Genomic DNA, 57,253 nt, shown 5'->3' on the forward strand with positions numbered 1-57,253 from the left:
TTCGACGGGTCCTTGCCCGAGAAGGCGCCGCCGCCGTGGCGGGCCATGCCGCCGTACGTGTCGATGATGATCTTGCGGCCGGTCAGGCCCGCGTCACCCATCGGACCGCCGATCTCGAAGCGGCCCGTCGGGTTGACCAGCAGCCGGTAGCCCTCGGTGTCCAGCTTGATGCCGTCCTCCACGAGCTGCGCGAGCACGTGCTCGACGACGAACTCGCGGATGTCGGGGGCGAGCAGCGAGTCCAGGTCGATGTCCGCGGCGTGCTGCGTGGAGACGACCACGGTGTCCAGGCGCACGGCCTTGTCGCCGTCGTACTCGATGGTGACCTGGGTCTTGCCGTCGGGGCGCAGGTACGGGATGGTGCCGTTCTTGCGGACCTCGGACAGGCGGCGCGAGAGCCGGTGCGCGATGTGGATCGGCAGCGGCATCAGCTCGGGGGTCTCGTCGCAGGCGTAGCCGAACATCAGGCCCTGGTCGCCCGCGCCCTGCTTGTCGAGCTCGTCCTCGTCGCCCTCGACGCGGGACTCGTAGGCGGTGTCGACACCCTGGGCGATGTCCGGGGACTGGGCGCCGATGGACACCGACACGCCGCAGGAGGCGCCGTCGAAGCCCTTCTTCGAGGAGTCGTAGCCGATCTCGAGGATCTTGTCGCGGACGAGCTGCGCGATCGGGGCGTACGCCTTCGTCGTCACCTCGCCCGCGATGTGCACCAGGCCGGTGGTGATGAGGGTCTCCACGGCCACGCGCGAGGTCGGGTCCTCGGCGAGGAGGGCGTCGAGGATCGTGTCGCTGATCTGGTCAGCGATCTTGTCGGGGTGACCCTCGGTCACGGACTCCGAGGTGAACAGACGACGGGACACAATGCTCCCTGGGGTTGCAGCGGCTGCTGGCTGATCATTTGGCGGAACGATACCGGGGGCTGCGCCCGATCACGTTCCAGATGCAGTTTATCGGTCGCCACCGTTTGCCGGACCACCCGTCTCGCCCTATGGGAGCCGTGTGACCTGCGGCACTCCATTCTGGCGTACGGATTTCCGATCGAGAAGGGCGACGCTCAGGCAGGTCGGGACCCGCTCGCGGGCGTCAGGCGGCCCGCGACCTGGTCCCAGATCACATCCGCCAGAGCCTCCTTCGGACCATAGGGAACTTGCACCTCACCGCCGTCGGACGACAGGATCACAGCTTCGTTCTCCTCGGATCCGAAGGTCTTGGTTTCACCGACCTCGTTGACGACGAGGAGGTCGCACCCCTTGCGACGGAGCTTGGCCCGGCCGTTGTCGAGCACGTGGTCGGTCTCGGCGGCGAATCCGACGACGATCTGGCCCGGCCGGGCCCGCTCGGCGGAGATCTCCGCGAGGACGTCGGGGTTGCGCACGAGGGCCACCGGGTCGGGCTCGCGCCCCTCCTGCTTCTTGATCTTGCCGTCGGCGTAGGCGGCGGGCCGGAAGTCCGCCACGGCGGCGGCCATCACCACGGCGTCGGCGTCGGCGGCCGCCTTGAGCACCGCCTCGCGCAGCTGGAGGGCCGTGCCGACCCGTACGACGTCCGCCCCGGCCGGGTCGGCCAGCGCGGTGTTGGCGGCCACCAGGGTGACCCGGGCCCCGCGCGCCACGGCGGTGCGGGCCAGCGCGTAGCCCTGCTTGCCGGAGGAGCGGTTGCCGAGGAAGCGGACCGGGTCCAGGGGCTCGCGGGTGCCTCCGGCGCTGACGACCACGTGCCGTCCGGCCAGGTCGGGGGCGGCCGCGCCGCGGGCGAGGACGGCGCGGCAGACCTCGAAGATCTCCTCCGGGTCGGGCAGCCGCCCCTTGCCGGTGTCCTTGCCGGTCAGCCGCCCGACGGCGGGCTCGATGACCACGGCCCCGCGGCGGCGCAGGGTGGCGACGTTCTCCTGGGTGGCGGGGTGCTCCCACATCTCGGTGTGCATCGCGGGCGCGAAGACCACCGGGCAGCGGGCGGTGAGCAGGGTGTTCGTGAGGAGGTCGTCGGCCAGGCCGTGGGCGGCCTTGGCCAGCATGTCGGCGGTGGCGGGGGCGACGACGACGAGGTCGGCGCTCTGGCCGATCCGCACGTGGGGCACCTCGTCGACGCTCTCCCAGACCTCGGTGGAGGCCGGGTTGCCGGAGAGCGCGGCCCAGGTGGCCTCGCCGACGAAGTTCAGGGACGCCGCCGTGGGCACCACCCGCACCTCGTGCCCGGACTCGGTCAGCCGGCGCAGCAGCTCGCACGCCTTGTACGCGGCGATCCCGCCGCTGACCCCCAGCACGACCTTCGGCTTGTCCACTGCTTCTCCCGCGAGATGAGATCGATTGCGTCGTACCTTTTGGCTTCCTCCCGCTCCCGAAGGAGGGGATTCCTACGGCTCTCGCCGTGGGATTTCCTGCTTCACAGCCGGTCGCCCGCCCGGAGTACTCCGCTGAGGTCTTACACCAGCTCCACAGGCTGTCACCGCCAGCCCGGCGGCCAGAAGAATCCGTGCTGCGTTCACATCCCGGTCGTGGGTCGCTCCGCAGCGGGCACACGTCCACACCCGGACGTTCGGCGGCAGCCTCCCCGCGAGGGCGCCGCAGTTCGAGCACAGCAGGGAGGACGGGAACCAGCGGTCGACCGCGACCACGGTCCGGCCGCACCACCGCGCCTTGTACTCCAGCATCGACCGGAACTCAGCCCACGCCGCATCGCCGATGGCGCGGGCAAGGCTCCGGTTCTTGACCATGTTGCGGACGGTCAGGTCCTCGATCACGAGCGTTTGGTTCTCACGCACGAGTCGGGTGGTCAGCTTGTGCAGGTGGTCCCGTCGCCGGTCCGCGATGCGGGCATGGATCTTCGCGACCTTCCTCCGGGCCTTGGCCCGGTTGGCGCCGTCACCCTTGGCCTTCTTCGCCAGACGCCGCTGAGCGAGGGCGAGACGGGCCCGGTCACGACGCTCGTGCCGGGGGTTGGCGATCTTCTCGCCGGTCGACAAGGTGGCCAGGTGGGTCAAGCCCACGTCGATGCCCACCGCCGTCGGCACCGGCGGCAGCGCCTTGACGGTGGCATCCTCACACAGGAGGGACACGAACCAGCGCCCGGCGCCGTCCTGCGAGACGGTCACCGTCGAGGGCTGCGCACCCTCGGGCAGCAGCCGAGACCACACGATCGCCAGTGGGGCGTCCATCTTGGCGAGCGTCAGCCGGCCGTCCCGGTACTTGAACGCGCTCGTGGTGTACTCGGCCGATCGCCGGGACTTCTTCCGAGTCTTGAAACGCGGGTACTTCGCCCGCTTCCCGAAGAAGTCGGCGAATGCCGTCTGCAAATGCCGGAGCACCTGCTGGAGCGGAACCGACGACACCTCGTTGAGGTAGGCGAGCTCCTCGGTCTTCTTCCACGCCGTGAGCATCGCCGACGTCTGGTTGTAATTGACCCGCTCTTGGCGCGCCCACGCCTCCGTCCGCGCGGCCAGCGCCATGTTGTACACCTTCCGCACACACCCGAACGTGCGCGACAGCTCGGCCGCCTGCGCATCCGTCGGATAGAAGCGGTATTTGAACGCCCGCTTCACATGAGTGGTGGCCACGTCTCACAAGCTAGTAAGTCAGCGTGTGAGAGGTCAATCCGTGGCCCGAGTCCGCTGACACACCACAGGCCCGGCAGCCGTGCTGCCGGGCCTGTGGTGACGATGTCGTGCCTTACTGGGCCGGGGCCTCGATGGCCTCGGAGGTCAGCAGACCCGCGTTGATCTCGCGCAGCGCGATCGAGAGCGGCTTCTCGTGGACGTGGGTGTCCACCAGCGGGCCGACGTACTCCAGCAGGCCCTCACCGAGCTGCGAGTAGTACGCGTTGATCTGACGCGCACGCTTGGCCGCGTAGATCACGAGGCTGTACTTCGAGTCCGTGGCCTCGAGCAGCTCGTCGATCGGCGGGTTGATGATGCCCTCGGGCGCGGTGATGGAAGAGGACACGCTCTACCTTCCGAAGATGGATAAAAGATCAGACAACTGCCATCAAGGCTAGCAGCTCACGTGCTACGTCCTCGACGGAGGTGTTGACCAGGGTGGTGTCGAACTCGGACTCGGAAGCGAGCTCGACCTTGGCGGTGTCGAGCCGCCGCTCGATGACCTCGGGCGACTCGGTGCCCCGGCCGGTGAGCCGGCGGACCAGCTCGTCCCAGCTCGGGGGGGCGAGGAAGACCAGCTGGGCGTCGGGCATCGACTCGCGGACGAGCCGGGCGCCCTGGAGGTCGATCTCCAGCAGCACCGGTTCGCCGTTGTCGAGGCGTTCCAGTACCGCGCCGCGCGGTGTGCCGTAGCGGTTGCCCGCGAACTCGGCCCACTCCAGCAGCTCGCCGTTGGCGATCAGCTTGTCGAACTCGTCGTCGTTGACGAAGAAGTACTGGACTCCGTGTCGCTCACCGGGCCGCGGCTTGCGGGTGGTGGCCGACACCGAGAGCCAGACCTCGGGGTGGACCTTGCGCATATGCGCGACGACCGTGCTCTTGCCGACCCCCGAAGGGCCGGAGAGCACGGTCAGCCGCGGACGAACCTCTGCTGCCATGGAGCAATTATCCAGGTTCTCGGGACTGCCTGAGAACGCCGGGAGAACTTCGGGCGACGCCTCAGGCGCCGCTACCGCCGAACTCACGCTCCAGGGAGGCGATCTGGTTGGAACCGAGACCTCGGACACGCCGGGACTCGGAGATGCCGAGGCGCTCCATGATCTGCTTGGCGCGGACCTTGCCCACGCCGGGCAGCGACTCGAGAAGGGCGGAGACCTTCATCTTGCCGATGACGTCGTTCTCCTGGCCCGTCTTGATGACGTCGTGGAGGGAGGCGCCGGAGTGCTTGAGTCGATTCTTCACCTCGGCCCGCTCCCGGCGAGCCGCGGCGGCCTTTTCGAGCGCTGCTGCGCGCTGTTCAGGGGTAAGGGGCGGAAGAGCCACGCCTACGTCACCTCGGATGTCGAACTGTCGGATACGGACCGGCGGGGAGCCCTCGGGCACCACGCCGGGCGAGCTCCCGAACAGCGATGGAACTGCCTCGCTGCGCGTTCACTCTGGTCGGAGACTAGCGGCCAAGGCCGCTCCAGTCAGCGAGAACGGACGAAAAGTCCTGGTCAGCCTCCACTGAACCGTACATCACGGACAAACTACCCCGGTTTTGTCCGGCGAAAGACGTTCGATTCTCGACAGCCCGTGCTCCGCGCCGGTCCGCGACCCGTCCGATCAGCCCGCGACCGCCTCGCGGATCTCGTCCGCGAACCGCTTCGCGGAGGCCCGCAGGGCGTCGGCGTCCGGTCCGTGCCCGAGGACGCCCCGGGAGACGTTCGGGACCACGTTGCCCACGGCCGCGCCGAAGACCGCCGGGAGGTCGGCCGCGGTCGCGCCCTGGGCGCCGATGCCGGGGGCCAGCAGCGGACCGTTGATGTCCAGGTCGAAGGAGGACAGGTCGCCGAGGGTCGCCCCGACCACCGCGCCGAAGGAGCCCATCGGGTCCGCCCCGGCGTTCTCGGCCGCCAGGTGCGCCAGCATGGTCGCCCCGATCGAGCGGCCGTCCCCGCGCACCGCACGCTGGACCTCGGCGCCCTCCGGGTTGGAGGTGAGGGCCAGGACGAACAGGCCGGCGCCGGACGCGCGCGCCAGGTCCACGGCCGGCTTCAGCGAGCCGTAGCCCAGGTACGGGGAGACCGTCAGGGCGTCCGAGAACAGCGGGGACGAGGGGTCCAGGAAGGCGGAGGCGTACGCGGCCATCGTGGAGCCGATGTCGCCGCGCTTGGCGTCCATGACGACCAGGGTCCCGGCCGCCCGGGCGTCGGCCACGGTCCGCTCCAGCACCGCCACGCCCCGCGAGCCGAAGCGCTCGAAGAAGGCGGCCTGCGGCTTGAAGACCGCCACCGAGTCGGCGAGCGCCTCGACGACGGTGCGGGAGAACCGCTCCAGCCCCGCGATGTCGTCGGCCAGGCCCCAGGAGTCCAGCAGGGCGGCGTGCGGGTCGATGCCGACGCACAGGGGGCCGCGCGCGTCCATGGCGGCGCGCAGACGGGCCCCGAAGGGGGTCACAGGGGTCTGGGAGGTCACTGGGCGGCCTTTCGGGTCTCGGCGCCCACGGCCTCGGCCAGGGTCGCGTACGGGCTGGCGGCCAGGCGCGCGGCCAGGCCCTTGTGGATGGCGCGGGCGTAGAACGGGCCCTCGTAGATGAAGGCGCTGTAGCCCTGGATCAGGGTGGCGCCCGCCAGGATGCGCTGCCAGGCGTCCTCGGCGTTCTCGATGCCCCCGACGCCGACCAGGGTGATCCGGTCGCCCACACGGGCGTACAGGCGGCGCAGGACCTCCAGGGAGCGCTCCTTGACCGGGGCGCCGGAGAGTCCGCCGGTCTCCTTGACGAGGGCCGGGTCGGACTTCAGGCCCAGGCCCTCGCGGGCGATGGTGGTGTTCGTGGCGATGATGCCGTCCAGGCCCAGCTCCAGGGCGAGGTCGGCGACCGCGTCCACGTCCTCGTCGGCGAGGTCCGGGGCGATCTTGACCAGCAGCGGGACGCGGCGGCCGGCCACCGAGCGGTCGGCGGCCTCCCGGACGGCGGTCAGCAGCGGCCGCAGGGACTCCGTGGCCTGGAGGTTGCGCAGGCCCGGGGTGTTCGGCGAGGAGACGTTGACGACCAGGTAGTCGGCGTGGCGGGCGAGGCGCTCGGTGGAGACCACGTAGTCGGCGGCGGCCTCGGCCTCCGGGACCGCCTTGGTCTTGCCGATGTTGACGCCGACCACGGTCCTGAAGACCGGGTTGCGGGCCGCCAGGCGGGCGGCGACGGCCTCGGAGCCCTCGTTGTTGAAGCCCATGCGGTTGATCAGCGCGCGGTCGGGGACCAGGCGGAAGAGCCGCTTCTTGGGGTTGCCGGGCTGGGCCTGGCCGGTGACGGTGCCGATCTCGACGTGGTCGAAGCCGAGCATCGCCATGCCGTCGATGGCGACGGCGTTCTTGTCGAAGCCGGCCGCGAGCCCGAAGGGGCCGTGCATGCGCAGGCCCAGGGCCTCCGTGCGCAGCCCCGCGTAGCGCGGGGCCAGGGCCGCGGCGACGAAGGTGCGCAGCACCGGGGTGCGGGCGGCGAGGCGGATCCAGCGGAAGGCCGTGTAGTGGGCCTGCTCGGGGTCCATCCGCTTGAAGACCAGGTTGAAGAACAGTTTGTACATCGTCCGAAAAGTCCCTTCTGCGCTCATGAAGAGGGGGACACCCGGCGCGGATCGCGCGTCCGGTGTCCCCCTCTCCCCTACGGGCTGCTAGTCGCGGGAGGCGTTCAGGTGCTCCGCGTGCTCCTGGAGGGAGCGCACGCCGACCTCGCCGCGGCCGAGCGCGTCGATGCCCTGGACGGCGGCGGCGAGCGCCTGGACCGTCGTCAGGCACGGGACGCCGCGCGCCACGGCGGCCGTGCGGATCTCGTAGCCGTCGAGGCGGCCGCCGGTGCCGTACGGGGTGTTGACGATCAGGTCGACCTGGCCGTCGTGGATGAGCTGGACGACGGTCTTCTCGCCGTTGGGGCCCTCGCCCTCGCTGAGCTTGCGCACGACGGTCGCGTTGATGCCGTTGCGCTTGAGGACCTCGGCGGTGCCGGAGGTGGCCAGCAGCTCGAAGCCGTGCGCGACCAGCTCGCGGGCCGGGAAGACCATCGAGCGCTTGTCGCGGTTGGCGACCGAGATGAAGGCGCGGCCCTTGGTCGGCAGCGGGCCGTAGGCGCCGGCCTGGGACTTGGCGTACGCGGTGCCGAAGACCGAGTCGATGCCCATGACCTCGCCGGTGGAGCGCATCTCCGGGCCGAGGACGGTGTCGACGCCGCGGCCGTGGATGTCGCGGAAGCGCGACCACGGCATGACGGCCTCCTTGACGGAGATCGGCGCGTCCAGCGGCAGGGTGCCGCCGTCGCCCTCCTTGGGCAGCATGCCCTCGGCGCGCAGCTCGGCGACGGTGGCGCCGAGCCCGATGCGGGCGGCGGCCTTCGCGAGCGGGACGGCGGTGGCCTTCGAGGTGAAGGGCACGGTCCGGGAGGCGCGCGGGTTGGCCTCCAGCACGTAGAGGATGTCGCCCGCCATCGCGAACTGGATGTTGATCAGGCCGCGGACGCCGACGCCCTTGGCGATGGCCTCGGTGGAGGCGCGCAGGCGCTTGATGTCGTAGCCGCCGAGGGTGATCGGGGGCAGGGCGCAGGCCGAGTCGCCGGAGTGGATGCCGGCTTCCTCGATGTGCTCCATGACGCCGCCGAGGTAGAGCTCCTCGCCGTCGTAGAGGGCGTCCACGTCGATCTCGATGGCGTCGTCGAGGAACCGGTCGACCAGCACGGGGCGGGTCGGGGAGATCTCGGTCGACTCCGCGATGTACGACTCCAGGCGGGTCTCGTCGTAGACGATCTCCATGCCGCGGCCGCCGAGCACGTAGGACGGGCGGACGAGGACCGGGTAGCCGATCTCGTCGGCGATCGCCTTCGCGCCCGCGAAGGTGGTGGCGGTGCCGTGCTTGGGGGCGGGCAGGCCGGCCTCGGCCAGGACCCGGCCGAAGGCGCCGCGGTCCTCGGCGGCGTGGATGGCCTCGGGCGAGGTGCCGACGACCGGGACGCCGTTGTCCTTGAGCGCCTGGGCGAGACCCAGCGGGGTCTGGCCGCCGAGCTGGACGACGACGCCGGCGATGGGGCCGGCGAGCGACTCGGCGTGGACGATCTCCAGCACGTCCTCGAGCGTCAGCGGCTCGAAGTACAGGCGGTCGGAGGTGTCGTAGTCCGTCGAGACGGTCTCGGGGTTGCAGTTGACCATCACGGTCTCGTAGCCGGCCTCGCTGAGCGCGAAGGAGGCGTGGACGCAGGAGTAGTCGAACTCGATGCCCTGGCCGATGCGGTTCGGGCCGGAGCCCAGGATGATCACCGCGGGCTTGGTGCGCGGGGCGACCTCGGACTCCTCGTCGTAGGACGAGTAGAAGTACGGGGTCTTCGCGGCGAACTCGGCGGCGCAGGTGTCGACCGTCTTGTAGACCGGGCGGACGCCGAGGGCGTGGCGGACCTCGCGGACGACGTCCTCGCGCAGGCCGCGGATCTCGGCGATCTGGGCGTCCGAGAAGCCGTGGCGCTTGGCCTCGGCCAGGATCTCGGGCTCCAGCTTCTCGACGGAGCCGAGCTCGTCCGCGATCTCCTTGATCAGGAAGAGCTGGTCGACGAACCACGGGTCGATCTTCGTGGCCTCGAACACCTCCGCCTGGGTGGCGCCGGCGCGGATGGCCTGCATGACGGTGTTGATGCGGCCGTCGGTCGGGCGGACCGCGACGCGCAGCAGCTCCTCCTTGTCGCCGGGCTCGCCGACGAAGGTGAACTGCGAGCCCTTCTTCTCCAGGGAGCGCAGGGCCTTCTGGAGGGCCTCGGTGAAGTTGCGGCCGATGGCCATGGCCTCGCCCACCGACTTCATGGTGGTGGTGAGGGTGGCGTCGGCGGCCGGGAACTTCTCGAAGGCGAAGCGCGGGGCCTTGACGACGACGTAGTCGAGGGTCGGCTCGAAGGAGGCCGGCGTCTTCTCGGTGATGTCGTTGGGGACCTCGTCCAGCGTGTAGCCGATGGCCAGCTTGGCGGCGATCTTGGCGATCGGGAAGCCGGTGGCCTTCGACGCGAGCGCCGAGGAGCGGGAGACGCGCGGGTTCATCTCGATGACGATGACGCGGCCGTCGTCCGGGTTGATCGCGAACTGGATGTTGCAGCCGCCGGTGTCCACGCCGACCTCGCGGATGATCGCGATGCCGATGTCGCGCAGCCGCTGGTACTCGCGGTCGGTGAGGGTCATCGCCGGGGCGACGGTGATGGAGTCGCCGGTGTGGACGCCCATCGGGTCGAAGTTCTCGATGGAGCAGACGACGACCACGTTGTCCTTGGTGTCGCGCATCAGCTCCAGCTCGTACTCCTTCCAGCCGAGGATGGACTCCTCCAGGAGCACCTCGGTGGTCGGGGAGAGCGTGAGGCCCTGGCCGGCGATGCGGCGCAGCTCGTCCTCGTCGTGGGCGAAGCCGGAGCCGGCGCCGCCCATGGTGAAGGAGGGGCGCACGACGACGGGGTAGCCGCCGAGGGTCTCGACGCCCGCCAGGACGTCGTCCATCGAGTGGCAGATGACCGAGCGGGCGGACTCGCCGTGGCCGATCTTGGCCTTGACGGCCTCGACGACGCCCTTGAAGAGGTCGCGGTCCTCGCCCTTGTTGATGGCCTCGACGTTGGCGCCGATGAGCTCGACGCCGTACTTCTCCAGCACGCCCTGCTCGTGCATGGAGATGGCCGTGTTCAGGGCCGTCTGGCCGCCGAGGGTGGGCAGGAGCGCGTCGGGGCGCTCCTTGGCGATGATCTTCTCGACGAACTCGGGGGTGATCGGCTCGACGTACGTGGCGTCGGCGATCTCCGGGTCGGTCATGATCGTCGCGGGGTTGGAGTTCACCAGGATGACCCGCAGGCCCTCGGCCTTGAGGATGCGGCAGGCCTGGGTGCCGGAGTAGTCGAACTCGGCGGCCTGGCCGATGACGATCGGGCCGGAGCCGATGACCAGGACGGACTGGATATCGGTGCGCTTAGGCACGCTCGGCCTCCATAAGGCTGACGAAGCGGTCGAAGAGGTACGCGGCGTCGTGCGGGCCGGCGGCCGCTTCGGGGTGGTACTGGACGCTGAAGGCCGGCTGGTCGAGCAGCTGGAGGCCTTCGACGACGTCGTCGTTCAGGCAGACGTGGGAGACCTCGGCGCGGCCGAAGGGGGTCTCGGAGACCTTGTCGAGGGGCGCGTCGACGGCGAAGCCGTGGTTGTGCGCGGTGACCTCGACCTTGCCGGTGGTGCGGTCCTGGACCGGCTGGTTGATGCCGCGGTGGCCGTACTTCAGCTTGTAGGTGCCGAAGCCGAGCGCGCGGCCCAGGATCTGGTTGCCGAAGCAGATGCCGAAGAGCGGGGTCTTGCGCTCCAGGACGCCCTGCATGACGGCGACGGGGCCGTCGGCGGTGGCCGGGTCGCCCGGGCCGTTGGAGAAGAAGACGCCGTCCGGGTTCACCGCGTACACGTCCTCGACGGTGGCGGTGGCGGGCAGCACGTGGACCTCGATGCCGCGCTCGGCCATCCGGTGCGGGGTCATGCCCTTGATGCCGAGGTCGACGGCGGCGACGGTGAAGCGCTTCTCGCCGATCGCGGGGACGACGTACGCCTCCTTGGTGGCGACCTCGGCGGAGAGGTTGGCGCCCTTCATCTGCGGCTGCGCCTGGACCTTCGCCAGCAGGGCCGCGTCGTCGGCGATCGCCCCGCCGGAGAAGATGCCGACGCGCATGGCGCCGCTCTCGCGCAGGTGGCGGGTCAGGGCGCGGGTGTCGATGCCGCTGATGCCCACGACGCCCTGCTTGACGAGCTCCTCGTCCAGCGAGCGCTGCGAGCGCCAGTTGGACGGGATGCGCGCGGGGTCGCGCACGACGTAGCCGGAGACCCAGACGCGGGAGGACTCGGGGTCCTCGTCGTTGACGCCGGTGTTGCCCACGTGGGGGGCGGTCATCACGACGACCTGCCGGTGGTACGACGGGTCGGTGAGGGTCTCCTGGTAGCCGGTCATGCCGGTGGAGAACACGGCCTCGCCGAAGGTCTCCCCCACTGCGCCGTAGGCGCGGCCGCGGAAGATCCGGCCGTCCTCCAGGACGAGTACGGCGGGAGCTTTCGCTCCCCTGGTGGAGGTCGTCATCGTTCGGCGCCTTCCGTCGTGATGGATGTGTTCATGGAGTTGATGGCCTCGACCCAGGCGGCGTGCTCGGCCGCACGGTCGGAGCGGAATCCGGAGTCGATCAGCTTGTCGCCGTGCGCCCAGGTGACGACGAGCAGACCGCCCTCGGTGAGTACCTTGCCCGCGATTCCCTTGTCGAGGCGGGCGCCGCGCAGCTGCGAGGCCGGTACGAAGAAGTCGGTGGCACCCGGACGGACCACGTCGAGGCCCGCGTCGGTGAGGGTGAGCTCCACGCGGCTGCGCACCCCCAGACCGTGGGCGACGATCCGGTCGAGCCACTGCCCGGCGGTGGTGGACCCGTGGTACCGGCCGGTCAGGGCCAGCCGGTGCTCGGGGAGGCCGCCGGGGGCGGCGGGCAGTTCCGGCAGATCGCTCTGCAGGGTGCCGCGCCATTTCCAGCCCTGCCGCATCAGCCAGTACACGAACGCGATGAAGACGAGCAGACCGGCCACCCACGCGATGCGGGCGCCCCAGTCCGTCACCTCCGCCGAGTGTCGTTCGGCGGCCTCGGCGGCCAGATGGATTACTGCAGGTGTCACGCGAGTTTCCCGTCCACGACCGTTGCCCGGCCCCGCAGGAAGGTGTGAGTGACGCGCCCCGGCAGCTCACGGCCCTCGTAAGGCGTGTTGCGGCTGCGGGAGGCGAAGTGTGCGGGGTCCACGACACCACGGTACGAGGTATCGACCAAGGTCAGGTTCGCGGGTTCACCTGCCGAGACGGGCCGGCCGTGCTGGTGGGACAGGCCGCCGATGCGGGCCGGGGCCACGGACATGCGCTCGGCGACGCCCGCCCAGTCGAGCAGGCCGGTCTCCACCATCGTCTGCTGGACGACGGAGAGCGCGGTCTCCAGGCCCACCATGCCCATGGCGGCGGCGGCCCACTCGCAGTCCTTGTCCTCGTGCGGGTGCGGGGCGTGGTCGGTGGCGACGATGTCGATCGTGCCGTCGGCGAGCGCCTCGCGCAGGGCCATCACGTCGCGCTCGGTGCGCAGCGGCGGGTTGACCTTGTAGACCGGGTTGTACGAACGCACCAGCTCGTCGGTGAGGAGCAGGTGGTGCGGGGTGACCTCGGCGGTGACGTCGATGCCGCGGGACTTGGCCCAGCGGACGATCTCGACGGAGCCGGCGGTGGAGAGGTGGCAGATGTGCACGCGGGAGCCGACGTGCTCGGCGAGGAGGACGTCGCGGGCGATGACCGACTCCTCGGCGACGGCCGGCCAGCCGCCCAGGCCGAGCTCTGCGGAGACGGTGCCCTCGTTCATCTGGGCGCCCTCGGTGAGGCGGGGCTCCTGGGCGTGCTGGGCGACGACGCCGCCGAAGGCCTTCACGTACTCCAGGGCGCGGCGCATGATCACGGCGTCGTCCACGCACTTGCCGTCGTCGGAGAAGACGGTGACGCGGGCGGCGGACTCGTGCATGGCGCCGAGCTCGGAGAGCTTCTTGCCCTCCAGGCCGACGGTGACGGCGCCGATGGGCTGCACGTCGCAGTAGCCGGACTCCTTGCCCAGGCGCCAGACCTGCTCGACGACGCCGGCGGTGTCGGCGACCGGGAAGGTGTTGGCCATCGCGAAGACGGCGGTGTAGCCGCCGGAGGCGGCGGCGCGGGTGCCGGTCAGGACGGTCTCGGAGTCCTCGCGGCCGGGCTCGCGCAGGTGGGTGTGGAGGTCGACGAGGCCCGGGAGGAGGATCTGCCCCTCGGCCTCGATGACCGTGTCGACGCCGTCGGCGGACAGAGCGGTACCGACCTCGGCGATGGTCTCGCCGTCGATCAGGACGTCCTGCGCCTCGCCGCCGAGGACCTGCGCACCGCGGATAAGGATCTTGCTCATGGTTACTTGTTCTCCTCGGTGCGGGACGTGGTGACGGCGGGCTCGGAGCCTCCGAGCAGCAGGTACAGGACGGCCATGCGGATCGAGACGCCGTTGGCGACCTGCTCGACGACCGTGCAGCGGTCGGAGTCGGCGACCTCGGCGGTGATCTCCATGCCGCGGACCATCGGGCCGGGGTGCATCACGATGGCGTGCTCGGGCATCCGCGCCATGCGGGCGGCGTCCAGGCCGTAGCGGCGGGAGTACTCGCGCTCGGTGGGGAAGAAGGCGGCGTTCATCCGCTCGCGCTGCACGCGCAGCATCATGACCGCGTCGGACTTCGGCAGCACGTCGTCCAGGCTGTAGGAGACCTCGCAGGGCCAGTTCTCGACGCCGACCGGCACCAGGGTGGGCGGGGCCACCAGGGTGACCTCGGCGCCGAGGGTGTGCAGCAGGTCGACGTTGGAGCGGGCCACGCGGCTGTGCAGGACGTCGCCGACGAGGGTGATCCGGCGGCCGTCGAGGCCCTTGCCGAGCCCGGCGTCCCGGCCGACCAGGCGGCGGCGCATGGTGAACGCGTCGAGCAGGGCCTGGGTGGGGTGCTGGTGCGTGCCGTCGCCGGCGTTGATCACCGGGGCGTCGATCCAGCCGGAGTTGGCGAGCCGGTAGGGGGCGCCGGAGGCGTGGTGGCGGATGACGACCGCGTCGACGCCCATGGCCTCCAGGGTCTGGGCGGTGTCCTTGAGGGACTCGCCCTTGGAGACGCTGGAGCCCTTCGCGGCGAAGTTGATGACGTCGGCGGAGAGGCGCTTCTCGGCGGCTTCGAAGGAGATCCGGGTGCGGGTCGAGTCCTCGAAGAACAGGTTGCAGATCGTGCGGCCGCGCAGGGTGGGCAGCTTCTTTATCGGCCGGTCGGCGACGCGGGCCATTTCCTCGGCGGTGTCGAGGATGAGGACGGCGTCGTCGCGCGTGAGGTCGGCGGCCGAGATGAGGTGGCGCTTCATCTGGGTGCTCCGTAAGTCGGGAGGGCAGGCAGGCGGGGCTGACGGTGGTGCGGGCAGGGCAGGCCGGGGCACGGACCCCGCCTCGGGGCCCCGTACCCGGGGTGGGCTACTGCGCTGCTGCCTGGACGGTCCGCTGGCCGAGCAGTACGGCGTCGCGGCCGTCCTCCTCCTGGAGCTGGACCTTGACGGTCTCCCGCAGCGACGTGGGCAGGTTCTTGCCCACGTAGTCGGCGCGGATCGGAAGTTCGCGGTGGCCGCGGTCGACGAGGACCGCGAGCTGGACGGCGCGGGGACGGCCGAGGTCGCCGAGCGCGTCGAGGGCGGCCCGGATGGTGCGGCCGGAGAAGAGGACGTCGTCCACGAGGACCACGAGGCGGCCGTCGATGTCGTCACCGGGGATCTCGGTGCGGCCGATGGCGCGGGCGGGCTTCATCCGCAGGTCGTCGCGGTACATGGTGATGTCGAGGGAGCCGACCGGGATCTTCGTCCCGGTGATCTCCTCGAGCTTGGCGGCCAGCCGGCGGGCGAGGAACACACCGCGGGTGGGGATGCCGAGGAGCACCACGTCGTCGGCGCCCTTGGCGCGTTCGACGATCTCGTGGGCGATACGGGTCAGCACCCGGGCGATGTCCTGCGCCTCCAGCACGGGGCGCATCGCTTCATCGGGAGAGACCTGGGAAACCTGGCTGTCCATGAAGAGGACCTCCTTCTCCGCCTCACGGGACGGACCTTAAAGGACGTCTGATGTACGCCGTCCACGGTACCAGGACCCCGCGGACACCTGCGCACCGGGGCCCGCGCTCCGCCCCGTACGAGGGCGTCGATGACCATTCGGCTTGACGCATCCACGTAACGCTGCGTAACCTCACAGTGAGTTACCAGCCGCGCGGCGGAGCCGCACGTCACAGCGTCCGGGAGCGTTATGTCCAGCGAATACGCCAAACAGCTCGGGGCCAAGCTCCGCGCCATCCGCACCCAGCAGGGCCTCTCCCTCCACGGTGTCGAGGAGAAGTCCCAGGGCCGTTGGAAGGCCGTGGTGGTCGGTTCGTACGAGCGCGGGGACCGCGCCGTGACCGTCCAGCGCCTGGCCGAGCTGGCGGACTTCTACGGGGTTCCGGTCCAGGAGCTGCTCCCGGGCACGACCCCGGGCGGAGCCGCCGAGCCGCCGCCGAAGCTGCGCCTCGACCTGGAGCGCCTGGCGGGCGTGCCCGCCGAGAAGGCCGGTCCCCTCCAGCGTTACGCCGCGACCATCCAGAGCCAGCGCGGCGACTACAACGGCAAGGTGCTGTCGATCCGCCAGGACGACCTGCGCACCCTGGCCGTCATCTACGACCAGTCCCCCTCGGTCCTGACCGAGCAGCTGATCAGCTGGGGCGTCCTCGACGCCGACGCGCGCCGCGCCGTGGCCCACGAGGACATCTAGTCCCCGGCCGGGGTCGGCCACCAGCAGAAACGTACCGGCGGGTGCCGGGACCCCAGGGTCCCGGCACCCGCCGGTTTTTCGTGTCCCGCACGCGGCGCGCACACGGAAGGGCCCGCAACGCGGACGTTGCGGGCCCTTCCGTGTGTGCGCGGTGCGCGCGTCAGCCCTCGCCGCGGCGCAGGCTCGGCTTCAGGTCCTTGAAGCGGGCCAGCAGGCCGTTGACGAACGCCGGCGAGTCGTCCGTGGAGAACTCCTTCGCCAGCTGCACCGCCTCGTCGATCGCCACGGCGTCCGGGGTCTCGTCGACCCAGATCAGCTCGTAGGCGCCCAGCCGCAGGATGTTCCGGTCGGCGACCGGCATGCGGTCGAGCTCCCAGTCCACGGCGTAGGTGACGATCAGGTCGTCGATGCGGTTCACCTTCTCGGAGTACCCCTCGACGAGGTCCATCGTGAAGGCGCTGACCGGCGGCTGCCGGACGTCCGCATTCGCGTGCCGGATCCAGTCCGCGAGGACCTCGCGCACGGGGACGCCGCGCTGGTCGGCCTCGAAGAGGATCTGGAAGGCGCGCTTGCGCGCGTTGCTCCGGGCAGCCACGGTTAGCTGTTCACCCGGCCGAGGTAGGCGCTGGTGCGGGTGTCGACCTTGATCTTCTCGCCGGTGGTGACGAAGAGCGGGACCTGGATCTCGTGGCCGGTCTCCAGCTTGGCGGGCTTGGTGCCGCCGGTGGAGCGGTCGCCCTGGACGCCCGGGTCGGTGTGCTCGATGGTCAGCTCGACGGCGGCCGGGAGCTCGACGTAGAGCACCTCGCCCTCGTGCTGGGCCACGGAGGCGGTGAAGCCCTCGATGAGGAAGTTGGCGGTGTCGCCGACGGCCTTGCGGTCGACCATCAGCTGGTCGTAGGTCTGCATGTCCATGAAGACGAAGTAGTCGCCGTCCATGTACGAGAACTGCATGTCACGGCGGTCGATCGTGGCGGTGTCGACCTTCGTGCCGGCGTTGAAGGTCTTGTCGACGACCTTGCCGGAGAGCACGTGCTTGAGCTTGGTGCGCACGAAGGCCGGGCCCTTGCCGGGCTTGACGTGCTGGAACTCGACGACGGACCAGAGCTGGTCACCGTCGAGCTTGAGCACCATGCCGTTCTTGAGGTCGTTCGTGGAAGCCACGGTTGCGGAATCTCCTGCACTGGAAGACCAGGGAGGCGCACCCAGCCCGGCACAGCGGACTACAGTGCGAGCAGCTCCTTGGTCGTAATGGTGAGTAGCTCGGGACCGCCGTCCGCCTCGGGGCGCACGACGAGCGTGTCATCGATCCGGACACCTCCCCGGCCCGGGAGGTGAACCCCCGGTTCGACGGTGACCGGCACGCAAGCGTCCAGTTTACCCATTGCCGTAGGTGCAAGCTGCGGGTCCTCGTCGATTTCGAGGCCGACCCCGTGTCCCATGCACCCGGCGAGGGCCTCGCCGTGCCCCGCCGAGTCCAGTACGGACCGCGCCGCGTGGTCCACTTCGCGGTAGGCGGCCCCGGGCAGCAGCGCCTCCCGGCCGGCCCGCTGGGCGGCGAAGACCAGGTCGTACAGCTCGATCTGCCAGTCGGCCGGCGTGGTGCCGATCACGAAGGTGCGGCCGATCTCGCAGCGGTAGCCCCGGTAGTTCGCGCCGAGGCAGACGGACAGGAAGTCGCCCTCCTCCACCCGCCGGTCCGAGGGCCGGTGCCGGGAGCGGCCGGAGTGCGGGCCGGTGCCGACGGAGGTCGGGAAGGCCGGGCCGTCGGCGCCGTGGTCGACGAGCCTGCGCTCCAGCTCCAGGGCCAGGTGGCGTTCGGTCCGCCCGACCAGGATCGACTCCAGCAGCTCGCCGAGGGCCTGGTCGGCGATCTCGGCGGCGATGCGCAGGCAGGCGATCTCCTCCTCGTCCTTGACCAGCCGCTGCTGCTCCACGGCGGTGCCCAGGTCGGCCAGGCGCAGCCGGGGGGCGACGGAGCGCACGGCGCGGTGCCGGGCGACGGTGAGGTGGTGTTCCTCGACGGCGAGGGAGTCCGCGAGCACGGCGGCGGCGCGGTCGGCCGCGGCCACGGCCGGATCCGCGCCGGGGCCGCCCAGCAGACTGAGCGCCAGCCCCTCGTCCAGCCGCCCCTCGTCGACCTCGCCGGTGGGGGCGGCGGCGCAGAACAGCTCGTCATCGGCGGGCCCGACCAGCAGGACGGCGCCCAGCGGGGACGCCCCGGCGAGGTAGCGGACGTTCGCCGGACGCGTGATCAGGGCGGCGGAGTTGCCCGCGGCGGCGCAGCGCTCGCGGAGCAGGCCCCTGCGGGCCGCGTACACGTCTGACATGTCTTCGAGCGTACGAGCGCCCCGCGCATCCGGCCCGGCGAGCGCGTCCGGACGGGCCGGGGCGTCCCCTCCCGCGCGGCTCCTACCAGCGGGGAGGGCTCGCCAAGGCCCGGGCGAGGGCCTCGTCCAGGGCGCGGGCGGTGGCCTCCACGTCGAGGTGGGAGTTGTCGATGATCGGCAGCCCTGAGCCGTACCAGCCGGCCATCCGGCCGTGGATGCGGGCGACTTCCTCGTCGGACAGGCGCCGGTTGCCGGAGCGGGCGGCGTTGCGGTCCAGGACGATCTCCAGGCCGGGGAGCAGCACGACCGGGAGCAGGGCGGGGCCGACGTGGCGCTTCCAGCCGCCGAGCCCGACCACGGGCCGGTCCGGGAAGACGGCGTCGTCGAGGATGCAGGAGATCCCGTTGGCCAGGAAGTTGCGGGCGGCGAAGCCGCAGGTGCGGCGGGCGAGGCGGTACTGGGCCTCGGAGTGGTCGTTCCAGCCGGCCTGCGGGTCGGCGAAGCCCGAGCGGACCCATTCGCGGACGTCGTCGAGGCTGATGTGCGCGGTCGGCACCGGGCGGGTCGCCGCCCAGTGCCGGGCCACGGTGGTCTTGCCGGCGCCCGCCGGGCCGATGAGCAGGACGGCGAGCGTGGCGCCGCCCGTCCCCCCGGCGGGGGGAGAGGGCGGTGCGGGCGCGACGGGGGGCAGCGGGATGTGCCCGGTCGCCTCGGGCACCGGGGGCGCCGGCCAGCCCTGCGCAGGGGGTATCGGCGGTGGCGGGGGTGCCGCCGGGGGATGTCCCGGCGGACCCCAGCCCCCCACTCCGTGCTGCATCCTCGCCACTCCGTCTCGTTCAGGCGACTGATGCGAGAACGTTATCTCAGGCCGTGAGCTCTTCGGCCAGCGCGCGCAGCGCCAGCCGGTAGGAGCCCAGTCCGAAGCCGGCGACGGTACCGGTGGCCACCGCCGCGATGACCGAGGTGTGCCGGAACTCCTCCCGGGCGTACGGGTTGGAGATGTGCACCTCGATCAGCGGCGCGGTGCGCTGGGCGGCCGCGTCGCGCATGGCGTACGAGTAGTGCGTGAAGGCGCCCGGGTTGATCACGACCGGGATCTTCCCGTCCGCCGCCTCGTGCAGCCAGCGTACGAGCTCTCCCTCGTCGTTGGTCTCGCGGACCTCGACGTCGAAGCCGAGCTCGGCGCCCAGGGTGCGGCAGCTCTCGACCAGTCCGGCGTACGAGGTGGCCCCGTAGACGTCGGGCTCGCGGGAGCCGAGCCGGCCCAGGTTCGGGCCGTTCAGCACCAGGACGGGGCGGCTCACGCCGACACCTCGCCGTACGCGGCGATCAGGTGGGCCGGGTCGGGGCCCTCCAGGACGGTCGGCTTGGCCAGCCCGTCGAGGACGATGAAGCGCAGCAGGTTGCCGCGGGACTTCTTGTCGACCTGCATGGTCTGGAGCAGCTTGGGCCACTGGTCGCCGCGGTAGGTCAGCGGCAGGCCGACGGAGGCGAGGACGGACCGGTGCCGGTCGGCCGTCGCGTCGTCGAGGCGGCCCGCGAGGCGGCCCAGCTCGGCGGCGAAGACCATGCCGACGGAGACGGCCGCGCCGTGGCGCCACTTGTAGCGCTCGTTCTTCTCGATGGCGTGCGCGAGGGTGTGCCCGTAGTTGAGGACCTCCCGCAGTCCCGTCTCCTTGAGGTCGCTGGAGACCACCTCGGCCTTGACCCGGATGGAGCGGACGATCAGCTCGGCCGTGTGCGGGCCCTCGGGCGTACGCGCGGCCTGCGGGTCCTCCTCGATCAGGTCGAGGATCACCGGGTCGGAGATGAAGCCGGCCTTGATGATCTCGGCCAGGCCGCTGACGTAGTCGTTGACGGGCAGCGAGTCCAGCGCCGCGAGGTCGCACAGCACCCCGGCCGGCGGGTGGAAGGCGCCGACGAGGTTCTTGCCCTCGGCGGTGTTGATGCCGGTCTTGCCGCCGACGGCCGCGTCCACCATCGCCAGGACGGTGGTCGGGACGGCGACCCAGCGCACCCCGCGCAGCCAGGAGGCCGCGACGAAGCCGGCGAGGTCGGTGGTGGCGCCGCCGCCCACGCCGACGATCACGTCGGTGCGGGTGAAGTTGGACTGGCCCAGCGCCTTCCAGCAGTAGGCCGCCACCTCGACGGTCTTGGCCTCCTCGGCGTTGGGCACCTGGATGGCGATGGCCTCGTAGCCCTGCTCGGCCAGGTCGGCGCGCAGCGCCTCGCCGGTCTCGGCGAGGGCCTCGGGGTGGATCACGGCGACCCGCTGGGCGCGGCGGCCGATGAGGCCGCCCAGCTCGCCGAGCAGCTGCCGGCCGACCAGCACGTCGTACGCGTCGTGTCCGGCGCCGGCGCCGACCTGGATCCGCGTCACCTGGTCTGTCATACGTCCTTCAACTCCAGAGCGTCGAGGACCGCCTGGGCGACCTCTTCGGGGGTGCGCTCGTCCGTGGCCACCACGACGCGCGCTACTTCGGTGTACAGGGGGCGCCGCGCGTCCATCAGCTCGCGCCACTGGCGGCGCGGGTTGACGGCCAGCAGCGGGCGGGCCGCGCCGAGGCCGACGCGGCGCACGGCCTCCTCGACCTCCATCGACAGGTAGGCGACGGGCAGGGCGGCCAGCAGGGCGCGGGTGTCCGCGTCGAGGACGGCGCCGCCGCCGAGGGCGAGGACCCCCGTGTGCTCGGCGACGGCGGTGGCGACCGCCCGCCGCTCCAGCTCACGGAAGTACGGCTCGCCCTCGTCGACGAAGATGTCGGAGATCTCGCGGCCCTGGGCGGCGACGATGTCCGCGTCCGTGTCCCGGTAGGCGACGCCGAGCCGCTCGGCGAGCAGCGTCCCCACCGTGGACTTGCCGGACCCCATGGGGCCGACGAGGACGACGAGCGGTCCGCCCGTCACCGGATCTGCAGGTGGTCGAGGTAGGACTGCACGTTGCGCCGGGTCTCGGGGACGGAGTCGCCGCCGAACTTCTCGACGACCGCGTCGGCCAGCACGAGCGCGACCATGGCCTCGGCGACGATGCCCGCGGCGGGCACGGCGCAGACGTCGGAGCGCTGGTGGTGCGCCACCGCCGCCTCGCCGGTGGCCACGTCGACGGTGGCCAGGGCGCGCGGCACGGTCGCGATGGGCTTCATCGCGGCACGGACGCGCAGCAGCTCGCCGGTGGTCAGGCCGCCCTCGGTGCCGCCGGAGCGGCCGGAGGTGCGCTTGATGCCCTCGGGGGTGGAGACGATCTCGTCGTGGGCCTGGGAGCCGGGCACGCGGGCCAGCTCGAAGCCGTCGCCGACCTCGACGCCCTTGATGGCCTGGATGCCCATGAGCGCCGCGGCGAGGCGGGCGTCGAGGCGGCGGTCCCAGTGGACGTGGGAGCCGAGGCCGACGGGCACGCCGTAGGCGAGGACCTCGACGACGCCGCCGAGGGTGTCGCCGTCCTTGTGGGCCTGGTCGATCTCCGCGACCATCGCCTTCGACGCGTCGGCGTCGAGGCAGCGCACCGGGTCGGCGTCGAGCTTCTCGACGTCGGCGGGGGTCGGGTAGACGCCGTAGGGGGCCTTGGCCGAGGCCAGTTCCACCACGTGCGAGACGATCTCGATGCCCGCGACCTCCTTCAGGAAGGAGCGGGCGACGGCGCCGAGGGCGACGCGGGCGGCGGTCTCGCGGGCGCTGGCGCGCTCCAGGATCGGGCGGGCCTCGTCGAAGCCGTACTTCTGCATGCCCGCGAGGTCGGCGTGGCCGGGGCGCGGGCGGGTCAGCGGCGCGTTGCGGCCGGTGTCCTTGAGCAGCGAGGGGTCCACGGGGTCGGCCGACATGACCGTCTCCCACTTGGGCCACTCGGTGTTGCCGACCATGACGGCGACCGGGGAGCCCTGGGACAGGCCGTGGCGGACGCCGCCGAGGAAGGTGACCTCGTCCTGCTCGAACTTCATCCGGGCACCGCGTCCATAGCCGAGGCGGCGCCGGGCCAGGTGGTCGGCCACCAGCTCGGTGGTGACCGGGACGCCGGCGGGAAGGCCCTCCAGCGTCGCGACCAGGGCCGGTCCGTGCGACTCTCCTGCGGTCAGCCAACGCAACCTGCTCAACGATGCTCCTCATGCTCGCGCCTGGCACTGCCACGGCGTGTCCGGTGCGCGGACCGCGACCGCCGGTACCCGAATCCTCCCACGTCCCGGGGGTACCACCGCGCTCCGGTCCAGCTATCGGACGCCCGTCTCACGTCCGCGCCACCACCGGTAGCCCTCGAAGAGGAGCAGGACGCCCACGAGGGAGCCGACGCTCCACTTCGCCCAGGCCGGCAGACTGCCGAGCATCACCTTCACGAACATCAGGACTCCGTACGCCGCGTCCCACTTCGACGCCAGCGTCTGCCCCTGTCCGAACGCGTCCACGCGCCCCCCTCACCCCGAAGAACAGCAGGTGGGAAGCCTAACGCGCGGCGAGCGCCCGCTCTCCCGCGGCCCGCATGGCCGCCAGGGGGCCACCGGTGCGGCCGGTCATCAGCTCGAACTGGAGGACGGCCTGGTGCACCAGGAGGTCGAGGCCGCCGAGCAGGGTGCCGCCGCGGCCGGACCAGGCGGCCGCGAGGGCGGTGGGCCAGGGGTCGTACAGGACGTCGAAGAGTGCGCCCGGGGCCGCGGGTACGGCGGCGGCGAGCTCGTCGGTGGCGCCCGCCGGGGTGGTGGCGATCACCAGGGGGGCGTGGAGGGCCTCGGCGGCCCGGGACCAGTCGGCGGTTCGGACGTCCACGCCGAGCCGCTCGCCCCAGCGGCGCATCTCGTCGGCCCGGGCCTCCGAGCGGACGTACGCGGTGATCTCGCCGGTGCAGATCCGCGCGAGGGCGGCCAGCGCCGAGGAGGCGGTGGCGCCGGCCCCGAGGACGGCGGCGGCGGGGACCTTCTCGACCCCGCGCTCGTGGAGGGCCGCGACTATGCCGGGGATGTCGGTGTTGTCGCCGACGCGGCGGCCGTCCCCGGTCAGGACGAGGGTGTTGACCGCCTCCACCGAGGCGGCGGTGTCGCTGATCTCGTCCAGCAGCGGGATGACCGCCCGCTTGAGCGGCATGGTCAGGGAGAACCCGGCCCACTCGGGGCCCAGGCCCGCCACGAACCCGGGGAGCGCGGCCTCGTCGATCTCGAACCGGTCGTAGGACCAGTCCTGGAGGCCGAGCTCCCGGTAGGCCGCCCGGTGCAGCACCGGTGAGAGGGAGTGCTCGATGGGAGAACCCAGCACCGCGGCCCGCGTCCGTGACATGTCCTGCTACCCGCCGTTCTTCTTCTGCGCCTGGCGCTCCTGGAACTCCGCGACGAGCTTCAGGTGCTCGTCGTAGGTCTTGGTGAAGGTCGTCTTGTTGCCGTCGACCGACACGAAGAACATCCAGCCGCCGTGATCGGGGTTGAGCGTAGCGGTCAGCGCGTCCAGGCCGGGATTGTCGATGGGACCGGGCGGGAGGCCCTTGACGAAGTGCGTGTTGTACGGGTGGTCGAAGGCCTGGGCTTCCTTCAGGTTGAAGTTGATCTCGCTCTGGCCCTTGACGTAGTTGTACGTCGAGTCGAACTGGAGCTTCTGGTTCGTGACGTCGTTGGTCTTCTTGAGGCGGTTGTAGACCACCTCCGCCATCTTCCGGAAGTCGTCGTGGTTCTTGCCCTCGGCGTTGACGAGGCTCGCGACCGTGATGACCTGGAGCGGGTTCTCCAGGTTGAGCTCCTTGGCCTTGGCCTCGACGCCCAGCTCCGCGTACTTGTCGGAGGCGTTCTTGACCATCTGCTTGAGCAGGGACTCGGGGGTGCTGTCCTTCTTGAGGTCGTACCGCATCGGGTACAGGAAGCCCTCGAGCGGGTCCATGACCTTCGGGTTGCTCGCGGCCCAGGCCGGCAGGCCGAGGTTCTTGGACTCGCGCTGCGCGATCTCCCGGGTGGTGCCGTCGGGCTTGCCGAGCTTCTTGTCGATCGCCTTGTAGACGTCGGCGTTGCGCATGCCCTCGGGGACGGTGATGACCGCGAGCTTGCTGGGGTCGATCATCAGCGCGACGGCGGCCGCGGCCGACATCTTCTTCTTCAGCGGGTAGATGCCGGGCTGGATCGACTTGCCCTTGGGGTTGGCGTTCGCGGCGTCCACGAAGGCCTGGGCGCTGGCGACCACGCCGGCTTCCTTCAGGATGCGGCCCATCTGGCCGAGGCCCGCGTTCTTGGGGATCTCGACGTCGACGGTCTCTTCGGTGCCCTCGCCGGCGAAGTCCTCGGCCGCGCCGAACCGGTCCTTCAGGTAGCCGTAGCCGTAGTAGCCGCCACCGCCGACGACGCCGAGGATCACCACGGCGGCGACCAGGCAGGCGGTGCCGCTGCGCTTCTTCTGCTGCTTCTTCTTGCCGCCCTTGCCGCGGCCCGCCCGGCGGCCGCCGGCCGCGGGCTCCTCGGCGTCGTCCTCCCCGTCCGCGGGCAGGAGGGACTCCTCCGGCTCCTCCACCTCGGCCGGTTCCGGCTCCAGGTGGCGCTGGTTCGGGGGCTGCGGCGGCGGGAAGGCGTCCGGCGTCGCGTACAGGTCGGGCGCCTCGCCGGGGTAGGCCCCGGCGGACTGCTGGGCGTACGGGTCGGCGCCCGCGTAGGGGTCGGTCTGGACGGCGGCCATGTACTGCTGCTCGTGGCCGCCGTCCCAGCCCTGGCCCTCGTACAGCGGCTGCTGCTGGGGCGGCTGCTGCTGGAGCGGCTGCTGCCCCTGGGCGTGCTGCCCCGCGTACGCCTGCTGCTCGGCGTACTGCGGCTGCTGCTGCGGGTACTGCGCGGGGTATTCCTGCTGGTACTGGGGCTGCTGGTACTGCAGGTCCTGGTGCTGCGGCTCCAGAGGGTGCTGGTACTGCTGCTGCGGGTCACCGCCGTAGGGCACCTGCCCCTGCTGCGTCTGGTGCGCGGTCCACCCCTGGTCCCCGTACAGGGGGTCCTGGGGGTTCCACGGTTCGGAGCCGTGGCCCCGGCCATAGTCAGTCATCGGTCCCCTAGAGCCGCGAGACGTAGGCCGCGGCTCATATCGGCCGCGGCACCCGGTTCCGCCTCTTGAGTGGTGGGCGACGGCTGTTCGAATGCCGTCTCATCGCGCGGAACGTTACCGTATTGCGATCAGACAACCACTTCGACGCACTCGCCGGGCGGATTGCCTGATACCCGTTCGGTCTCAAGAGCGTTCTGGAGGATGACCACGGCGGCTGCCTGGTCGATGACCGACCTGCCCTTCTTCGCGTTCCTCCCGGAGGCGCGCAGGCCCTGGGCGGCGGTGACCGTGGTCATCCGCTCGTCCACCAGACGGACCGTCACCGGCTTGATTCCCTTGGCCAGTTCGTTCGCGAAGGCACGCACCTTGGCCGCGGCCGGCCCCTCCCGCCCGCTGAGCGAGCGGGGGAGGCCGACGACGACTTCGAGGGGCTCGTACTCCTCGACGAGCTGCCGCAGCCGCCGGTGGGCGGCCGGGACGTCCCGGCCCGGGACGGTCTCCACCGGCGTGGCCAGCACCCCGTCGGGGTCGCACGAGGCGACCCCGATCCGGGCGTCTCCGACGTCGATGGCCAGACGGCGGCCGCGGCGCAGGCTCATCGTCAGGCCGTCTCGACGACGAGGCGTTCGACCGCGGCGATGGCCTCGGGCACGGCGCCCGGGTTCTGGCCGCCGCCCTGGGCCACGTCCGGCTTGCCGCCACCGCCGCCGCCGAGGGTCTTGGCGGCGGTGCGGACCAGGTCACCGGCCTTGAGGCCGCGCTCGCGGGCCGCCTCGTTGGTGGCGATGACCGTCAGCGGACGGTCGTTCGCCACGGTGAACAGCGCGACGACGACCGGGCGGTCGCCGGGGATGCGGCCGCGGACGTCCAGGACCAGCTTGCGCAGGTCGTCGGCGCCCGTGCCGTCCGGCACCTGGCCGACGACGAGCGCGACGCCGCGGATGTCCTGGGCGCCGGCGGCGAGGCCGGCGGCGGCCTGGAGGACCTTCTCCGCGCGGAACTTCTCGATCTCCTTCTCGGCGTCCTTCAGCTTGCCGAGCATGGAGGCGATCTTCTCCGGGAGCTCCTCCGGACGGCCCTTGACCAGCTCCTGGAGCTGGGCGACGACCGTGTGCTCCTTGGCGAGGAAGTTGTACGCGTCCACGCCGACCAGGGCCTCGACACGGCGCACGCCGGAGCCGATGGAGGACTCGCCGAGCAGCTTCACCAGGCCGAGCTGGGCGGTGTTGCCGACGTGGGTGCCGCCGCAGAGCTCCTTGGAGAAGTCGCCGATGGTCACGACGCGGACCCGCTCGCCGTACTTCTCGCCGAACTCGGCGATGGCGCCCTGCTTCTTCGCCTCGTCGATGCTCATGATCTCGGCGGTGACGTCGAGCTCGCGCGAGAGCACGTCGTTGATCTTCTGCTCCACGTCGGTGAGTACCGTGCCGGGAACGGCGTTCGGGGAGCCGAAGTCGAAGCGGAAGCGGCCGGGGCTGTTCTCGGAGCCGGCCTGGGCGGCCGTCGGGCCGAGGGCGTCGCGCAGCGCCTGGTGGGTCAGGTGGGTGGCCGAGTGGGCGCGGGCGATGGCCCGGCGGCGCTTGATGTCGATGGCGGCGTACGCGGAGGCGCCGACCGTCACCTCGCCGACCTGCACGGAGCCCTTGTGGACGGAGACGCCCGGGACGGGCTGCTGGACGTCGCGGACCTCGATGACGGCGCCGGTGTCGAGCCTGATGCGGCCCTGGTCGGCGAGCTGGCCGCCGCCCTCGGCGTAGAACGGGGTCCGGTCGAGGACGACCTCCACCTCGTCGCCCTCGGAGGCGGCGGGCGCGGAGACGCCGTTGACCAGGAGGCCGACGATGGTGGCCTCGCCCTGGTTGGTGGCGTAGCCGGTGAACTCGGTGGCGCCGGAGCCGTCGGCGATCTCGCGGTAGGCGGAGACGTCGGCGTGGCCGGTCTTCTTGGCCTTGGCGTCGGCCTTGGCGCGGTCGCGCTGCTCCTGCATCAGGCGGCGGAAGCCGGTCTCGTCCACGGAGAGGCCCTGCTCGGCGGCCATCTCCAGGGTGAGGTCGATCGGGAAGCCCCAGGTGTCGTGGAGCAGGAACGCCTTGTCGCCGGAGAGGACCGTGCCGCCGGCGGCCTTGGTCTCGGTCACGGCGGTGTCGAGGATGTTGGTGCCGCCCTTGATGGCCTTGAGGAAGGCGGCTTCCTCGGCGATGGCGACGGTCTCGATGCGCTTGCGGTCGGTGACGAGCTCCGGGTACTGCTGCCCCATCGTCTCGACGACCACGTTGATCAGGTCCTGGACGACCGGGCCGGTGGCGCCCATGAGGCGCATGTTGCGGATGGCGCGGCGCATGATGCGGCGCAGCACGTAGCCGCGGCCCTCGTTGCCGGGGGTGACGCCGTCGCCGATGAGCATGGTCGAGGTGCGGATGTGGTCGGCGACCACGCGCAGGGAGACGTCCGAGTGGTCGGCGGCGCCGTAGGCGACCCCGGTCAGCTCGGTGGCCTTGTCCATGACCACGCGCAGGGTGTCGGTCTCGTACATGTTCCGCACGCCCTGCAGGATCATCGCGAGGCGTTCGAGGCCGAGGCCGGTGTCGATGTTCTTCGACGGCAGGTCGCCGAGGATCGGGAAGTCCTCCTTGCCGTCGCCGGCGCCCCGCTCGTACTGCATGAAGACGAGGTTCCAGATCTCCACGTACCGCTCGTCGTTGACGGCGGGGCCGCCCTCGACGCCGAACTCGGGGCCGCGGTCGTAGTTGATCTCGGAGCAGGGGCCGCAGGGGCCGGGGACGCCCATGGACCAGAAGTTGTCCTTCTTGCCCAGGCGCTGGATGCGCTCGGCGGGGACGCCGATCTTGTCCCGCCAGATGGCCTCGGCCTCGTCGTCGTCGAGGTAGACCGTGATCCAGAGCTTCTCGGGCTCCAGGCCGTAGCCGCCGTCCGCCACGGAGCTGGTCAGCAGCTCCCAGGCGTACTTGATGGCGCCTTCCTTGAAGTAGTCCCCGAAGGAGAAGTTGCCGCACATCTGGAAGAACGTGCCGTGGCGGGTGGTCTTGCCGACCTCTTCGATGTCCGGGGTGCGGACGCACTTCTGCACGCTGGTCAGCGTGGGCGCGGGCGGCTTGGTCTCACCCAGGAAGTAGGGCTTGAACGGCACCATGCCCGCGGGCACCAGCAGCAGAGTCGGGTCGTCCGCGATGAGCGACGCCGAAGGGACAACGGTGTGACCGCGCTCCTCGAAGAAGCTCAGCCAGCGGCGGCGGATTTCAGCCGACTCCATCAGTGGTCCTCATTCCGGTTGTACGTAACCGCCGAGTGGTTCGGTCGGTGGATGGTCGTGTCGTTGCCGATGGCCCGCAGCCGCCGCGGCCCGGGGAGGGCGGTGACGTTGTCGGGCCGGTCGGGGTCCTGGGTCAGGCCCAGTGCGTCGTTCAGCTCGTCCTCGCGCTGCGTCATTCCCGCCTTGACGTCGAGGGCGAAGTCCTTGAGGCGGTGGCCCGCCTCCACGGCCTTGTCGGCCGCCTGGGCCGCGAGGCTCTCCGGCGTCAGCTTCTTGAGCTGGCGGTTGACCTTGGTGGTGGCCCAGACGCCGGCGGCGGCGCCGGCGGTGAACCAGAAGGCTCGGCGGAACATCGGAGGTCTCAGCCCTTCTGCTTGCGGCGCCGGGGCTCCGGCACCGTGCGGCCGACGATCACGGTGCGCCGGGGGGTCCGCTCGGGTCCCGTGTCGGTCCTGCCCAGTGCCCTGCGCACCCCGTACCCGAAGGCCGCGACCTTGACGAGCGGGCCTCCGAAGGTGGAGGCGACGGTGGAGGACAGCGCGGAGGCGTTGGAGGTGACCTCCTGGACGTCGCTCGCGATGGCGTCGACCCGGTCGAGCTGGGTGCGCGCGGAGCGGACGGTCGTGGACGCGTCCGCCAGCAGCGGGACGGCCTGCTCGGTGACGTCGGCCACCAGCTTGGTGGTGGCCCTGAGCACCTGGGCGAGCCTGGCCAGCGCCACTGCGAGGAAGGAGACCAGGATGGCCCAGAAGACGGCCACGATGATCCCGGCCACCTCTCCACCGGACACGTTGCACCGCTTCCTGAAATCTGGAAACCCGACGGGTTTGGTCTGCTGGTTGAGTCTGCTCCGACCCTATCGCGCCGGAGATCCGCCGCAGTACCGGATTCCAGCGGTGCTCCTCCGGATACGGCAAAGCCCGCCGCCCCCCGGAGGGGACGGCGGGCCGGACCAGCCTGTGAGTGGCTACGTCCGCTGGATCAGCGGGCGTAGTACTCGACGACGAGCTGCTCGTCGCAGATGACCGGGATCTCCTTGCGGTTCGGGTCGCGGTCGAGGCGGAAGGCCAGGGCCTTCAGGTTGACCTGCAGGTAGCGCGGGGTCTCACCCTCACCGGCGTAGCCACCCTCGCGGGCGACCTGGAAGGGGTGCTTCTCGCGGCTGCGCTCGCGAACCGTGATGACGTCGTCGGGACGCACGCGGAACGACGGCTTGTCGACCTTGCCGCCGTTGACCTCGATGTGGCCGTGGACGACCATCTGGCGGGCCTGGTAGATGGTGCGGGCGATGCCGGCACGCAGGACCAGGGCGTCCAGACGACGCTCGAGCTCGACGACCAGCGCCTCGCCCGTCTTGCCCTCGGCCTTCTTCGCGCGGTCGTACGCGCGGGCCATCTGGCGCTCGGAGATGTCGTACTGGGCGCGCAGACGCTGCTTCTCGAGCAGACGGACCTTGTAGTCCGAGTTCTGCTTGCGGCCACGGCCGTGCTCGCCCGGCGGGTAGGGGCGGGCCTCGAAGTACTTGACGGCCTTCGGCGTCAGGGCGATGCCGAGGGCGCGAGACTTCTTGACCTTGGGTCGCTTCTGGTTCACGGGGAACCTACCTCCATGTAAGTTAGGTGAGGCTTACCTTAGCGAGGAGGACGTAATGTCTCGACCACATGGGATCCCCCTGCCCAGTGCGCATCGCAGTTCGGGTTCCAACGAAACGGAATCCGCTTTCGACGACGATAAGCAAGGTCAGCCGCGTCCCAGGGAAGGCGTTCGGCAGCTCACCGGAGCCGAACGCGTACGAACCCTCGTAGAGTCCAACGCCTCAGTATCCCTCACTCTGACGGGTGCTCGTGACCAGGTGTGGACCCGTGACCAGCACGAGTGCGGGACAGGGGCGCCGGCCGCTCGGACCGTCGCCCCGGACGGGGACGTGATTCTCCTTGTGCCAGGGGAATCCGCGGCGGCCAGGGCCGCCGCTCACGCCCAGGACGACGACCTCCCCGCCGTGATCGAGATCACGGACGTGGCGCCGGTGTCCGTGCCCCATCGTATACGGGGCCGCGCACGGCTCGCCGGGTGGCTGACACCGGTGCGCGGGGACGACCGCGCGGTCTGCGCCGCCCTCATGGCGGAGCGCCGTCCGGTGGGCGGGCTGCTCGGGCTCACGGAGTCCCTCGACCTCGATCCCCCGCACACGGGCCGGCCGGCCTGGATGCTGCTGCGCCTGGAGGTCGGCGAGATCTCCGTGGACGACCTGTGGGGCGCGGCGCGGGTGGACCCCGGGGAACTGGCCGCCGCCGAGCCGGACCCGATGACGGCCCACGAGGCGGAGCTCCTCCAGCACCTGGCCTCCGTCCACCCCGGGCGCCTGGCCGGCCTCTGCGGACTGCTGGGCTCCCGGGAGGCGGCCGGACTGACCCCCGTCCCGCTCGCCCTGGACCGCCTCGGGCTGCGCGTGCGCTTCACCGGCGGGCCCGGCCGGGCCGCCTTCGACGCCCGCTTCGACTTCCCCGAGCCGGTGGCCGACGTCTGCGGCCTGCGCCGGGCCCTGCGCTCCCTGTTCGCCGCGGCCGCCCGCTGAGGGCGGGCCGCCGCGCTCCCCGGCGGGGGTCAGTTCCCGCGCAGCCGCTCGCGGACCTTCTCGACCACGTCCGCGTACCGGGACTCCGCCCCGTAGCGGGTCGGCTCGTAGTACCGCTTGCCGTGGATCTCGTCCGGGGCGTACTGCTGGGCGGCGATGGCGCCCGGGACGTCGTGCGGGTAGACGTATCCGACGGCGTGGCCCAGCTTGGCCGCGCCCTTGTAGTGCCCGTCGCGCAGGTGCGCGGGCACGGTGCCGGCCAGACCGGCCCGTACGTCGGCCAGCGCGGCGCCGATCGCGGTGGTCGCCGTGTTGGACTTCGGGGCCAGCGCCAGGGCGATGGTGGCGTGCGACAGGGTCAGCGCCGCCTCCGGGAAGCCGATCATCGCCACTGCCTGGGCCGCCGCCACCGCCAGCGGCAGCGCGGTGGGGTCCGCCAGGCCGATGTCCTCGCTCGCGGAGATCATCAGCCGCCGCGCGATGAACCGGGGGTCCTCGCCGGCCTCGATCATCCGGGCCAGGTAGTGCAGCGCGGCGTCCACGTCGGAGCCCCGGATGGACTTGATCAGCGCGCTGGCCACGTCGTAGTGCTGGTCGCCGTCCCGGTCGTAGCGGACCGCCGCCCGGTCGACGGCCTCCTCCAGGGTCTGGAGGGTGATCTCCTCCTCGCCCTTGGCGATCGCCGATCCGGCCCCCGCCTCCAGCGCGGTCAGCGCCCGGCGGGCGTCGCCGCCGGCGATGCGCAGCAGGTGCGCCTCGGCGTCGGCGGGCAGTGAGACCGCGCCGCCCAGCCCCCGCTCCTCCTCCAGCGCGCGCCGCAGCAGCCCGCTCAGGTCTCCGTCGGTGAGCGGCTCCAGCGTCAGCAGAAGCGAGCGCGAGAGGAGCGGGGAGATGATCGAGAAGTACGGGTTCTCCGTGGTCGCCGCGATCAGGGTGACCCAGCGGTTCTCCACGGCCGGCAGCAGGGAGTCCTGCTGCGCCTTGCTGAAGCGGTGGATCTCGTCGAGGAAGAGGACGGTCTCCTGGCCGTAGCCGCCGGCGGCGCGCTTGGCGCCCTCGATGACGGCCCGGACCTCCTTGACCCCCGCCGTGATCGCCGACAGTTCGACGAACCGCTTCCGGGTGGCCTGGCTGACCACGTAGGCGAGGGTGGTCTTGCCGATCCCCGGCGGCCCCCAGAGGATCACCGACGAGGCTCCGGCCGGTCCCCCGGCCCCCTCCCCCACCAGGCGGCGCAGCGGCGAGCCGGGCTTCAGCAGGTGCTGCTGGCCCACCACCTCGTCCAGGGTGCGCGGGCGCATCCGGACGGCCAGCGGGGCGCTGGCCGGATCCTTCTCCCGGCGTTCCTCGGCGGCTGCGGTGAAGAGGTCTGGTTCCACCCCTAGAGCCTATGCGAGGCCACTGACAGGCCCGCCCGGACGGCAGGGCGAGCGGCCGGACTCAGGAGGTCCAGAAGTCCCACCAGCGGGTCAGGACCAGCATCCCGATGATCCCGATGTGCAGGACGGGCAGGACCCAGGTGAACTCGTCCAGGAAGCCGCGCAGCCAGCCGGGCGCGGGCAGCAGGCCCGTGCGGACGTTGTACGAGGTGACGTACCAGAACATCAGGATCGTGCAGACCCAGGCCAGGCAGCACCACAGGCACAGCGAGTTGATGTTGTACAGCGACTGGTACGTCAGCCAGGCGCAGAAGCCGACGCCGAAGAGCATGCCGGCGTTCAGGGTCAGCCAGTACCAGGGGCGGAATCGGGCTCCGGCGATGATGCTCATGCCGACGCAGACGACGATCCCGTAGGCGACGAGGCCCAGCATCGGGTTCGGGAAGCCGAACGCCGACGCCTGCTCGCTCTTCATGATGTTGCCGCAGGAGACGACCGGGTTCAGGCTGCAGCCCGGCGTGAAGTTCGGGTCCTCCAGCAGCTTGAACTTGTCGATGGTGATCACCCAGGCGGCGAGCAGGGCCGCCGCTCCGGTGATGACCAGCAGCAGGGCCAGCGCCCGGCTCCCGCCGTAGGTCCGCGGAGCGGTATCCGCGCCAGCACCCGTAGTCGTCATCCCGCCCGCTCCACATCCCACATCGGCAAGGTCATCAAGCACGGCCATTGTGCCGTACGGCGGACGCCGCCTTCCGTTCGATCCGGATAAGGACGGCCCGGAACGGACGCCGGGGGCGGGACGGGGAGTGCTCCCCGTCCCGCCCCCGGCGGACCCGCGTCACGGACCGGGCGGACCTCAGGCCAGGCGGGCCCGCACCTCGGCGACCAGGTCGGACACCGCCACGGCGCTCTGCTCGCCGGACTCCATGTCCTTGAGCTGGACCACGCCCTCGGCCAGGTCGCGGTCGCCCGCGACGACCGCGAAGCGCGCCCCGCTGCGGTTGGCGTCCTTCATGGCGCCCTTGAGGCCCTTTCCGCCGTAGGACAGGTCCGCCGCGACCCCCGCCCTGCGCAGCTCGGTCACCAGGCCGAACACGGCCGGCTTGGCCTCGCCCAGCGCGACCGCGAAGACCGCCGTGGCCGCCGGGATGTCCAGCTCCACGCCCTCCGCCTCCAGGGCGAGCACGGTCCGGTCCACGCCCAGCGCCCAGCCGACCGACGGCAGGGCCGGTCCGCCGATCATCTCGGACAGGCCGTCGTAGCGGCCGCCGCCGCCGACCGCGGACTGGGAGCCCAGGCCGTCGTGGACGAACTCGAAGGTGGTGCGGGTGTAGTAGTCGAGCCCGCGGACCAGCTTCTCGTCGTCCTCGAAGGCGACCCCGGCGGCCGTGACCAGCGCCCGGACCTCCTCGTGGTACGCCTTGCACGCGTCGCACAGGTAGTCGCGCAGCACGGGGGCGCCGACCAGCTGCTTCTGCACGTCGGGCCGCTTGTCGTCGAGGACCCGCAGGGGGTTGATCTCGGCCCGGCGGACGGTCTCCTCGTCGAGGTCGAGGCCGCGCAGGAAACCCTGCAGCGCCTCCCGGTACACCGGGCGGCACTCCTTGTCGCCGAGCGAGTTCAGCAGGATGCGGAAGTTGCGCAGGCCCAGCGAGCGGTACGCCTGGTCGGCGAGGATGATCAGCTCGGCGTCCAGCGCGGGGTCCTCGGCGCCGATGGCCTCGGCGCCGACCTGGGAGAAGTGGCGGTAGCGGCCCGCCTGGGCGCGCTCGTAGCGGTAGTACGAGCCGGAGTACCAGAGCTTGACGGGCAGGCTGCCCAGCTTGTGCAGGTTGCCCTGGAGGGCCGCGCGCAGCACGGAGGCCGTGCCCTCGGGGCGCAGGGCGAGCTCGTCGCCGCCCTTCGTCGTGAGGGTGTACATCTCCTTGCTGACGATGTCGGTGGACTCGCCGACCCCGCGGGAGAACAGCTTCACGTCCTCGAACCCGGGGGTCTCGACGTATCCGTAGCCGGAGTTCCTCAGGGGTGCGGAGATCGCCTCGCGCACCGCCAGGAAGCTGGCGGAGCGGGGCGGCAGCAGGTCGTACGTGCCCTTGGGGGCCTTGAAGGTGCTCACGAAACTCGTCACATTCCTCGTCGTGGGGCGGCGGTGCCGTCTCCCAGGCCGGCGGCGACCTCCCGCAGGTACGGGTTGGTCGCGCGCTCGCGGCCGATGGTGGTCTGGGGACCGTGGCCGGACAGCACCACGGTCGAGTCCTCCAGCGGCAGGCACACGCGGGCCAGCGACTGGAGCATCTCGGCGTGGGAGCCGCCGGGCAGGTCGGTGCGTCCGATGGAGCCGGCGAAGAGCAGGTCGCCCGAGAAGAAGACCGGCGGTACGTCGGCCTGCTCGGGCATCCGGAAGGTCACCGACCCCTTGGTATGCCCGGGCGCGTGCGCCACCGAGAACTCCATCCCGGCCAGCTTCAGGGCGCTGCCGTCGGACAGCTCGCGGACGTCGTCCGGCTCGCCGACGGTCAGCTCTCCCATGAGCGGCATGCCGATGGAGCGGCCGAGGGCCTTCTCCGGGTCGCTCATCATGTAGCGGTCCTCGGGGTGGATCCAGGCGGGAACGTCGTGCGCTCCGCACACCGGGACCACGGAGGCCACATGATCGATGTGGCCGTGGGTCAGGACGACCGCGACGGGCTTGAGACGGTGCTTCCTCAGCGTCTCCTCGACTCCCTGGGCGGCCTGGTGGCCCGGGTCGATGATGACGCACTCCTCACCCGCGGCGGGGGCGACCAGGTAGCAGTTGGTCCCCCAGGCCCCGGCGGGGAACCCGGCAATCAGCACGTTCGTCCTCAATCGTCGTCCGGCGGGCGGCAGCAGTTCGGAATCTGCTGCTCAGAGCCTACCGGCGCCCCTCATTACACAGCGAACCCATATACGGTACGGCCTAACCGAGCCCGGACAGCGGTACCAGAGACGTACAAGGAGACGACCCGGTGGTCACGAGCGATCAGCGTCGGCGACAGCTCGCCAGGGAGAAGTACGAGCGCCAGCAGAAGCGCCGCGCGGAGGCCCGCCGCAAGTCGCGGCAGCGGCTGGCGATCATCGGCGCGGCCGCGGCCGCCGTGATCGTGGCCCTGATCGGCCTGATCGCGGGCGGTGTCTTCGACGGCAAGGACGAGAACGACGCGTCGGCCGAGCCCTCGGCCTCCCCGTCGCTGCCCGAGCCGAAGAAGTCGCCCTCCCCGGCGATGGCGATCGACGACAAGGCGAAGTACACCTTCGACCTGAAGACCAGCGCGGGCGACGTGAAGTTCGAGATGGACGCGTCGAAGACCCCCCAGACGGTCAACTCCTTCAAGTCGCTCGCCGACAAGGGCTTCTTCGACAAGACCAAGTGCCACCGCCTGGTGACCTCCGGGATCTACGTCCTCCAGTGCGGCGACCCCGAGGGCACCGGCCGGGGCGGCCCGGGCTACACCATCCCCGACGAGAACCTGGACTCCCTGGGCAAGCCGAACGAGCAGGGCCAGGTGGTCTACCCGGCCGGCACGGTGGCGATGGCCAACACGGGGCAGCCCGGCACCGGCGGCAGCCAGTTCTTCCTGGTCTACAAGGACAGCCCGCTCGCCCCCTCGTACACCCCGTTCGGCAAGATCGACGCGGCCGGGCTGAAGGTGCTGGAGGAGGTCGCCAAGGCCGGGACCGCCGACGGGGCCCAGGACGGCGCCCCGAAGACCCCCGTGACCATCGAGAAGGCCGCCGTCACCAAGAACTGACGGGGTCCGGCGGCCCCGGCCCGGCCGGCCCGCGGCCCCCGCGGCGATATTCCGTCGTGCGGGATGCGGACAGCCGGCCCGGCGGTCGCCTATGTTGGCGTTGTGCAGGGCGGGCGCTGCCCGCCCCAGGAAACTGTGGACGATGCCGGGGGGACACGACCCCGCGCGGCATCAGGTGGAGGAGGCGCTGTGAGCAGCGACCCGTGGGGCCGAGTCGACGAGACCGGCACCGTGTACGTGCGTACTTCCGAGGGCGAGCAGGTCGTCGGCTCGTGGCAGGCGGGCACCCCCGAGGAGGCCCTGGCCTACTTCGAGCGCAAGTACGAGGGCTTGGTGGTCGAGATCGGCCTCCTCGAACGGCGGGTGCGGACCACCGATCTGTCCGCCAAGGACGCCCAGACGGCCATCGACCACCTGCGGACCCAGGTGGAGGAGCACCACGCCGTCGGCGACCTCGACGCGCTGCGCGTCCGGCTCGACAAGCTGGTGGCGACGGTGGACTCGCGGCGCGAGGAGCGCAAGGTCCAGAAGGCCAAGCAGGCGGACGAGGCCCGTACGGCCAAGGACGCCCTGGTGACCGAGGCCGAGCAGCTGGCGCAGAGCGACCAGTGGCGCAGCGCCGGCGAGCGGCTGCGCGCGCTGGTCGACATCTGGAAGGGCCTTCCCCGGCTCGACCGCAAGTCGGACGACGAGCTGTGGCACCGCTTCTCGCACGCCCGGTCCGCCTTCTCCAAGCGCCGCAAGGCGCACTTCGCCGCGCTGGACGCCCAGCGCGAGGAGGCCCGCAAGGCCAAGGAGAAGCTGGTCGCCGAGGCCGAGTCGCTGTCGAAGTCGACCGACTGGGGTCCGACGGCGGCCCGCTACCGCGAGCTGATGGACAGCTGGAAGGCGGCGGGCCGGGCGCAGCGCGAGGCCGAGGACGACCTGTGGAACCGCTTCCGCGGTGCGCAGGACGTGTTCTTCGCGGCGCGCGGCGAGGTCTTCGCGGAGCGGGACGCCGAGCAGGTGGAGAACCTGAAGCTGAAGGAGGAGCTGGCCGTCGAGGCGGAGCAGCTCGTCCCGGTGACGGACCTGAAGGCGGCCCGGGCCGCGTTCCGCTCCGTCAACGAGCGCTGGGAGGCCATCGGCCACGTGCCGCGCGACGCCCGTCCCAAGGTCGAGGGCCGGATGCACGCCGTGGAGCGGGCCATCCAGGAGGCCGAGGAGGGCGAGTGGCGGCGTACCAACCCGGAGGCGCGGGCGCGTGCCGCCGGTCTGACGGGTCAGCTCCAGGCGGCCGTCGACAAGCTGCGCGGTGAGATCGACTCCGCGCGCGCGGCCGGCAACAACGCCAAGGCCGACAAGCTGTCCCGCGAGCTGGAGGGCCGCCAGGCCCTGCTGGACCAGGCGCTGAAGGGCCTGGAGGAGTTCGGCGGCTGACGCGGCCGCCGTCCTCGGACGTACACGACGGACGGGCACCACCGGTCACGGCCGGTGGTGCCCGTCCGTCGTGTACGGGGGTACGGGCCCGGTTGTGGGCGGGTATGTCTGCGTCCGATTCGTTACGCGGTTTCAACACAGGGTGCGCGCGGGTTGCACCCTCCACCTGTGTAACGTTGTACGGTGCCGCCTCGGCGGCCTTCTGCCGGGCGACGACCAGGATCGAATGTGACGCATACCCAGATACGCGCTGATGTCCCCGACTCACTTCTCGTCGCCGAACCGCTCACCGGCAAGAAGGACTCCGGACTCCGTGGTGTCGGACGGCGCGTACTCGCCAACCTGAAGCGTGCCCGCAAGGCCCTGCTGGTCCACCTCGCCCTGCGGGCGACCGGTCTCGCCGTCATGGCGATCTGGGCCGAGCGCAAGGACGTGCGTCCGCTGGAGATCCTGGGCGGGCGCTGGGACGCCGTCTACTACCTGCACATCGCCGAGAACGGTCTGACGACCCCGCTGGCGACGCCGTCGCCCTGTGCGTTCGCGGGGCCGAGCTGCCAGATGGCGTTCTTCCCCGTCTACCCGATGCTGGTGCGGTACACCTCGTACGTCACCCACCTGCCCATGAACTGGGTGGCGATGGGACTGGCGATGTTCGCGTCGGTCATCGCCGCGTGGGGCATCTTCGCCGTCACCGACAAGATCTACGGCCGCCGGGTCGCGCTCTTCACCTGCGCCCTGTTCGCGATCGTGCCGGCGGCGCTCGTCCAGTCGATGGCGTACACCGAGCCGCTGTTCCTCGCCCTGTCCGTCTGGGCGATGTACGCGGTGATGACGAAGTCCTGGGTGACGGCCGGTGTGCTGGCCTTCTTCGCCGGGGCCACCCGGCCCTCGGGTTCGGCGATCGTCGCGGCCGTGGTGCTGGCGGGGGTCTGGGAGTACGTGCAGTGGCTGCGCAAGCGCCGCTCGCAGCGGCCCCCGGTGGGCCGGATCGTCGCCGCCGCGCTGATCGCCCCGCTGGGCTGGTTCGGGTACGTGGGCTACGTCGGCTGGCACTTCGGGCGCTGGGACGGCTACTTCGAGCTCCAGCGCCGCTGGGGTTCGGTGTACGACGGCGGCTTCGACACCCTCAACGAGCTGAAGAAGACCTTCACCGAGGTGCACACCACCCTCAACCACGTGGTGGTCTCGCTGACGGTGGTCACCGCCGTGGTGCTGTTCGTGCTGATGACGCGCCGGCGCCGGCCCCCCATGGTGGTGTGGATCTTCGCGGCCATGATCATGCTGATGGCGCTGGGCGGGGCGGGCTTCTACTTCTCCAAGATGCGCTTCATCATGCCGGCGTTCCCGCTGCTCTTCCCCTTCGCGCTGGCCCTGGCCCGGGCCCGGCGGAGCACGGTGGTGTGGATCCTCGGGTCCGCCACGGCGGTGTCCGCGCTCTTCGGCGGCAACCTCAACTTCGTCTGGTGGGGCTGCCCCTGACCGGGCCGCCGCGCCGGACGTGACGGTGGGCGCCATCCCCTCGGGGGTGGCGCCCACCGTCATGTCTCCCGCCGACCGGCTACGGCCTGCGGGCCGAGGTCACGCGGTAGACGTCGTAGACGCCCTCGACGCTCCGTACGGCCTTCAGGACGTGCCCCAGGTGCTTCGGGTCGCCCATCTCGAAGGTGAACCGCGAGGTGGCCACCCGGTCGCGCGAGGTCTGCACGGCCGCGGAGAGGATGTTGACGTGCTGGTCCGACAGGACCCGTGTGACGTCCGACAGCAGCCGCGAGCGGTCCAGCGCCTCGACCTGGATGGCGACCAGGAAGACGGAGGACTGGGTCGGGGCCCACTCCACCTCCAGCATCCGCTCGGGCTGCTGGGAGAGGGAGTCGACGTTGACGCAGTCGGCGCGGTGAACCGATACTCCACTGCCGCGCGTGACGAAGCCGATGATCGGGTCGCCCGGCACCGGCGTGCAGCAGCGGGCCAGCTTCACCCACACGTCGTCGACGCCCTTGACGACCACGCCCGGGTCGGCGTTGCCGCGCCGCTTGGTGCGGGCGCGGGACGGCGGGACGCTCTCCTCGATGTCCTCGTTGGCCGCCTCCTCGCCGCCGAGGGCCTGCACCAGCTTCTGCACGACGCCCTGCGCGGCCACGTGGCCCTCGCCGATCGCCGCGTAGAGGGAGGAGATGTCGGGGTAGCGCATCTCGTGCGCGAGGGTGACGAGGGAGTCGCCGGTCAGGATCCGCTGGATCGGCAGGTTCTGCTTGCGCATGGCCCGCGCGATGGCGTCCTTGCCGTGCTCGATGGCCTCGTCGCGGCGCTCCTTGGAGAACCAGCCGCGGATCTTGTTGCGGGCCCGCGGGGACTTGACGAAGCCCAGCCAGTCGCGGGACGGGCCGGCCCCCTCGGCCTTGGAGGTGAAGACCTCGACCAGGTCGCCGTTGTCGAGGGTCGATTCGAGCGGGACGAGCCGCCCGTTGACCCGCGCCCCTATGGTGCGGTGGCCGACCTCGGTGTGGACCGCGTACGCGAAGTCCACGGAGGTCGCCCCGGCGGGCAGGGCGATGACGTCGCCCTTGGGGGTGAAGACGAAGACCTCGTTGCGCGAGAGGTCGAAGCGCAGCGAGTCGAGGAACTCGCCCGGGTCCTCCGTCTCCTTCTGCCAGTCGAGGAGCTGGCGCAGCCAGGCCATGTCGTTGACGGTGTCCTGGCCGGCGCTGCCCTTGGCGGCCTGCGGGACGTCGGTGCGGATCTTGGAGGCGCCGGCGACGGTCTGCTGCTTGTACTTCCAGTGCGCGGCGATGCCGTACTCGGCGCGGCGGTGCATGTCGAAGGTGCGGATCTGGAGTTCGACCGGCTTGCCGTTGGGTCCGATGACCGTCGTGTGGAGCGACTGGTACATGTTGAACTTGGGCATCGCGATGTAGTCCTTGAACCGGCCGGGGACCGGGTTCCAGCGCGCGTGCACGGTGCCGAGGGCCGCGTAGCAGTCGCGGACGGTGTCCACGAGGACGCGGATGCCCACCAGGTCGTAGATCTCCGCGAAGTCACGGCCGCGGACGATCATCTTCTGGTAGACGCTGTAGTAGTGCTTGGGGCGCCCGGTGACGGTGGCCTTGATCCGGGCGGCCCGGAGGTCGGTCTGCACCTCGTCGGTGACGATGGCCAGGTACTCGTCGCGCTTGGGGGCCCGTTCGGCGACCAGGCGCACGATCTCGTCGTACATCTTGGGGTAGAGGATCGCGAAGGACAGGTCCTCCAGCTCCCACTTGATCGTGTTCATGCCGAGGCGGTGGGCCAGCGGCGCGTAGATCTCGAGGGTCTCGCGGGCCTTCTTCTCCTGCTTCTCCCGCTTGAGGTAGCGCATGGTGCGCATGTTGTGCAGGCGGTCGGCGAGCTTGATGACCAGGACCCGGGGGTCCTTGGCCATGGCGACGACCATCTTGCGCACGGTCTCGGCCTGGGCCGCCTCGCCGAACTTGACCCGGTCGAGCTTGGTGACGCCGTCGACGAGGAGGGCCACGGCGTCGCCGAAGTCGCGGCGGAGCTGGTCGAGGCCGTACTCGGTGTCCTCGACGGTGTCGTGCAGCAGGCCCGCCATCAGGGTGGCGGGGTCCATCCCGAGTTCGGCGAGGATCGTGGTCACCGCGAGCGGATGAGTGATGTACGGGTCGCCGCTCTTGCGCTTCTGTCCGCGGTGCCAGCGCTCGGCGACCTGGTAGGCCTGCTCGATCTGGCGCAGCGTCGCCGTCTCGATCTTCGGGTCGTTGCTGCGGACTATACGGAGCAGGGGTTCCAGTACCGGGTTGTACGGGTTGGAACGCTGCACGCCGAGGCGGGCCAGGCGGGCGCGCACCCGGTTGGAGGAACCGGCCGGCTTGACCGGGAGCGGCTTGACCGGCGGGGCCGGCGGGGGCGTGGCTGCGGCCGCCGCGGCCGGATCGGCCTTGGGGTCGGGCTGCGCGGCGGAGAGTGGCTGGACCTCGTCTGGCAAGAGCGCTCCTCTGGGGGTCCCGCCGGAGGGAGTCCGGGGGAGGATCCGGGACCCCGGTCAGGTCCGGATAAACCATGGTAGCGAGGGTTCCGCCACGCCGTTCTCCCCGGCCGCCCGGCGGGACGGGACCCCAGCCCCGTTCCACCCCGGCTCAGCCCGTGCCCGGATACCGGCCCCGGCCGCGCGGATCCGGCCCCGCCGGCGCCATGATCCCGGCCCCGGCCCGCCCGGCCCTGATCCCGGCCGCGGCCCCGGCCCGCCCGGCCCTGATCCCGGCCGCGGCCCCGGAACGGCGAAACGGCGGGCCCCCGGGGTGTCCCGGGAGCCCGCCGCCGCGACAGGGAGGGGTCAGACCACGATCAGGGCGTCCAGCGGGGCCCCAGCGAGGGCCCCGACCAGCTTGGCCCGGCCCGGGAGGAACGACAGCTCCATCAGGACCGCCACGCCCGCGACCTCGGCCCCGGCCCGCCGGATCAGCTCCAGCGAGGCCTCGGCGGTGCCGCCGGTGGCCAGGACGTCGTCGATGACCATGACCCGGTCGCCCGTCGACAGGTCCTCGGCGTGGACCTCGATCTCCGCCGTCCCGTACTCCAGCTCGTAGGCCTGCGCGAGCGTGGCGCCCGGCAGCTTGCCGGCCTTGCGCACGGGGATGAAGCCGATGCCCGCCTTGACGGCGACCGGGGCGGCCAGGATGAACCCGCGCGCCTCCAGTCCGACGATCTTCGTCGCGCCGTAGCGGCCGGCCAGCTCGACCAGGGTGTCGGTCAGGGCGCTGAAGGCCGCCGGGTCGGCGAGCAGCGGGGTGATGTCCTTGAACACCACGCCCGGCTTCGGGTAGTCCGTGACGTCCGTGATCCGGCTGAGCAGCAGCTCGCGGACCTCGGGGGTGCAGGAGGCGGTGGTCACCGGCGCCGCCTCCCCTGGCCGCTCTGGGCCACGACCTGCGGGGTCTCGTCCGCGTCGGTGTCGGCGTCGATGTCCTCGCCCTTGGCGGCCGCGGCGGCCCGCTTGGCGAGCACGCGCTTCTTCAGCGCCTTCATCGCCGGCTCGCGCTCCTTCAGGTCCACGACCAGCGGGGTGGCGATGAAGATCGACGAGTACGCACCGGCCGCGAGGCCGACGAACAGCGACAGCGAGATGTCGTTGAGCATGCCCGCGCCGAGGAAGCCGCCGCCGATGAACAGCAGGGCCGCGACCGGCAGGAGCGCCACGACGGTGGTGTTGATCGAGCGGACCAGCGTGCCGTTGATGCTGCGGTTGGCGACGTCGCTGAAGGTGTAGCGGGTCTGCTTGGTGATGTCCTTCGCGCCCTCCTTGAGACCGTCGAAGACGACGACGGTGTCGTAGAGGGAGTAGCCGAGGATGGTCAGCAGACCGATCACGGTGCCCGGGGTGACCTCGAAGCCGACGAGCGCGTACACGCCGACGGTGATGGTGAGGTCGTGGACCAGCGCGATCAGGGCCGCGACGGCCATCCGCCACTCGAAGGCGATCGCGAGGTAGACCACCACGAGGACCATGAAGATCGCGAGACCGGTCCAGGCCTTGTTCGCGATCTGCTCGCCCCAGCTCGGGCCGACCAGGTCCGCGTTGATCTGGCCCGCGTCGACCTTGAGGTCGGCGGCGAGCGCCTTCTTCACGGAGGCGGCCGCGTTGGTGTCCAGACCGGAGATCTGGATGCGCAGGCCGCCGGTGCCCAGCTCCTGGACGATCGCGTGGTGCCCCGAGGCCTTGTCCGCGGCCTCGGTCGCCCGTGCGACGGACACGGTCGTCTTCGGGGTGGTGAAGACGGCGCCGCCCTTGAACTCGATGCCCATGTTGAGGCCCTGGACGGCCAGCGCCACGATCGCCGTGATGGTGATCAGGACGGAGACGCCGTACCAGAGAAAGCGCTTGCCGACGAAGTCGTAGCCGACCTCACCGCGGTACAGCTTGGCGCCGAGATCTCCCAGCTTCGACATCTCACGCCTCCTTTGCGTCGACGGGGGCGGGGACGGGGCCGGTACGGCGGGACCGGCGCAGCGGCGGCTTGGCGCCGAGCCGCTTCGGGTCCAGCCCGGACCACGGGTGGCCGCTGGAGAAGAACTTCGTCCGCGCCAGCAGGGTCATGACGGGCTTGGTGAAGAGGAACACCACGACCACGTCGAGCAGGGTGGTCAGACCCAGCGTGAAGGCGAAGCCCTGCACCTTGCCGACGGTGACGATGAAGAGCACCGCGGCGGCGAGGAAGGAGACGAAGTCGGAGACCAGGATCGTGCGCCGGGCGCGCGGCCAGGCCCGCTCGACGGCCGGACGCAGGGTGCGGCCCTCGCGGATCTCGTCGCGGATGCGCTCGAAGTACACGATGAACGAGTCCGCCGTGATGCCGATGGCGACGATCGCGCCGCAGACGGCGGGCAGGTTCAGGGCGAAGCCGATGCCCTTGCCCAGCAGCGCCATGATCGTGTACGTCAGGACCGCGGACACCATGAGGCTGACGATCGCGATGAAGGCCAGACCGCGGTAGTAGACCAGCAGGTAGATCACGACGAGGGCCAGGCCGATGGCGCCGGCGATCAGGCCGGCCTTCAGCTGCTCCCCGCCGAGCGCGGCGGTGACGGTGGTGACGCTGTCCTCCTGGAAGGACAGGGGCAGGGCGCCGTACGAGAGCATGTTGCCCAGGTCCTGCGCGGACTGCTGGGTGAAGCCGCCGGAGATCTCGGCGTTGCCGCCGGTGAGCGCCTGGCTGACGGACGGGTCGGAGATGACCTTGCCGTCGAGGACGATCGCGAACTGGTTCTGCGGGGGCGTCTTGGTGGCCAGCTCACCGGTGATCTTGGCGAACTTGTCGGCGCCCTTGTCGGTGAACTGCATCTGCACGATCCACTGACCGCGCTGCTGGTCGATGACGCCCTTGGCGTCCTTCACGTCCTGGCCGTTGACCTGGGCCGGACCGAGGATCCACTTGCCCCAGGTGGTGCCGCGCTGGCCGCAGGCGATCGTCGGCTCGTCGGGCTTGGCACCCTTGCCGGCGGCGGCGCGCTGGTCCTCCTTGGTGCAGTCCAGCGCGGCGAACTTCGCCTGCAGGTCCGCCACGGCGGGGTCCGCCGGCGGGGTCGGAGCGGGAGCCGGGGCCGAGGCGGAGGGCGCGGCCTTGTTGTCGTCTGCCTTCTTCGACTCGCTCGCCGAGGGCGAGGGAGTGGGGGTGCCCGGGGCCTTGAGGGCCTCGCTGAGCACACGGCCCTGGGAAGTGGCGCTGGACGACGGGGTGGCCGGCGCGGACGGCTTGGTGCTGCCCTCGGCCTTCGGGGCGCCGGAACCGCTCGCGGAGGGGCTCGGGGAGCCGCTCGGCTTGGTCTCGGGGGCGGCGGGGGCGCCGTCCGCGAAGGCGAGCACGGGGCGGAAGTACAGCTGGGCGGTGGTGCCGACCTGCTCGCGCGCCTGCTGCTCGTTCACGCCCTTGGGGATGTTCACGATGATGTGGTCGCGGCCCTGGGTCTGGACCTCGGCCTCCGAGACGCCGAGACCGTTGACGCGGCGGTCGATGATCCCGACGGCCGTGTTCATGTTGGTCTCGTTGACGGCGTCCGGCTTGCCGGGCTCGCTCTTGGCCTTGAGCGTGATGCTCGTACCGCCGGCGAGGTCGATGCCCAGGCGGGGCGTCGTCTGCTTCGTGAGGAACATCCCCGCGGTGAGCGCCACCATCGCGATCAGGATGAAGGCCAGGGCGCGCCCCGGCCTCCCCTGAGCCCCCGTGGGCCGCCGGCCCTTCTTCGGTGCTGCCACCTTGTCGTTTCTCCCTGTCCAACCGCCCCGCGCCGGGTCAGCGCGCGGACGGCCACGAAATGTGTGGTGGGGACCCCTGCCCCCCGCAGAAGTTCACTGCGGGAACCGCGGCGGATGCCGGTCGGACACCGCCGCGGTCCCTGCCCGGCGCTACTTGGCGCCGGACTCGCCGTCGGCCTTGCCGTCCTTCGGCTCGTCGTCCTTGTTCAGGTCGAGCTTGGGGGCGTCCTCCGGGGCGGAGTCCTTCGACAGGTCCGTCTTCGGGGACTCGGAGTCCGTCAGCGAAGAGGCGTCGTCGGGGACGGTCAGGCCGTCCGTGGCGGTGCCGTGGACGATGCGGTTGTACTCCTCGTCCTCCAGCACGGCGCCGATGGCGTTCTTCGCGTAGATCGCGTGGACGCCGGGGGCCACCTCGAGGGTGACCGTGTCGTCACCGATCTCCTTGACCGTGGCGTACATGCCGCCGATGGTGCGGACGCCGGTGCCGGGCGTCATGTGGTCGCGCATCTGCGCGGCCTGCTGCTGCTTCTTCTTGGCGGAGCGGGTCATCAGGAACATCGCCCCGATGAGCACGATGAACGGGAGGAGTGTCACGAGATTCACGGGACGGAGATCCTATCCACGACCGCGCGGGAGACGGCCTTTTTCTACGGGGGTGGGCACACCGACCCGAAGGGTCGGCATCGGCGGAGTCTAGGCGAGTCCGCACCGATGGAACAACGCCCAGCATGGCACCGCAGTTCCTGACCGGTCGAACCTCCGCGCCGTCAGGCCCCGAACAGGCCCTGTTGTCCGCTTGATCCGCCGGCCGCGTGCTGCGGGGGGACAAGCCCCAGGTGAGCCCATGCGGCGGGGGTCGCGACCCGCCCCCGCGGGGTGCGCGCCAGCAGCCCCTCCCGGACCAGGAACGGCTCGGCGACCTCCTCGACGGTCTCGCGCTCCTCCCCCACGGCGACCGCGAGGGTGGACAGCCCGACGGGACCGCCGCCGAACAGCTTCAGGAGGGCCTCCAGCACGGACCGGTCCAGCCGGTCGAGCCCGCGCGCGTCCACCTCGTACACCTGGAGGGCGGTCGCGGCCACCTCACGGGTGATCGCCCCGTCGGCCTTGACCTGGGCGTAGTCGCGGACGCGGCGCAGCAGGCGGTTGGCGATGCGCGGGGTGCCGCGGGAGCGGCCGGCGATCTCGGCGGCTCCGGCGGTGTCGATCTCCACGTCGAGGAGGCGGGCGGAGCGGTGGACCACGCGCTGGAGCTCCTCGGGCGCGTAGAACTCCATGTGGCCGGTGAACCCGAAGCGGTCGCGCAGCGGCGGTGGCAGCAGGCCGGCCCGGGTCGTGGCGCCGACGAGGGTGAACGGCGGCAGCTCCAGGGGGATGGCGGTGGCGCCGGGCCCCTTGCCGACGATCACGTCGACGCGGAAGTCCTCCATGGCCATGTACAGCATCTCCTCGGCGGGCCGGGACATGCGGTGGATCTCGTCGAGGAAGAGGACCTCGCCCTCCTGGAGGGAGGAGAGGATGGCGGCGAGGTCGCCGGCGTGCTGGATCGCGGGGCCGGAGGTGATCCGGATGGGCGCGCCCATCTCCGCGGCGATGATCATGGAGAGGGTGGTCTTGCCGAGGCCGGGCGCGCCGGAGAGCAGGACGTGGTCGGCGGTGGCGCCGCGCTGGCGGGCCGCCTTCAGGACGAGGTCCAGCTGCTGGCGGACCTTCTCCTGGCCGACGAACTCGCCGAGGTCCTTGGGGCGCAGGGCCGCCTCGACGGCGGTGTCCTCGCCGTCGGCCGCGGCGGCGACCAGCCGGTCGGGCTCGGTGGTGTCGGTCTCGTCGTCCCAGGTCACGGTGTTCGGTCTGCCTTCTCGTTCGTACCGGGTGCGGTGGCTGCGGTGGACCGGGGGCGGTCAGCGGGTGCGGTTCAGGGTCTGGAGGGCCGCCCGCAGGAGCTGGGGGACGGGCGCGGCGCCGCCGGCGGCGATGGCCGCCTCCGCCTGCGGGGTGACCGCGTCGACGGCGTCCTCCGCCTCGCGGGAGGCGTAGCCGAGGCCGATGAGGGCCGCGGTGAGCTGCTCGGTCCAGGGGGCGGGCCCGGAGGCGGCGGGGGCCCGCTGCGCGCCGACCACGGGGGCGGCCCCCAGCTTGCCCTTCAGCTCCAGCAGCAGCTTCTGCGCGCCCTTCTTCCCGATCCCGGGCACCGCCGTCAGCGCCTTCTCGTCGCCCGACTCGACGGCCAGCCGCAGCGCGTCCGGCCTGTGCACGCCGAGCATGGCCTGGGCCAGCCTGGGCCCCACGCCGCTGGCGGTCTGGAGCAGCTCGAAGACCTGGCGCTCGTCGTCGTCCGCGAAGCCGTACAGGGTCAGGGAGTCCTCCCGGACCACCAGGGAGGTGGCCAGCCGGGCCGACTCGCCGGTGCGCAGGCCCGCGATGGTGTTCGGGGTGCACTGCACGGCCATCCCCACACCGCCGACCTCGATCACGGCCAGGGTGGGGGTGAGCGCGGCGACCGGGCCGCTGACGAAGGCGATCATCTCGTACGGCCTTTCAAGGCGGAGGCGTGCTGGGCTGCCGCCTGCTGGAGGCGGTTCTGGGCGGGGGCCCGCCAGATGTGGCAGATGGCGAGGGCCAGCGCGTCGGCGGCGTCGGCCGGCTTGGGCGGTTCGGCGAGCCGCAGCAGCCGGGTCACCATGGCTCCGACCTGCGCCTTGTCGGCGCGGCCGCTGCCGGTGACGGCGGCCTTGACCTCGCTGGGGGTGTGCAGGGCGACGGGTATCCCGCGGCGCGCCGCGCACAGCATGGCGACGGCGCTGGCCTGGGCGGTGCCCATGACCGTGCGGACGTTGTGCTGGCTGAAGACCCGCTCCACGGCGACGCATTCCGGCCGGTGCGCGTCGAGCCACTCCTCGATGCCGCGCTCGATGGCGACGAGCCGGTGCCCCAGCTCGGCGTCGGCGGGCGTGCGCACGACCCCGACGCCGATCATGGTCAGGGGCCGTCCCGCGACCCCTTCGACCACGCCGACACCGCACCGCGTCAGCCCCGGGTCCACGCCCAGTACGCGCACCGCGCCCCTCCCTCTTCGCTCGCCAGTGCGTGCAGGCTATCCCGCACCACTGACAACGCCGACGGGCCGACAGGGTGTGTCCTGTCGGCCCGTCGCAGCGGCAACCGTCGATCGAGCCACCCCGGAGGGGGACTAGGCGTCGACCTTCTCCATGACCTCGTCCGAGACGTCGAAGTTGGCGAAGACGTTCTGGACGTCGTCGCTGTCCTCGAGCGCGTCGATCAGCTTGAAGATCTTGCGCGCGCCCTCTTCGTCGAGCTCGACCTGCATGGTCGGGACGAAGCTGGAGTCGGCGGAGTCGTAGTCGATGCCGGCCTCCTGGAGCGCGGTGCGGACCGCGACCAGGTCGGTGGCCTCGCTGATGATCTCCCAGGTGTCGCCGTTGTCGTTGACCTCTTCGGCACCGGCGTCCAGGACCGCGCCGAGGACGTCGTCCTCGCTGAGCTCGGCCTTGGGCAGCAGGATGACGCCCTTGCGGTTGAACAGGTACGAGACCGAGCCCGGGTCGGCCATCGAGCCGCCGTTGCGGGTCATGGCGACGCGGACGTCGGAGGCGGCGCGGTTGCGGTTGTCGGTGAGGCACTCGATGAGCACCGCGACACCGTTCGGACCGTAGCCCTCGTACATGATCGTCTCGTAGTCGGCGCCGCCGGCCTCCAGGCCGCCGCCGCGCTTGACCGCGGAGTCGATGTTCTTGTTCGGGACCGACTGCTTCTTGGCCTTCTGGACGGCGTCGAAGAGCGTCGGGTTGCCCTCGATGTCGGCGCCGCCCATACGCGCCGCGACCTCGATGTTCTTGATCAGCTTCGCGAAGAGCTTGCCGCGCTTGGCATCGATCACGGCCTTCTTGTGCTTCGTCGTAGCCCATTTAGAGTGGCCGGACATCCGCCTGTCTCCTTCGCGTAACCAACAGTGTTCACCTCAGATCCTACCGGGACCTGATTACAGCACCGCGCGCACCATGTCGACGAAGTACGCGTGGACGCGGTCGTCGCCGGTCAGCTCCGGGTGGAACGAGGTCGCGAGGACGTTGCCCTGCCGCACGGCGACCGTGTGGCCGTCGTACGTGGCGAGCACCTCGGCGGAGGCGCCGACCGACTCGACCCAGGGGGCGCGGATGAAGACGCCCTCGACGGGGCCGCCCGCTATGCCCGCGAAGTCGATCTTCGCCTCGAAGGACTCGTTCTGGCGGCCGAAGGCGTTGCGGCGGACGATCATGTCGATGCCGCCGAGCGTCTCCTGGTCGTCACGGCCGTCGAGCAGCTTGTCGGCCAGCATGATCATGCCGGCGCAGGTGCCGTAGACGGGCATGCCGGCGCGCACGCGCTCGCGCAGCGGCTCCAGCATGCCGAACAGGACGGCGAGCTTCGACATGGTCGTGGACTCGCCGCCGGGGATCACCAGGGCGTCGACCTCGGCGAGCTCCTCGGGACGCCGGACCGGCCTGGCCACGGCGTCCGCCGCGGCCAGGGCGATCAGGTGCTCCCGCACGTCGCCCTGGAGGGCCAGGACACCGATCACGGGGGGGTTGTTCATCGTGGGGTGCCTTACCAGCCGCGGTTGGCGTAGCGCTCGGTCTCGGGGAGGGTGTCGCAGTTGATGCCGACCATGGCCTCGCCCAGGTTGCGGGACGCGTCCGCGATGACCTTCGGGTCGTCGAAGAAGGTGGTGGCCTTCACGATGGCGGCGGCGCGCTTGGCCGGGTCGCCGGACTTGAAGATGCCGGAGCCGACGAAGACGCCCTCGGCGCCGAGCTGGCGCATCAGCGCGGCGTCGGCCGGGGTGGCGACGCCACCGGCGGAGAACAGGACCACGGGGAGCTTGCCGAGCTCGGCGACCTCCTTGACGAGCTCGTACGGGGCGCGCAGCTCCTTGGCGGCGGCGTACAGCTCGTTGTTGTCGTAGCCGCGCAGCTGGGCGATCTCGTTCTTGATCTGGCGCAGGTGGCGGACGGCCTCGACGACGTTGCCCGTGCCGGCCTCGCCCTTCGAGCGGATCATGGCCGCGCCCTCGGCGATGCGGCGCAGGGCCTCGCCCAGGTTGGTGGCGCCACAGACGAAGGGGGTGGTGAAGGCCCACTTGTCGGAGTGGTTGATCTCGTCGGCCGGGGTGAGGACCTCGGACTCGTCGATGTAGTCGACACCGAGGGACTGGAGCACCTGGGCCTCGACGAAGTGGCCGATGCGGGACTTGGCCATGACCGGGATGGAGACGGCCTCGATGATCTCCTCGATCATGTTCGGGTCCGACATCCGGGCCACGCCGCCGTCCTTGCGGATGTCGGCCGGAACCCGCTCCAGGGCCATGACGGCCACGGCGCCGGCGTCCTCGGCGATCTTCGCCTGCTCGGCGTTGACCACGTCCATGATCACGCCGCCCTTGAGCTGCTCGGCCATGCCGCGCTTGACGCGGGACGTGCCGATGGCCGACTCAGCGGACTGGGGGGAGGTGGGAAGCGTGCTCACGGGGTGACCTCACTCGAAGGGAACTCGAAAAGGGAGACGGGTACTACTCGGCAGAGAAAACCCCACCGACCAGTCCACTACAAGGGCCAATATGGAGCCGGTGGCCCTTTCATTTGTCCCCGGCGGCCCTGGTGGACCCGTTCGGCCCAGTGCCGCACCCCTCCGCCGCGGCTACGCGGGGCGGTCCGCGAGATCGGCCGGGGGCTCGTCGTCCATCTCGAAGGCCAGCGGGAACGGGGCGTGCCCGGCCAGCCGGAACCAGCGCACCTTGCGGTGGGTGCGCAGCGCCCGGGCGGCCCGTACGGCGTCGTTGAGGAAGCGCCGGGCCATCGGCACCCGGCGCACCGCCGCGGCCAGCTCCTCGGCGGCGGCCTCGCCGCCGGGGGCGGCCTTGAGCACCTCCACCTGGTCGGCGTCGGCGAACACCGCGCGCAGGGCCTGGCTGAGCTCGCTCTCGGCGACCTCCCGGTTCTCCTCCTCGGCCTGCCGGGCGGCGTGCGCGGCCTCGTACAGGACGAGCGAGGAGGCGGGGTCGAGCGCCCCGGAGGTGGCCACCTCCGCGACGACGGAGGCGCGCCGCACGAGCTGCGCGTCCAGGGCGGCCCGGGCGGCGTCCATCCGGGTGTGCAGCCGGTCCAGCCGCCCGGCGGTCCAGCTGAGGTAGACCCCGACGGCGCCGAGCGCCACCGCGATCCAGACAAGGTTTTCGATCACGGGCGGCGACACTACCCGCTACGGGCCGCCGCCCGCCCGCCCCGAGGGGCGGAACGGGCCGCCCGGAGCGCTACCCCTCCCGCGAGAAGCCGAGGCGGGTGCGGAGCGGGACGCGTTCGTCGGCGGCCACCGCGGCCGCGCCGTCGGTCACCGTCTCGTAGACGGCCAGGATGTCCGCGCCGACCGTCGACCAGTCGAAGCGGCGCACGTGCGCCGAGCCGCGGGCGCTCAGTTCCGCGCGCCGCTCGGGGTCGCGCAGCAGGGCGACCGCCGCGGCCGCCAGGGAGTCGGCGTCCTCGTTGGCGAACAGCTCCCCCGCCGCGCCCTGGTCCAGCACCTGGGCGAAGGCGTCGAGGTCGGAGGCGAGGACGGCCGCCCCGGCGGAGAGGGCCTCGACCAGGATGATCCCGAAGCTCTCGCCGCCGGTGTTGGGGGCGACGTAGACGTCGACGCTGCGCAGCAGGCGGGCCTTGTCCTCGTCGGAGACCATGCCGAGGAACTCCACGCGGGAGCGCAGCTCGGCCGGCAGCGAGGCCACGGCCTCCTCCTCGTCGCCGCGGCCCGCCACCAGCAGCCGTACGTCCGGGCACTCGCGGACGATGCGCGGGAAGGCGGCCATGAGCACCGGCAGCCCCTTGCGGGGCTCGTCGATGCGGCCGATGAAGCCCAGGGTCGTACCGCCCCACTCGGGCTTCGGGTCGGCCTTGGCGAAGAAGTCGACGTCGACGCCGTTGGGGATGACCACGGCGTCCCCGCCGAGGTGCTCGACCAGGGTGCGCCGGGCGTACTCGCTGACCGCGATCCGGGCGCTGATCTTCTCCAGCGCGGGCTGGAGGATCGGGTACGCCGCGATCATCGCCCGGGAGCGGGGGTTGGAGGTGTGGAACGTGGCCACGATCGGCCCCTGCGCCGCCCAGCAGGACAGCAGCCCGAGGGAGGGGGAGGCCGGCTCGTGGATGTGGATGACGTCGAAGACGCCCTCGTGCAGCCAGCGCCGTACGCGGGCGGCCGACAGGAACCCGAAGTTCAGCCGGGCGACGGACCCGTTGTAGGGCACCGGCACGGCGCGCCCCGCCGAGACCACGTAGGGGGGCAGCGGGGTCTCGTCGTCCGCGGGGGCCAGCACCGACACCTGGTGGCCCAGCCGGATCAGGTGTTCCGCCAGGTCGCGGATGTGGAACTGGACGCCGCCCGGAACGTCCCAGGAGTACGGGCAGACGATGCCGATCTTCACTACGGGCGCTCCTCCAGGTCGTCGAGCCACAGGCGCTGGAGCATGTGCCAGTCCTCCGGGTGCTCGGCGATCCCCGACGCGAAGGCGTCGGCCAGCGCCTGGGTCATCGCGGCGGTCTTCTCGGTCCGCGTCCCGGTCCCGGGCACCTCCACCTCGGGGTGGATCCGGCCGTACATCTTCGGGGAGTCCCCGTAGTACAGGGTGGCCGGCAGCAGGACCGCTCCGGTCTGCTGCGCCAGCAGCGCGGGCCCGGCGGGCATCCGGGCGGTGGCGCCGAAGAAGTCCACCTCGACCCCGGAGGCCGAGAGGTCCCGGTCGGCGACCAGGCAGATCATCCCGCCGGCGCGCAGCCGGCGCGCGAGGGTGCCGAAGGCGGCCCCGCCGCTGTGCGGCAGGACCTCCATGCCCAGGCTCTGCCGGTAGGCGACGAAGCGGTCGTAGAGGGACTCGGGCTTGAGCCGCTCGGCGACGGTGGTGAAGGGGACGCCGACGTGGCCGGTGACCCAGGCTCCGGCCAGGTCCCAGTTGGCCAGGTGCGGCAGGGCCACGATCACCCCGCGGCCGGAGGCGATCGCCTCGCGCAGGACGTGCTCGTCCTTCATGGTGACGTCCGTGCCGAAGCGCCGCGGGTCCATGGCGGGCAGCCGGAAGGACTCCATCCAGTAGCGCATGTACGAGCGCATGCCCGCCTGCGAGAGCGCGCGCAGCCGCTCGGGGCCGGCGTCGGGCACCACCCGGGCCAGGTTGGACTCCAGGCGCAGCACGCTCTTGCCGCGCCGCTTCCAGACCGTGTCGGCGATCCTGCGTCCGAGGGCCGCGGCCGCCGGCTCGGGAAGCTTCTTGACACCCGCCCAGCCGAGCCCGTAGAGCCCGTCGACCAGTCGGTCCCTGCCGTTGCCCATGCCCATCAGAGCGCGCCGCCCTCGGCGGGGGCCGCCGCGTCGGCCTCGGCGGCCTCGCGGCGCACCGTGACCACCCGCTGGACCAGCGTGACGAGCGAGCCGGCCGCGACCACCCACAGGGCGACGGGCAGCAGCACGCCGATCCAGGAGGGCACCCCGAAGGTCTGGAGCCCGGACAGGCCCGCCGCGACGAGGGTGATCACCAGGCGCTCGGCGCGCTCGACCAGGCCGTTGACGGCGACCGGCAGCCCGATCGCCTCGCCGCGGGCCTTGGTGTACGAGACCACCTGGCCGCTGGCCAGGCAGAAGATCGCCACCGCGCACAGCGCGTTGTCGTTCCCGGAGCCCGCGTACCAGAGCGCCAGGCCGCCGAAGATCGCCGCGTCGGCCACCCGGTCGAGGGTGGAGTCGAGGAACGCGCCCCAGCGGCTGGAGACCCCGGCCTGGCGGGCCATGTTCCCGTCCACCAGGTCGGAGAAGACGAACAGGGTGATGGTGATCGTGCCCCAGAAGAACTCGCCCCGGGGGAAGAAGACCAGCGCCCCGGCCACCACGCCGGCGGTGCCGATCAGCGTGACCGCGTCGGGGCTCACCCCCCTGCGGAGGAGAAATGCGGCGAACGGCGTGAGAACACGCGTGAAGAACGCACGCGCGTACTTGTTCAGCATGGCCTTCCCAGAGGGTCGCTGGGCCGCGCGGCCACCACGGCCACCGGCTGGCCCATCGTAGCCAGCACCCCGGGTGCCGGGCGCCCCGCACCCTCCGGTTCGCCCTGCGCAATCCTTCGGCCATCCCCTCCCCGGGCCCCCTTCACACCGCCGTCCGTGACCGGTACGACGTATGGACGCAGTGTGACGCCGGTGCAAAGCTCGAAGAACCCCGATCACCCTCCTTCACCGCGACACCGGGAGGCACGAGCATCATGGGACCCACATCACACCAAGCCGGGGCCGCCGGCAGGGCACTGACGGCCGACCGCCCCGACGCCCTGCGCAACGTCGTGCTGGTCGGCCACAGCGGCGCCGGCAAGACCACCCTGGTCGAGGCCCTGGCCCTGACCGCGGGGGCCGTGAACCGCGCCGGACGGGTCGAGGACGGGGCCACGGTCTCGGACTACGACGAGATCGAGCAGCGCCGCCGGCGCTCCGTCCAGCTCTCCCTGGTCCCCGTCGAATGGGCCGGAATCAAAATCAACGTCCTGGACACCCCCGGATACGCCGACTTCGTCGGGGAGCTGCGGGCCGGCCTGCGCGCCGCGGACGCGGCCCTCTTCGTCGTCTCGGCCGCCGACGGGATCGACGGGGCGACGCGGATGGTCTGGGACGAATGCGAGGCCGTCGGCATGCCGCGGGCCATCGTCGTCACCCATTTGGAGGCAGCCCGCTCCGATTACTCGCAGACGGCCTCCGTATGCGGAGAGATCTTCGGCGCCGACGACCCCGACGCCGTCATCCCCCTCTACCTCCCCCTGCTCGGGACCCCCGGACCCGACGGCCACTCCCCCGTCACCGGCCTGCTCGGCCTGCTCTCCCGGCGCGTCCACGACTACACCTCCGGCGAACGCGCCGAACGCGACCCGGACCCCGACGAGCTCGCCCTCATCGACGGCGCCCGCTCCCGCCTCATCGAGGGGATCATCGCCGAGAGCGAGGACGAGACCCTCATGGACCGCTACCTCGGCGGCGAGGACATCGACGTCAAGACCCTCGTCGAGGACCTGGAGCGGGCCGTCGCACGCGGCACCTTCCACCCCGTCCTGATGGCCGCCCCCGCCGCCGACGGCGCCCGCCAGGGCCTGGGCACGGTGGAACTCCTCGAACTGATCACCGGCGGCTTCCCCACCCCGGCCGAACGCCCGCCCCTCGCGGTCACCGCCCCCGACGGCAGCCCGCGCCCGGACGTCACCTGCGACCCCTCCGGCCCGCTCCTCGCCGAGGTCGTCAAGACCTCCTCCGACCCCTACGTCGGCCGCGTCTCCCTCGTCCGCGTCTTCTCCGGCACCCTGCGCCCCGAGGAGACCGTCCACGTCTCCGGGCACGGCCTGGAGGACCGCGGGCACGAGGACCACGACGTCGACGAGCGGATCGGCACCCTCACCTCCCCCTTCGGCAAACAGCAGCGCACCCTCGGCACCTGCATCGCCGGCGACCTCGCCTGCGTGGCCAAGCTCACCCGCGCCGAGACCGGCGACACCCTCTCGGCCAAGGACTCCCCCCTCCTGCTGGAGCCCTGGGCGATGCCCGAGCCGCTGCTCCCCCTCGCCATCGAGGCCCACAGCAAGGCCGACGAGGACAAGCTCTCCCAGGGCCTGGCCCGGCTGGTCGCCGAGGACCCCACCATGCGCCTGGAGCAGAACCCGCACACCCACCAGCTCGTCCTGTGGTGCCTCGGCGAGGCCCACCAGGACCTCGCCCTGGAACGGCTGCGCACCCGCTTCGGGGTCCAGGTCGACCCGGTCCCCCACAAGGTCAGCCTGCGCGAGACCTTCGGCGCCAGGGCCGCCGGCCGGGGCCGGCACGTCAAGCAGTCCGGCGGGCACGGCCAGTACGCCATCTGCGAGATCGAGGTGGAACCGCTCCCGCCCGGCAGCGGCATCGAGTTCGTCGACAAGGTGGTCGGCGGCGCGGTGCCCCGCCAGTTCATCCCGTCGGTGGAGAAGGGCGTACGGGCCCAGGCCGCCCGCGGTGTCGCGGCCGGCTACCCGCTGGTCGACGTACGGATCACCCTGCGCGACGGCAAGGCCCACTCGGTGGACTCCTCCGACGCCGCCTTCCAGACGGCGGGCGCCCTCGCCCTGCGCGAGGCCGCCGCGGAGAGCCCGATCCACCTGCTGGAGCCCGTCGCCGAACTCGACGTCGTCGTCCCCGACGAGTACGTCGGCCCGGTCATGAGCGACCTGGCCGGCCGCCGCGGCCGCGTCGTGGGCACCGAACAGGCCGAACCGGGCCGGACCCGGGTGCGCGCCGAGGTCCCCGAGATCGAAATCGGCCGCTACGCCGTGGACCTGCGCTCCGTGTCCCACGGCACGGGCCGGTTCGCCCGCGCCTACGCCCGGCACGAGCCGATGCCCCCGCACCTTGCGGACAAGGTTCGCGAACAGGCAGAAAAGGGAAGTCCGTTGACATAGCGCTCACCCGGCGCTCCGGCCACCGCCCACCCAACCTGCTTGCGGTGGGCGGTATTTCCCTGTCCCATGACCATGGGGCGGAACACCCCGTTAGGCTCTTCGGGCGCGACGCAGAGCACAACGGTCCACGACGGAGCGCAACGGGCACGACGGGCACGACACGGCGCGACGGGCACGACCGGCAAAGAGCACAGTGGCACGGCGATGGGGGCAGCGGTGGCGGACGACGGTTTCGACTTCAGGCCCGGGGCACAGATTCCTCTGCAGGGGGGCGGCGGCCAGACCGCGGCGACCAACGCGCTCGCGTCCGCCGCGTACCGCG

General features: G+C 71.5%; 56 protein-coding genes (1 of these 56 cut by a window edge). 7 read left to right on the forward strand and 49 right to left on the reverse strand.

Going from position 1 to position 57,253, the window contains the following annotated elements; all coding sequences use genetic code 11:
• From metK to pyrR, 14 genes are all read right to left on the reverse strand, one after another.
• On the reverse strand, positions 1-860 hold an 860-nt coding region (metK, locus tag ACIRBY_RS35775; RefSeq protein ID WP_403908671.1), incomplete at its 3' end, for a methionine adenosyltransferase.
• A gap of 194 nt (positions 861-1,054) precedes the next feature.
• Positions 1,055-2,281, reverse strand: a complete 1,227-nt coding sequence (gene coaBC, locus ACIRBY_RS35780; protein WP_403908673.1) for a bifunctional phosphopantothenoylcysteine decarboxylase/phosphopantothenate--cysteine ligase CoaBC — start codon at positions 2,279-2,281, stop codon at positions 1,055-1,057.
• A gap of 72 nt (positions 2,282-2,353) precedes the next feature.
• On the reverse strand, positions 2,354-3,553 hold the full coding sequence (locus tag ACIRBY_RS35785) for an RNA-guided endonuclease InsQ/TnpB family protein (RefSeq protein WP_403908675.1): 1,200 nt from the start codon (positions 3,551-3,553) through the stop codon (positions 2,354-2,356).
• A 112-nt stretch (positions 3,554-3,665) separates the two neighbouring features.
• Positions 3,666-3,938, reverse strand: coding sequence for a DNA-directed RNA polymerase subunit omega (gene rpoZ / locus ACIRBY_RS35790; RefSeq protein ID WP_004948662.1), 273 nt, complete (start codon positions 3,936-3,938; stop codon positions 3,666-3,668).
• 28 nt (positions 3,939-3,966) lie between these two features.
• Positions 3,967-4,530, reverse strand: coding sequence for a guanylate kinase (gene gmk / locus ACIRBY_RS35795; RefSeq protein WP_042809918.1), 564 nt, complete (start codon positions 4,528-4,530; stop codon positions 3,967-3,969).
• A 61-nt stretch (positions 4,531-4,591) separates the two neighbouring features.
• Entirely contained in the window at positions 4,592-4,915 is a 324-nt protein-coding gene (locus ACIRBY_RS35800; protein WP_030234009.1) for an integration host factor, read from the reverse strand.
• A 282-nt stretch (positions 4,916-5,197) separates the two neighbouring features.
• Positions 5,198-6,049 carry an orotidine-5'-phosphate decarboxylase gene (pyrF, locus tag ACIRBY_RS35805; protein WP_403908677.1) on the reverse strand — a complete coding sequence of 284 codons (852 nt, stop codon included), beginning with the start codon at positions 6,047-6,049 and terminating at the stop codon, positions 5,198-5,200.
• Positions 6,046-7,155, reverse strand: a complete 1,110-nt coding sequence (locus ACIRBY_RS35810; RefSeq protein ID WP_403908679.1) for a quinone-dependent dihydroorotate dehydrogenase — start codon at positions 7,153-7,155, stop codon at positions 6,046-6,048. The genes pyrF and ACIRBY_RS35810 overlap by 4 nt, the downstream gene beginning before the upstream one ends.
• Before the next feature lie 87 nt (positions 7,156-7,242).
• The gene (gene carB / locus ACIRBY_RS35815) at positions 7,243-10,551 is read right to left on the reverse strand and encodes a carbamoyl-phosphate synthase large subunit (protein ID WP_403908682.1); all 3,309 of its coding nucleotides are present in this window, start codon (positions 10,549-10,551) and stop codon (positions 7,243-7,245) included.
• Positions 10,544-11,683 (reverse strand): glutamine-hydrolyzing carbamoyl-phosphate synthase small subunit, encoded by a 1,140-nt coding sequence (gene carA, locus ACIRBY_RS35820; protein WP_403908685.1) that lies wholly within the window; start codon positions 11,681-11,683, stop codon positions 10,544-10,546. Before carA ends, carB begins: the two co-directional genes overlap by 8 nt.
• Positions 11,680-12,261: a hypothetical protein gene (locus ACIRBY_RS35825; protein WP_403908688.1), complete on the reverse strand. Its 582-nt coding sequence runs from the start codon at positions 12,259-12,261 to the stop codon at positions 11,680-11,682. The genes carA and ACIRBY_RS35825 overlap by 4 nt, the downstream gene beginning before the upstream one ends.
• Positions 12,258-13,550 carry a dihydroorotase gene (locus ACIRBY_RS35830; protein ID WP_403908691.1) on the reverse strand — a complete coding sequence of 431 codons (1,293 nt, stop codon included), beginning with the start codon at positions 13,548-13,550 and terminating at the stop codon, positions 12,258-12,260. The genes ACIRBY_RS35825 and ACIRBY_RS35830 overlap by 4 nt, the downstream gene beginning before the upstream one ends.
• Before the next feature lie 2 nt (positions 13,551-13,552).
• Positions 13,553-14,533: an aspartate carbamoyltransferase catalytic subunit gene (locus ACIRBY_RS35835; protein ID WP_403908694.1), complete on the reverse strand. Its 981-nt coding sequence runs from the start codon at positions 14,531-14,533 to the stop codon at positions 13,553-13,555.
• 106 nt (positions 14,534-14,639) lie between these two features.
• Complete coding sequence (gene pyrR, locus ACIRBY_RS35840; protein ID WP_403908697.1) at positions 14,640-15,227, reverse strand: bifunctional pyr operon transcriptional regulator/uracil phosphoribosyltransferase PyrR; 588 nt, start codon at positions 15,225-15,227, stop codon at positions 14,640-14,642.
• 228 nt (positions 15,228-15,455) lie between these two features.
• On the opposite strand from pyrR, the gene bldD reads away from it, so the two are divergent.
• Entirely contained in the window at positions 15,456-15,956 is a 501-nt protein-coding gene (bldD, locus tag ACIRBY_RS35845) for a transcriptional regulator BldD (protein WP_007263032.1), read from the forward strand.
• A 160-nt stretch (positions 15,957-16,116) separates the two neighbouring features.
• On the opposite strand, the gene nusB is transcribed toward bldD, so the two are convergent.
• The 16 genes from nusB to rpsD all read right to left on the reverse strand — a co-directional run bounded on the left by nusB (position 16,117) and on the right by rpsD (position 30,137).
• Entirely contained in the window at positions 16,117-16,551 is a 435-nt protein-coding gene (gene nusB / locus ACIRBY_RS35850) for a transcription antitermination factor NusB (RefSeq protein WP_403908700.1), read from the reverse strand.
• A 2-nt stretch (positions 16,552-16,553) separates the two neighbouring features.
• A complete protein-coding gene (gene efp, locus ACIRBY_RS35855; protein ID WP_403908703.1) occupies positions 16,554-17,120 on the reverse strand; it encodes an elongation factor P in 567 nt (188 codons plus the stop codon).
• A gap of 59 nt (positions 17,121-17,179) precedes the next feature.
• Entirely contained in the window at positions 17,180-18,286 is a 1,107-nt protein-coding gene (locus ACIRBY_RS35860; RefSeq protein ID WP_403908706.1) for an aminopeptidase P family protein, read from the reverse strand.
• 82 nt (positions 18,287-18,368) lie between these two features.
• Positions 18,369-19,103 (reverse strand): AAA family ATPase, encoded by a 735-nt coding sequence (locus tag ACIRBY_RS35865; protein WP_403908708.1) that lies wholly within the window; start codon positions 19,101-19,103, stop codon positions 18,369-18,371.
• Between the two features lie 46 nt (positions 19,104-19,149).
• A complete protein-coding gene (gene aroQ / locus ACIRBY_RS35870; protein WP_042812889.1) occupies positions 19,150-19,590 on the reverse strand; it encodes a type II 3-dehydroquinate dehydratase in 441 nt (146 codons plus the stop codon).
• Positions 19,587-20,678: a 3-dehydroquinate synthase gene (gene aroB / locus ACIRBY_RS35875; protein ID WP_403908712.1), complete on the reverse strand. Its 1,092-nt coding sequence runs from the start codon at positions 20,676-20,678 to the stop codon at positions 19,587-19,589. The genes aroQ and aroB overlap by 4 nt, the downstream gene beginning before the upstream one ends.
• Positions 20,675-21,193 carry a shikimate kinase gene (locus tag ACIRBY_RS35880; RefSeq protein ID WP_042812887.1) on the reverse strand — a complete coding sequence of 173 codons (519 nt, stop codon included), beginning with the start codon at positions 21,191-21,193 and terminating at the stop codon, positions 20,675-20,677. Before ACIRBY_RS35880 ends, aroB begins: the two co-directional genes overlap by 4 nt.
• Complete coding sequence (aroC, locus tag ACIRBY_RS35885; protein WP_042812886.1) at positions 21,190-22,374, reverse strand: chorismate synthase; 1,185 nt, start codon at positions 22,372-22,374, stop codon at positions 21,190-21,192. The genes ACIRBY_RS35880 and aroC overlap by 4 nt, the downstream gene beginning before the upstream one ends.
• Before the next feature lie 114 nt (positions 22,375-22,488).
• The gene (locus ACIRBY_RS35890) at positions 22,489-22,680 is read right to left on the reverse strand and encodes a hypothetical protein (RefSeq protein WP_403908716.1); all 192 of its coding nucleotides are present in this window, start codon (positions 22,678-22,680) and stop codon (positions 22,489-22,491) included.
• 37 nt (positions 22,681-22,717) lie between these two features.
• Positions 22,718-23,542: a shikimate dehydrogenase gene (locus ACIRBY_RS35895; protein ID WP_403908719.1), complete on the reverse strand. Its 825-nt coding sequence runs from the start codon at positions 23,540-23,542 to the stop codon at positions 22,718-22,720.
• 6 nt (positions 23,543-23,548) lie between these two features.
• Entirely contained in the window at positions 23,549-25,273 is a 1,725-nt protein-coding gene (mltG, locus tag ACIRBY_RS35900; protein WP_403908722.1) for an endolytic transglycosylase MltG, read from the reverse strand.
• A gap of 128 nt (positions 25,274-25,401) precedes the next feature.
• A complete protein-coding gene (gene ruvX, locus ACIRBY_RS35905) occupies positions 25,402-25,872 on the reverse strand; it encodes a Holliday junction resolvase RuvX (RefSeq protein WP_079425040.1) in 471 nt (156 codons plus the stop codon).
• Between the two features lie 2 nt (positions 25,873-25,874).
• Positions 25,875-28,544 (reverse strand): alanine--tRNA ligase, encoded by a 2,670-nt coding sequence (alaS, locus tag ACIRBY_RS35910; protein ID WP_403908726.1) that lies wholly within the window; start codon positions 28,542-28,544, stop codon positions 25,875-25,877.
• Entirely contained in the window at positions 28,544-28,897 is a 354-nt protein-coding gene (locus ACIRBY_RS35915) for a DUF6167 family protein (RefSeq protein WP_403908729.1), read from the reverse strand. The genes alaS and ACIRBY_RS35915 overlap by 1 nt, the downstream gene beginning before the upstream one ends.
• An 8-nt stretch (positions 28,898-28,905) precedes the next feature.
• Complete coding sequence (locus tag ACIRBY_RS35920) at positions 28,906-29,334, reverse strand: DUF948 domain-containing protein (protein ID WP_366453616.1); 429 nt, start codon at positions 29,332-29,334, stop codon at positions 28,906-28,908.
• Between the two features lie 191 nt (positions 29,335-29,525).
• On the reverse strand, positions 29,526-30,137 hold the full coding sequence (gene rpsD / locus ACIRBY_RS35925; RefSeq protein ID WP_007263048.1) for a 30S ribosomal protein S4: 612 nt from the start codon (positions 30,135-30,137) through the stop codon (positions 29,526-29,528).
• 238 nt (positions 30,138-30,375) lie between these two features.
• On the opposite strand from rpsD, the gene ACIRBY_RS35930 reads away from it, so the two are divergent.
• Positions 30,376-31,119: a DUF2470 domain-containing protein gene (locus ACIRBY_RS35930; protein WP_403908848.1), complete on the forward strand. Its 744-nt coding sequence runs from the start codon at positions 30,376-30,378 to the stop codon at positions 31,117-31,119.
• Positions 31,120-31,148: 29 nt separating this feature from the next.
• On the opposite strand, the gene ACIRBY_RS35935 is transcribed toward ACIRBY_RS35930, so the two are convergent.
• The 4 genes from ACIRBY_RS35935 to ACIRBY_RS35950 all read right to left on the reverse strand — a co-directional run bounded on the left by ACIRBY_RS35935 (position 31,149) and on the right by ACIRBY_RS35950 (position 35,330).
• Entirely contained in the window at positions 31,149-32,498 is a 1,350-nt protein-coding gene (locus ACIRBY_RS35935) for a replication-associated recombination protein A (RefSeq protein WP_403908733.1), read from the reverse strand.
• Positions 32,499-32,559: 61 nt separating this feature from the next.
• The gene (locus ACIRBY_RS35940) at positions 32,560-33,174 is read right to left on the reverse strand and encodes a vitamin K epoxide reductase family protein (RefSeq protein WP_403908736.1); all 615 of its coding nucleotides are present in this window, start codon (positions 33,172-33,174) and stop codon (positions 32,560-32,562) included.
• 177 nt (positions 33,175-33,351) lie between these two features.
• Complete coding sequence (gene hisS, locus ACIRBY_RS35945) at positions 33,352-34,611, reverse strand: histidine--tRNA ligase (protein ID WP_403908739.1); 1,260 nt, start codon at positions 34,609-34,611, stop codon at positions 33,352-33,354.
• Between the two features lie 8 nt (positions 34,612-34,619).
• Entirely contained in the window at positions 34,620-35,330 is a 711-nt protein-coding gene (locus ACIRBY_RS35950; protein ID WP_351885511.1) for an MBL fold metallo-hydrolase, read from the reverse strand.
• A gap of 152 nt (positions 35,331-35,482) precedes the next feature.
• Between ACIRBY_RS35950 and ACIRBY_RS35955 the strand changes: the two genes are divergently transcribed.
• From ACIRBY_RS35955 to ACIRBY_RS35965, 3 genes are all read left to right on the forward strand, one after another.
• On the forward strand, positions 35,483-36,265 hold the full coding sequence (locus tag ACIRBY_RS35955; protein ID WP_403908743.1) for a peptidylprolyl isomerase: 783 nt from the start codon (positions 35,483-35,485) through the stop codon (positions 36,263-36,265).
• 189 nt (positions 36,266-36,454) lie between these two features.
• Positions 36,455-37,684: a DUF349 domain-containing protein gene (locus ACIRBY_RS35960; RefSeq protein ID WP_403908746.1), complete on the forward strand. Its 1,230-nt coding sequence runs from the start codon at positions 36,455-36,457 to the stop codon at positions 37,682-37,684.
• 228 nt (positions 37,685-37,912) lie between these two features.
• The gene (locus ACIRBY_RS35965) at positions 37,913-39,163 is read left to right on the forward strand and encodes a hypothetical protein (RefSeq protein WP_403908749.1); all 1,251 of its coding nucleotides are present in this window, start codon (positions 37,913-37,915) and stop codon (positions 39,161-39,163) included.
• 79 nt (positions 39,164-39,242) lie between these two features.
• Here the strand turns inward: ACIRBY_RS35965 and ACIRBY_RS35970 are convergent, their stop codons facing one another.
• The 15 genes from ACIRBY_RS35970 to pgsA form a co-directional block, all read right to left on the reverse strand.
• Positions 39,243-41,666: a RelA/SpoT family protein gene (locus ACIRBY_RS35970; RefSeq protein ID WP_403908752.1), complete on the reverse strand. Its 2,424-nt coding sequence runs from the start codon at positions 41,664-41,666 to the stop codon at positions 39,243-39,245.
• Between the two features lie 348 nt (positions 41,667-42,014).
• Positions 42,015-42,572: an adenine phosphoribosyltransferase gene (locus ACIRBY_RS35975; protein WP_403908754.1), complete on the reverse strand. Its 558-nt coding sequence runs from the start codon at positions 42,570-42,572 to the stop codon at positions 42,015-42,017.
• The gene (gene secF, locus ACIRBY_RS35980; RefSeq protein WP_403908757.1) at positions 42,569-43,627 is read right to left on the reverse strand and encodes a protein translocase subunit SecF; all 1,059 of its coding nucleotides are present in this window, start codon (positions 43,625-43,627) and stop codon (positions 42,569-42,571) included. The genes ACIRBY_RS35975 and secF overlap by 4 nt, the downstream gene beginning before the upstream one ends.
• 1 nt (position 43,628) lies before the next feature.
• Complete coding sequence (gene secD, locus ACIRBY_RS35985) at positions 43,629-45,431, reverse strand: protein translocase subunit SecD (protein WP_403908760.1); 1,803 nt, start codon at positions 45,429-45,431, stop codon at positions 43,629-43,631.
• 150 nt (positions 45,432-45,581) lie between these two features.
• A complete protein-coding gene (yajC, locus tag ACIRBY_RS35990) occupies positions 45,582-46,034 on the reverse strand; it encodes a preprotein translocase subunit YajC (RefSeq protein WP_403908763.1) in 453 nt (150 codons plus the stop codon).
• Positions 46,035-46,198: 164 nt separating this feature from the next.
• Positions 46,199-47,272, reverse strand: a complete 1,074-nt coding sequence (gene ruvB, locus ACIRBY_RS35995; protein ID WP_403908766.1) for a Holliday junction branch migration DNA helicase RuvB — start codon at positions 47,270-47,272, stop codon at positions 46,199-46,201.
• Positions 47,273-47,332: 60 nt separating this feature from the next.
• Positions 47,333-47,956 carry a Holliday junction branch migration protein RuvA gene (ruvA, locus tag ACIRBY_RS36000; RefSeq protein ID WP_403908769.1) on the reverse strand — a complete coding sequence of 208 codons (624 nt, stop codon included), beginning with the start codon at positions 47,954-47,956 and terminating at the stop codon, positions 47,333-47,335.
• Entirely contained in the window at positions 47,953-48,489 is a 537-nt protein-coding gene (ruvC, locus tag ACIRBY_RS36005) for a crossover junction endodeoxyribonuclease RuvC (protein ID WP_366453634.1), read from the reverse strand. The genes ruvA and ruvC overlap by 4 nt, the downstream gene beginning before the upstream one ends.
• 132 nt (positions 48,490-48,621) lie before the next feature.
• Positions 48,622-49,374 (reverse strand): YebC/PmpR family DNA-binding transcriptional regulator, encoded by a 753-nt coding sequence (locus tag ACIRBY_RS36010; protein WP_389614386.1) that lies wholly within the window; start codon positions 49,372-49,374, stop codon positions 48,622-48,624.
• A gap of 57 nt (positions 49,375-49,431) precedes the next feature.
• A complete protein-coding gene (gene pdxT, locus ACIRBY_RS36015) occupies positions 49,432-50,025 on the reverse strand; it encodes a pyridoxal 5'-phosphate synthase glutaminase subunit PdxT (RefSeq protein ID WP_403908773.1) in 594 nt (197 codons plus the stop codon).
• Between the two features lie 11 nt (positions 50,026-50,036).
• A complete protein-coding gene (pdxS, locus tag ACIRBY_RS36020; RefSeq protein WP_042812448.1) occupies positions 50,037-50,954 on the reverse strand; it encodes a pyridoxal 5'-phosphate synthase lyase subunit PdxS in 918 nt (305 codons plus the stop codon).
• Positions 50,955-51,125: 171 nt separating this feature from the next.
• The gene (locus tag ACIRBY_RS36025) at positions 51,126-51,668 is read right to left on the reverse strand and encodes a hypothetical protein (RefSeq protein WP_366453637.1); all 543 of its coding nucleotides are present in this window, start codon (positions 51,666-51,668) and stop codon (positions 51,126-51,128) included.
• 70 nt (positions 51,669-51,738) lie between these two features.
• Positions 51,739-52,902, reverse strand: a complete 1,164-nt coding sequence (locus ACIRBY_RS36030; RefSeq protein WP_403908778.1) for a glycosyltransferase family 4 protein — start codon at positions 52,900-52,902, stop codon at positions 51,739-51,741.
• Positions 52,902-53,804, reverse strand: coding sequence for a phosphatidylinositol mannoside acyltransferase (locus tag ACIRBY_RS36035; protein ID WP_403908781.1), 903 nt, complete (start codon positions 53,802-53,804; stop codon positions 52,902-52,904). The genes ACIRBY_RS36030 and ACIRBY_RS36035 overlap by 1 nt, the downstream gene beginning before the upstream one ends.
• Before the next feature lie 5 nt (positions 53,805-53,809).
• The gene (pgsA, locus tag ACIRBY_RS36040) at positions 53,810-54,472 is read right to left on the reverse strand and encodes a phosphatidylinositol phosphate synthase (RefSeq protein WP_403908784.1); all 663 of its coding nucleotides are present in this window, start codon (positions 54,470-54,472) and stop codon (positions 53,810-53,812) included.
• Positions 54,473-54,726: 254 nt separating this feature from the next.
• On the opposite strand from pgsA, the gene ACIRBY_RS36045 reads away from it, so the two are divergent.
• Together ACIRBY_RS36045 and ACIRBY_RS36050 are read left to right on the forward strand one after the other, a co-directional pair.
• Positions 54,727-56,931, forward strand: a complete 2,205-nt coding sequence (locus ACIRBY_RS36045) for an elongation factor G-like protein EF-G2 (RefSeq protein ID WP_403908787.1) — start codon at positions 54,727-54,729, stop codon at positions 56,929-56,931.
• Between the two features lie 216 nt (positions 56,932-57,147).
• Positions 57,148-57,253, forward strand: the beginning of a protein-coding gene (locus tag ACIRBY_RS36050; protein WP_403908790.1) for a hypothetical protein. 1,577 nt of this gene lie beyond the right edge of the window; the window shows 106 of its 1,683 coding nt (coding positions 1-106); it begins with the start codon at positions 57,148-57,150; its stop codon lies beyond the right edge, outside the window.

Origin of the sequence: Streptomyces sp. NPDC096136, from assembly GCF_044763325.1 — a bacterium.
Taxonomy (GTDB): domain Bacteria; phylum Actinomycetota; class Actinomycetes; order Streptomycetales; family Streptomycetaceae; genus Streptomyces.

What these genes read in the sequence shown, in the direction of transcription:
- ACIRBY_RS35830 (WP_403908691.1), bottom strand. Translation starts at nt 13,550, where the DNA reads ATGAGCAAGATCCTTATCCGCGGTGCGCAGGTCCTCGGCGGCGAGGCG.
- secF (WP_403908757.1), bottom strand. Translation starts at nt 43,627, where the DNA reads ATGTCGAAGCTGGGAGATCTCGGCGCCAAGCTGTACCGCGGTGAGGTC.
- ACIRBY_RS35860 (WP_403908706.1), bottom strand. Translation starts at nt 18,286, where the DNA reads ATGTCAGACGTGTACGCGGCCCGCAGGGGCCTGCTCCGCGAGCGCTGC.
- carA (WP_403908685.1), bottom strand. Translation starts at nt 11,683, where the DNA reads ATGACGACCTCCACCAGGGGAGCGAAAGCTCCCGCCGTACTCGTCCTG.
- ACIRBY_RS35835 (WP_403908694.1), bottom strand. Translation starts at nt 14,533, where the DNA reads ATGAAGCGCCACCTCATCTCGGCCGCCGACCTCACGCGCGACGACGCC.
- bldD (WP_007263032.1), top strand. Translation starts at nt 15,456, where the DNA reads ATGTCCAGCGAATACGCCAAACAGCTCGGGGCCAAGCTCCGCGCCATC.
- pgsA (WP_403908784.1), bottom strand. Translation starts at nt 54,472, where the DNA reads ATGCTGAACAAGTACGCGCGTGCGTTCTTCACGCGTGTTCTCACGCCG.
- ACIRBY_RS35895 (WP_403908719.1), bottom strand. Translation starts at nt 23,542, where the DNA reads ATGTCACGGACGCGGGCCGCGGTGCTGGGTTCTCCCATCGAGCACTCC.
- ACIRBY_RS36035 (WP_403908781.1), bottom strand. Translation starts at nt 53,804, where the DNA reads ATGGGCAACGGCAGGGACCGACTGGTCGACGGGCTCTACGGGCTCGGC.
- pdxT (WP_403908773.1), bottom strand. Translation starts at nt 50,025, where the DNA reads ATGAACAACCCCCCCGTGATCGGTGTCCTGGCCCTCCAGGGCGACGTG.
- gmk (WP_042809918.1), bottom strand. Translation starts at nt 4,530, where the DNA reads ATGGCAGCAGAGGTTCGTCCGCGGCTGACCGTGCTCTCCGGCCCTTCG.
- ACIRBY_RS36045 (WP_403908787.1), top strand. Translation starts at nt 54,727, where the DNA reads ATGGGACCCACATCACACCAAGCCGGGGCCGCCGGCAGGGCACTGACG.
- pyrR (WP_403908697.1), bottom strand. Translation starts at nt 15,227, where the DNA reads ATGGACAGCCAGGTTTCCCAGGTCTCTCCCGATGAAGCGATGCGCCCC.
- mltG (WP_403908722.1), bottom strand. Translation starts at nt 25,273, where the DNA reads ATGACTGACTATGGCCGGGGCCACGGCTCCGAACCGTGGAACCCCCAG.
- ACIRBY_RS35940 (WP_403908736.1), bottom strand. Translation starts at nt 33,174, where the DNA reads ATGACGACTACGGGTGCTGGCGCGGATACCGCTCCGCGGACCTACGGC.
- ACIRBY_RS35915 (WP_403908729.1), bottom strand. Translation starts at nt 28,897, where the DNA reads ATGTTCCGCCGAGCCTTCTGGTTCACCGCCGGCGCCGCCGCCGGCGTC.
- ruvA (WP_403908769.1), bottom strand. Translation starts at nt 47,956, where the DNA reads ATGATCGCCTTCGTCAGCGGCCCGGTCGCCGCGCTCACCCCCACCCTG.
- aroB (WP_403908712.1), bottom strand. Translation starts at nt 20,678, where the DNA reads ATGACAGACCAGGTGACGCGGATCCAGGTCGGCGCCGGCGCCGGACAC.
- ACIRBY_RS35810 (WP_403908679.1), bottom strand. Translation starts at nt 7,155, where the DNA reads ATGTACAAACTGTTCTTCAACCTGGTCTTCAAGCGGATGGACCCCGAG.
- ACIRBY_RS35865 (WP_403908708.1), bottom strand. Translation starts at nt 19,103, where the DNA reads ATGCAGCACGGAGTGGGGGGCTGGGGTCCGCCGGGACATCCCCCGGCG.
- alaS (WP_403908726.1), bottom strand. Translation starts at nt 28,544, where the DNA reads ATGGAGTCGGCTGAAATCCGCCGCCGCTGGCTGAGCTTCTTCGAGGAG.
- ACIRBY_RS36010 (WP_389614386.1), bottom strand. Translation starts at nt 49,374, where the DNA reads ATGTCCGGCCACTCTAAATGGGCTACGACGAAGCACAAGAAGGCCGTG.
- ruvX (WP_079425040.1), bottom strand. Translation starts at nt 25,872, where the DNA reads ATGAGCCTGCGCCGCGGCCGCCGTCTGGCCATCGACGTCGGAGACGCC.